This window comes from Mixta tenebrionis (genome assembly GCF_006517625.1).
GTDB classification, from domain to species: domain Bacteria; phylum Pseudomonadota; class Gammaproteobacteria; order Enterobacterales; family Enterobacteriaceae; genus Mixta; species Mixta tenebrionis.
In genome coordinates this window covers 57672-114600 of the sequence record NZ_VHQI01000001.1, presented here as the reverse complement: position 1 = coordinate 114600, position 56929 = coordinate 57672, and the positions used below count along the sequence as shown (strand labels likewise).

Annotated in this window: 54 protein-coding genes (2 of these 54 only partly in view); 24 read left to right on the top strand and 30 right to left on the bottom strand. The window is 57.2% G+C overall.

The features are described 5' to 3' along the window. Window positions 1–774, bottom strand: the 5' portion of a protein-coding gene (locus FKM52_RS00500) for a C40 family peptidase (RefSeq protein WP_141174250.1). The gene continues 63 nt to the left of window position 1, outside the view; the window shows 774 of its 837 coding nt (coding positions 1–774); it begins with the start codon at window positions 772–774; its stop codon lies beyond the left edge, outside the window. A 358-nt stretch (window positions 775–1132) separates the two neighbouring features. On the opposite strand from FKM52_RS00500, the gene FKM52_RS00495 reads away from it, so the two are divergent. Then, window positions 1133–1468, top strand: a complete 336-nt coding sequence (locus tag FKM52_RS00495; protein ID WP_181407884.1) for a Grx4 family monothiol glutaredoxin — start codon at window positions 1133–1135, stop codon at window positions 1466–1468. Between the two features lie 66 nt (window positions 1469–1534). Here the strand turns inward: FKM52_RS00495 and rnt are convergent, their stop codons facing one another. The 4 genes from rnt to eptA all read right to left on the bottom strand — a co-directional run bounded on the left by rnt (window position 1535) and on the right by eptA (window position 5123). After that, window positions 1535–2215: a ribonuclease T gene (gene rnt, locus FKM52_RS00490; RefSeq protein ID WP_141174248.1), complete on the bottom strand. Its 681-nt coding sequence runs from the start codon at window positions 2213–2215 to the stop codon at window positions 1535–1537. Window positions 2216–2317: 102 nt separating this feature from the next. After that, window positions 2318–2725 carry a lactoylglutathione lyase gene (gene gloA / locus FKM52_RS00485; RefSeq protein ID WP_141174247.1) on the bottom strand — a complete coding sequence of 136 codons (408 nt, stop codon included), beginning with the start codon at window positions 2723–2725 and terminating at the stop codon, window positions 2318–2320. 131 nt (window positions 2726–2856) lie between these two features. After that, window positions 2857–3450, bottom strand: a complete 594-nt coding sequence (locus FKM52_RS00480; RefSeq protein ID WP_141174246.1) for a TetR/AcrR family transcriptional regulator — start codon at window positions 3448–3450, stop codon at window positions 2857–2859. Window positions 3451–3488: 38 nt separating this feature from the next. After that, window positions 3489–5123 (bottom strand): phosphoethanolamine transferase EptA, encoded by a 1635-nt coding sequence (eptA, locus tag FKM52_RS00475; protein WP_141174245.1) that lies wholly within the window; start codon window positions 5121–5123, stop codon window positions 3489–3491. A gap of 204 nt (window positions 5124–5327) precedes the next feature. Here eptA and FKM52_RS00470 point away from each other — a divergent pair, with 204 nt between their 5' ends. The 3 genes from FKM52_RS00470 (at window position 5328) to slyA (ending at window position 7530) form a co-directional block, all read left to right on the top strand. Beyond that, window positions 5328–5570 (top strand): DUF1289 domain-containing protein, encoded by a 243-nt coding sequence (locus FKM52_RS00470; RefSeq protein ID WP_141174244.1) that lies wholly within the window; start codon window positions 5328–5330, stop codon window positions 5568–5570. Between the two features lie 142 nt (window positions 5571–5712). Next, entirely contained in the window at window positions 5713–6234 is a 522-nt protein-coding gene (gene sodC / locus FKM52_RS00465; protein WP_141174243.1) for a superoxide dismutase family protein, read from the top strand. Window positions 6235–7086: 852 nt separating this feature from the next. Next, on the top strand, window positions 7087–7530 hold the full coding sequence (gene slyA / locus FKM52_RS00460) for a transcriptional regulator SlyA (RefSeq protein WP_167519769.1): 444 nt from the start codon (window positions 7087–7089) through the stop codon (window positions 7528–7530). A gap of 63 nt (window positions 7531–7593) precedes the next feature. Here slyA and FKM52_RS00455 read toward each other — a convergent pair whose 3' ends face one another. Then, on the bottom strand, window positions 7594–8061 hold the full coding sequence (locus FKM52_RS00455) for an outer membrane lipoprotein (protein ID WP_141174241.1): 468 nt from the start codon (window positions 8059–8061) through the stop codon (window positions 7594–7596). Between the two features lie 286 nt (window positions 8062–8347). Here FKM52_RS00455 and anmK point away from each other — a divergent pair, with 286 nt between their 5' ends. From anmK to pdxY, 5 genes are all read left to right on the top strand, one after another. Next, complete coding sequence (gene anmK / locus FKM52_RS00450) at window positions 8348–9481, top strand: anhydro-N-acetylmuramic acid kinase (RefSeq protein WP_141174687.1); 1134 nt, start codon at window positions 8348–8350, stop codon at window positions 9479–9481. A gap of 4 nt (window positions 9482–9485) precedes the next feature. Next, the gene (locus tag FKM52_RS00445) at window positions 9486–9794 is read left to right on the top strand and encodes an MliC family protein (RefSeq protein WP_141174240.1); all 309 of its coding nucleotides are present in this window, start codon (window positions 9486–9488) and stop codon (window positions 9792–9794) included. A gap of 65 nt (window positions 9795–9859) precedes the next feature. After that, window positions 9860–10516: a pyridoxamine 5'-phosphate oxidase gene (pdxH, locus tag FKM52_RS00440; protein ID WP_141174239.1), complete on the top strand. Its 657-nt coding sequence runs from the start codon at window positions 9860–9862 to the stop codon at window positions 10514–10516. Between the two features lie 132 nt (window positions 10517–10648). Further along, window positions 10649–11923: a tyrosine--tRNA ligase gene (tyrS, locus tag FKM52_RS00435; RefSeq protein WP_141174238.1), complete on the top strand. Its 1275-nt coding sequence runs from the start codon at window positions 10649–10651 to the stop codon at window positions 11921–11923. A gap of 62 nt (window positions 11924–11985) precedes the next feature. After that, window positions 11986–12846, top strand: a complete 861-nt coding sequence (gene pdxY, locus FKM52_RS00430; protein ID WP_141174237.1) for a pyridoxal kinase PdxY — start codon at window positions 11986–11988, stop codon at window positions 12844–12846. Window positions 12847–12892: 46 nt separating this feature from the next. On the opposite strand, the gene gstA is transcribed toward pdxY, so the two are convergent. From gstA to ydgT, 11 genes are all read right to left on the bottom strand, one after another. Continuing rightward, window positions 12893–13498: a glutathione transferase GstA gene (gene gstA, locus FKM52_RS00425; RefSeq protein ID WP_141174236.1), complete on the bottom strand. Its 606-nt coding sequence runs from the start codon at window positions 13496–13498 to the stop codon at window positions 12893–12895. A 121-nt stretch (window positions 13499–13619) separates the two neighbouring features. Next, on the bottom strand, window positions 13620–15125 hold the full coding sequence (dtpA, locus tag FKM52_RS00420) for a dipeptide/tripeptide permease DtpA (RefSeq protein ID WP_141174235.1): 1506 nt from the start codon (window positions 15123–15125) through the stop codon (window positions 13620–13622). A gap of 755 nt (window positions 15126–15880) precedes the next feature. After that, window positions 15881–16516, bottom strand: a complete 636-nt coding sequence (gene nth / locus FKM52_RS00415; RefSeq protein ID WP_141174234.1) for an endonuclease III — start codon at window positions 16514–16516, stop codon at window positions 15881–15883. After that, the gene (locus FKM52_RS00410) at window positions 16513–17202 is read right to left on the bottom strand and encodes an electron transport complex subunit E (protein ID WP_141174233.1); all 690 of its coding nucleotides are present in this window, start codon (window positions 17200–17202) and stop codon (window positions 16513–16515) included. The genes nth and FKM52_RS00410 overlap by 4 nt, the downstream gene beginning before the upstream one ends. Continuing rightward, the gene (gene rsxG, locus FKM52_RS00405) at window positions 17195–17827 is read right to left on the bottom strand and encodes an electron transport complex subunit RsxG (protein WP_141174232.1); all 633 of its coding nucleotides are present in this window, start codon (window positions 17825–17827) and stop codon (window positions 17195–17197) included. The genes FKM52_RS00410 and rsxG overlap by 8 nt, the downstream gene beginning before the upstream one ends. A gap of 3 nt (window positions 17828–17830) precedes the next feature. Further along, window positions 17831–18889, bottom strand: a complete 1059-nt coding sequence (gene rsxD, locus FKM52_RS00400) for an electron transport complex subunit RsxD (protein ID WP_141174231.1) — start codon at window positions 18887–18889, stop codon at window positions 17831–17833. Then, window positions 18890–21031: an electron transport complex subunit RsxC gene (gene rsxC, locus FKM52_RS00395; protein WP_141174230.1), complete on the bottom strand. Its 2142-nt coding sequence runs from the start codon at window positions 21029–21031 to the stop codon at window positions 18890–18892. It abuts the gene before it with no gap. Then, entirely contained in the window at window positions 21024–21602 is a 579-nt protein-coding gene (rsxB, locus tag FKM52_RS00390; protein ID WP_141174229.1) for an electron transport complex subunit RsxB, read from the bottom strand. The genes rsxC and rsxB overlap by 8 nt, the downstream gene beginning before the upstream one ends. Then, complete coding sequence (gene rsxA / locus FKM52_RS00385) at window positions 21602–22183, bottom strand: electron transport complex subunit RsxA (RefSeq protein WP_141174228.1); 582 nt, start codon at window positions 22181–22183, stop codon at window positions 21602–21604. Before rsxA ends, rsxB begins: the two co-directional genes overlap by 1 nt. Window positions 22184–22307: 124 nt before the next feature. Then, on the bottom strand, window positions 22308–22748 hold the full coding sequence (locus tag FKM52_RS00380; protein WP_141174227.1) for a DUF2569 domain-containing protein: 441 nt from the start codon (window positions 22746–22748) through the stop codon (window positions 22308–22310). A gap of 119 nt (window positions 22749–22867) precedes the next feature. Next, window positions 22868–23083 (bottom strand): transcription modulator YdgT, encoded by a 216-nt coding sequence (ydgT, locus tag FKM52_RS00375; RefSeq protein WP_141174226.1) that lies wholly within the window; start codon window positions 23081–23083, stop codon window positions 22868–22870. Between the two features lie 680 nt (window positions 23084–23763). Between ydgT and ytfQ the strand changes: the two genes are divergently transcribed. The 5 genes from ytfQ to FKM52_RS00350 all read left to right on the top strand — a co-directional run bounded on the left by ytfQ (window position 23764) and on the right by FKM52_RS00350 (window position 30300). Next, window positions 23764–24720 carry a galactofuranose ABC transporter, galactofuranose-binding protein YtfQ gene (gene ytfQ / locus FKM52_RS00370; RefSeq protein ID WP_141174225.1) on the top strand — a complete coding sequence of 319 codons (957 nt, stop codon included), beginning with the start codon at window positions 23764–23766 and terminating at the stop codon, window positions 24718–24720. An 80-nt stretch (window positions 24721–24800) separates the two neighbouring features. Then, complete coding sequence (ytfR, locus tag FKM52_RS00365) at window positions 24801–26318, top strand: galactofuranose ABC transporter, ATP-binding protein YtfR (RefSeq protein ID WP_141174224.1); 1518 nt, start codon at window positions 24801–24803, stop codon at window positions 26316–26318. Beyond that, window positions 26311–27330, top strand: a complete 1020-nt coding sequence (ytfT, locus tag FKM52_RS00360) for a galactofuranose ABC transporter, ATP-binding protein YtfT (RefSeq protein WP_141174223.1) — start codon at window positions 26311–26313, stop codon at window positions 27328–27330. The genes ytfR and ytfT overlap by 8 nt, the downstream gene beginning before the upstream one ends. Continuing rightward, window positions 27323–28312 carry a galactofuranose ABC transporter, permease protein YjfF gene (gene yjfF / locus FKM52_RS00355; RefSeq protein ID WP_141174222.1) on the top strand — a complete coding sequence of 330 codons (990 nt, stop codon included), beginning with the start codon at window positions 27323–27325 and terminating at the stop codon, window positions 28310–28312. The genes ytfT and yjfF overlap by 8 nt, the downstream gene beginning before the upstream one ends. A gap of 458 nt (window positions 28313–28770) precedes the next feature. Further along, complete coding sequence (locus FKM52_RS00350; RefSeq protein ID WP_141174221.1) at window positions 28771–30300, top strand: beta-N-acetylhexosaminidase; 1530 nt, start codon at window positions 28771–28773, stop codon at window positions 30298–30300. 197 nt (window positions 30301–30497) lie between these two features. On the opposite strand, the gene araA is transcribed toward FKM52_RS00350, so the two are convergent. After that, on the bottom strand, window positions 30498–32000 hold the full coding sequence (gene araA / locus FKM52_RS00345) for an L-arabinose isomerase (protein WP_141174220.1): 1503 nt from the start codon (window positions 31998–32000) through the stop codon (window positions 30498–30500). A 9-nt stretch (window positions 32001–32009) separates the two neighbouring features. Continuing rightward, window positions 32010–33695 (bottom strand): ribulokinase, encoded by a 1686-nt coding sequence (locus tag FKM52_RS00340; protein ID WP_141174219.1) that lies wholly within the window; start codon window positions 33693–33695, stop codon window positions 32010–32012. 371 nt (window positions 33696–34066) lie between these two features. Here FKM52_RS00340 and FKM52_RS00335 point away from each other — a divergent pair, with 371 nt between their 5' ends. The 5 genes from FKM52_RS00335 (at window position 34067) to add (ending at window position 39771) form a co-directional block, all read left to right on the top strand. Then, window positions 34067–35050, top strand: coding sequence for an arabinose ABC transporter substrate-binding protein (locus FKM52_RS00335; protein ID WP_141174218.1), 984 nt, complete (start codon window positions 34067–34069; stop codon window positions 35048–35050). Between the two features lie 76 nt (window positions 35051–35126). Continuing rightward, window positions 35127–36650, top strand: coding sequence for an L-arabinose ABC transporter ATP-binding protein AraG (araG, locus tag FKM52_RS00330; protein WP_141174217.1), 1524 nt, complete (start codon window positions 35127–35129; stop codon window positions 36648–36650). A 15-nt stretch (window positions 36651–36665) separates the two neighbouring features. Further along, entirely contained in the window at window positions 36666–37652 is a 987-nt protein-coding gene (gene araH, locus FKM52_RS00325) for an L-arabinose ABC transporter permease AraH (RefSeq protein WP_141174216.1), read from the top strand. A 53-nt stretch (window positions 37653–37705) separates the two neighbouring features. Continuing rightward, the gene (gene araC / locus FKM52_RS00320; RefSeq protein ID WP_141174215.1) at window positions 37706–38626 is read left to right on the top strand and encodes an arabinose operon transcriptional regulator AraC; all 921 of its coding nucleotides are present in this window, start codon (window positions 37706–37708) and stop codon (window positions 38624–38626) included. 146 nt (window positions 38627–38772) lie between these two features. Continuing rightward, window positions 38773–39771: an adenosine deaminase gene (gene add / locus FKM52_RS00315; protein WP_141174214.1), complete on the top strand. Its 999-nt coding sequence runs from the start codon at window positions 38773–38775 to the stop codon at window positions 39769–39771. A 218-nt stretch (window positions 39772–39989) separates the two neighbouring features. Here the strand turns inward: add and FKM52_RS00310 are convergent, their stop codons facing one another. Together FKM52_RS00310 and manA are read right to left on the bottom strand one after the other, a co-directional pair. Next, window positions 39990–41486: a YdgA family protein gene (locus tag FKM52_RS00310; protein ID WP_141174213.1), complete on the bottom strand. Its 1497-nt coding sequence runs from the start codon at window positions 41484–41486 to the stop codon at window positions 39990–39992. Between the two features lie 74 nt (window positions 41487–41560). After that, window positions 41561–42736, bottom strand: coding sequence for a mannose-6-phosphate isomerase (manA, locus tag FKM52_RS00305; RefSeq protein WP_141174212.1), 1176 nt, complete (start codon window positions 42734–42736; stop codon window positions 41561–41563). 202 nt (window positions 42737–42938) lie between these two features. Between manA and fumC the strand changes: the two genes are divergently transcribed. Continuing rightward, window positions 42939–44336 carry a class II fumarate hydratase gene (gene fumC / locus FKM52_RS00300; protein WP_141174211.1) on the top strand — a complete coding sequence of 466 codons (1398 nt, stop codon included), beginning with the start codon at window positions 42939–42941 and terminating at the stop codon, window positions 44334–44336. Between the two features lie 181 nt (window positions 44337–44517). Here the strand turns inward: fumC and FKM52_RS00295 are convergent, their stop codons facing one another. The 5 genes from FKM52_RS00295 to FKM52_RS00275 are packed head-to-tail and all read right to left on the bottom strand — an operon-like array spanning window position 44518 to window position 48828. Further along, window positions 44518–45336 carry a PTS system mannose/fructose/sorbose family transporter subunit IID gene (locus FKM52_RS00295; RefSeq protein ID WP_141174210.1) on the bottom strand — a complete coding sequence of 273 codons (819 nt, stop codon included), beginning with the start codon at window positions 45334–45336 and terminating at the stop codon, window positions 44518–44520. Further along, window positions 45336–46133 (bottom strand): PTS mannose/fructose/sorbose/N-acetylgalactosamine transporter subunit IIC, encoded by a 798-nt coding sequence (locus FKM52_RS00290; protein ID WP_141174209.1) that lies wholly within the window; start codon window positions 46131–46133, stop codon window positions 45336–45338. The genes FKM52_RS00295 and FKM52_RS00290 overlap by 1 nt, the downstream gene beginning before the upstream one ends. Before the next feature lie 10 nt (window positions 46134–46143). Further along, window positions 46144–46590, bottom strand: a complete 447-nt coding sequence (locus FKM52_RS00285) for a PTS sugar transporter subunit IIB (RefSeq protein WP_246085485.1) — start codon at window positions 46588–46590, stop codon at window positions 46144–46146. Between the two features lie 59 nt (window positions 46591–46649). Beyond that, on the bottom strand, window positions 46650–47078 hold the full coding sequence (locus tag FKM52_RS00280; RefSeq protein ID WP_141174208.1) for a PTS sugar transporter subunit IIA: 429 nt from the start codon (window positions 47076–47078) through the stop codon (window positions 46650–46652). A gap of 4 nt (window positions 47079–47082) precedes the next feature. After that, window positions 47083–48828, bottom strand: a complete 1746-nt coding sequence (locus FKM52_RS00275; protein ID WP_141174207.1) for a class I mannose-6-phosphate isomerase — start codon at window positions 48826–48828, stop codon at window positions 47083–47085. 188 nt (window positions 48829–49016) lie between these two features. On the opposite strand from FKM52_RS00275, the gene FKM52_RS00270 reads away from it, so the two are divergent. After that, window positions 49017–50042 (top strand): LacI family DNA-binding transcriptional regulator, encoded by a 1026-nt coding sequence (locus tag FKM52_RS00270; RefSeq protein WP_141174686.1) that lies wholly within the window; start codon window positions 49017–49019, stop codon window positions 50040–50042. 7 nt (window positions 50043–50049) lie between these two features. Here the strand turns inward: FKM52_RS00270 and tus are convergent, their stop codons facing one another. Both tus and FKM52_RS00260 read right to left on the bottom strand, forming a co-directional pair. Continuing rightward, window positions 50050–50988, bottom strand: a complete 939-nt coding sequence (gene tus / locus FKM52_RS00265) for a DNA replication terminus site-binding protein (RefSeq protein ID WP_141174206.1) — start codon at window positions 50986–50988, stop codon at window positions 50050–50052. A 128-nt stretch (window positions 50989–51116) separates the two neighbouring features. Then, on the bottom strand, window positions 51117–52379 hold the full coding sequence (locus tag FKM52_RS00260; RefSeq protein ID WP_141174205.1) for an MFS transporter: 1263 nt from the start codon (window positions 52377–52379) through the stop codon (window positions 51117–51119). Between the two features lie 94 nt (window positions 52380–52473). On the opposite strand from FKM52_RS00260, the gene FKM52_RS00255 reads away from it, so the two are divergent. The 3 genes from FKM52_RS00255 to bioD all read left to right on the top strand — a co-directional run bounded on the left by FKM52_RS00255 (window position 52474) and on the right by bioD (window position 55535). Further along, on the top strand, window positions 52474–53364 hold the full coding sequence (locus FKM52_RS00255; RefSeq protein WP_141174204.1) for a LysR family transcriptional regulator: 891 nt from the start codon (window positions 52474–52476) through the stop codon (window positions 53362–53364). 139 nt (window positions 53365–53503) lie between these two features. Then, window positions 53504–54721 (top strand): sugar metabolism global transcriptional regulator Mlc, encoded by a 1218-nt coding sequence (gene mlc / locus FKM52_RS00250; RefSeq protein WP_141174203.1) that lies wholly within the window; start codon window positions 53504–53506, stop codon window positions 54719–54721. A gap of 130 nt (window positions 54722–54851) precedes the next feature. Further along, window positions 54852–55535, top strand: coding sequence for a dethiobiotin synthase (gene bioD, locus FKM52_RS00245; RefSeq protein ID WP_141174202.1), 684 nt, complete (start codon window positions 54852–54854; stop codon window positions 55533–55535). Between the two features lie 37 nt (window positions 55536–55572). Here bioD and osmV read toward each other — a convergent pair whose 3' ends face one another. Then, window positions 55573–56709, bottom strand: a complete 1137-nt coding sequence (osmV, locus tag FKM52_RS00240; RefSeq protein WP_141174201.1) for an osmoprotectant ABC transporter ATP-binding protein OsmV — start codon at window positions 56707–56709, stop codon at window positions 55573–55575. Continuing rightward, window positions 56709–56929, bottom strand: the end of a protein-coding gene (gene osmW, locus FKM52_RS00235; protein WP_141174200.1) for an osmoprotectant ABC transporter permease OsmW. The gene runs 427 nt beyond the window's last position; the window shows 221 of its 648 coding nt (coding positions 428–648); the start codon falls outside the window, past its right edge; the stop codon is at window positions 56709–56711. Before osmW ends, osmV begins: the two co-directional genes overlap by 1 nt.

Below are 56929 nucleotides of genomic sequence, written 5' to 3'. Positions count from 1 at the left end.
ATCGCTGAGCTGGCTAATCTGAATATCCTTACCGGTGCGCGGCGACTGGATAAAACGCCCGTTGCCGAGGTAAACGCCGACGTGATCGGCTGCGCCGCGGTTAGTGATGCGGAAAAAGACCAGATCGCCTTTTTCCAGCGCTCCGCGGCTCACCGGGGCGGCATCGCGCAGATGGTACATCTCATTAGCGGTGCGCGGGATCTTAAATTTCAGCACGTCCTTATAGGCATACCAGACCAGCCCGCTGCAGTCGAAGCCGGTGTGCGGCGAGGAACCGCCCCACAGGTATGGCTTGCCCAGCTGGTTCATCAGCTTATTCATCGCCGTTTCGCGCGCCCGTTGATAGCGCTCGCGGTGCGCCTTGCTTAATACCAGCGGTCCGTGGGCGGCGTCATCATCCAGCTCATGCTCAACATAATGCGGCTCGCCGCGATGATGACCATAGCGCAGCCGGGCGGTTTTAATATGGCTTATTTTCGCGCTGTCGCTTTTGGCGACGGTGACGCTGGCGGCGTGGCCGACCTTCGTCAGCCTGGCGCTGCCGCTTCTTACCGGCTTGCTTTTCTTATTCAGTTTGCTTTTTTCAGCCGTCGTCAGGCGCGTTTTTTTGCTGGTAGTTTTTACCGGGCGACGTTTGCGCCGTTCATCTTCACGGGCGCTCTTCTTATCAATCTTATGCTGGCTGGCCTTAACCGGCGCCTGCGGCGAGGCCTGCGCGACGTTAAAGAACAGCTGAGCAAAAGCCAGCATAAAAAGCGTAATCAGTAAACGCATGGTGTAGTTACAGTAAAAGCGCGATAAGCGCGCAACGTTAATAATATTTCTGTCGTAACGACAGAACCCTGGCGGCCAATTCTAATCTAACTTTTTCCGAAAAGGTAAAGCTTTTACAGCAGATTAAGCGTTAATTGCTTTAAGATGTAAAAATAAGCGCAAACAGGCGCTTATCTCAACAAAATTATTACCAGTTATTAATTAATTTCCATTTCAAGCAGGCGGTGAAAAGACAAATTTTCCGTGCTGCTTCCGCTATTGTCTTCGACAATATTAACCTTACAGAAAATGTCGTTTTCAGCGACCCGTTACAGTCGCTACAATCATCAGACACGAAGCAAGCTATTTAAGGAAGGCAATTATGAGTACTGTTGAAAAAATTCAGCGTCAGATCGCAGAAAATCCCATCCTGCTGTATATGAAAGGCTCGCCGAAGCTGCCAAGCTGTGGTTTTTCTGCGCAGACGGTTCAGGCTCTCTCTGCCTGCGGCGAGCGCTTCGCCTATGTGGATATCCTGCAAAATCCCGATATTCGCGCAGAGCTGCCGAAATATGCTAACTGGCCGACGTTCCCTCAGCTGTGGGTCGACGGCGAGCTGGTCGGCGGCTGTGATATCGTCATTGAAATGTTTCAGCGCGGCGAACTGCAAACGCTGATTAAAGAAACCGCAGAGAAGTATAAAACGGCGGAATAAGCTGCAGCGCGGAGTCATTCGCAGAGGGCGCCCAGGTAGGCGCCCTTTTTTATGCTGCGCGGCTGACTATTTTTCCGCCGCCAGCGCGCTGTCGACGGCCAGCTCCTCCGCTACCGGCAGCGGCGGCCAGCCGCCCAGTCGTTTCCAGCGGTTTACCAGTTCGCAGAACAGCTCTGCGGTGCGCTCGGTATCGTAGAGCGCAGAGTGCGCCTGACTGGCGTCAAAGGCGATGCCGGCCGCCTTGCAGGCTTTCGCCAGCACCGTCTGACCGACAACCAGACCGCTGAGCGCAGCGGTATCAAAGGTGGCAAACGGGTGGAAGGGGTTGCGCTTCAGGCCGGCGCGATCGGCGGCGGCCATCATAAAACTGTGATCGAAATTAGCGTTATGGGCGACCATGATGGCGCGATTGCAGCCGCAATCCTTCAGGCCTTTGCGTACCTGCTTGAAGATTTCATGCAGCGCATCATATTCGCTGACGGCGCCGCGCAGCGGATTATGGGGATCGATGCCGTTGAACGCCAGCGCTTCGGGCTGTAAAACCGCGCCTGCAAAAGGCTCCACGTGGAAATGCAGCGTCTGGTCGCGCTGTAGCCAGCCGTCGGCATCCATTTTCAGCGTAATAGCGGCGATTTCCAGCAGCGCATCGGTTTTTGCATTAAACCCGGCGGTTTCCACATCAATGACCACCGGATAAAATCCGCGAAAGCGGTCAGATAACGCATTCAGTTGTTTCGATTCAGACATCAGCATCTCATTGGCGAAAAATTGCAGCGCGTATTATGGCAAATTTCGCCGCGGCTTGCAGCAGCAGGAAAAAAGAAGGGCGCCCGCAGACGCCCTGAAAATTTACTGGCCGAGACCCTGTCCCGCCTGTTTATTTTCAATCAGTTCGATCTTATAACCATCCGGATCTTCTACAAAGGCGATAATAGTGCTGCCGCCTTTGACCGGGCCCGCCTCGCGGGTAACCTTGCCGCCGGCCTGGCGAATTTTTTCGCAGGTTGCCGCGACATCATCCACGCCCAGCGCGATATGGCCGTAAGCGTTGCCCAGATCGTATTTTTCCACGCCCCAGTTGTAGGTCAGCTCGATTACCGCGCCTTCGCTTTCATCGCTGTAGCCAACGAACGCCAGGCTGTATTTATATTCCTGGTTTTCGCTTTCGCGCAGCAGGCGCATGCCCAGTACGCGCGTATAAAAATCGAGGGAGCGCTGCATATCGCCAACGCGCAGCATGGTATGAAGTAAGCGCATAGTTTTCTCCTGAAAAAAGGTGTCATCATCCGATAACGGTCAAAAAAGCGTAGTACAAACGTGCGTTTCCTGGTGCGAAACCCAGGCCGAGAGGAAATAGACCAGTCGTCTTGAAGCGCGCGTTTTTTAATTTAGCCGGGCGACAGCAGCTGTAAAATTGCTGCCAGCGCATGAGTTAACGCGCTGCCGTCACGGCGTATTTTGCTCTGCAGGCTGGCGCCCAGCCAGAGCGAGTAGAGCGTCTGGGCCATCGCTTCCGGCTCCAGGCTAAGCGGCGGCGCGCCCTGATCCGCCGCGTGGCGCAGCACCTCGGCCAGCAGCTCTGTCTGCCGCGCCGCGCCGCGTTCCAGCGCCAGGCGCATCTCTTCAGAAAGATCGCACACCTCCGCCGAAATTTTTACCGCCAGGCAGTTTTCTATATGGCCGCTCTGGCGAAAACGCAGCTCGGCCTGTTGATAATAGCGCAGCAGACGCTCGCGCGGCTGCTCCTGACGGCTGGCGAACCAGCGCATTGTCTCCTGGTGTAGCGTGCTGAAATAGCGTTCAAGCAGCGCCACGCCAAAGGCCTCTTTCGAGCGGAAGTAGTGATAAAACGATCCCTTCGGCACGCCAGCCTGGCTGAGCAGTTCGCTCAGGCCCATACCGGTGAAGCCGCGCTGCAAACACAGCTGCTCGCCGATGGCGAGCAGATGTTCACGGGTATCTTGTCGTGTCGCTTTGCTCATGGCGCCCAGAGTAATAGACCAGTTGGTCTAATGCAACTCTAACGCGCCTGACAGCTTTTCAGCAGGTCGCGCTCCGGCTGATAGACCGCGCTTTGAATGTTCATCATCCCCAGCAGCGTGTGAAAGACATTATCCTGTGAAACCTCATCCTGACGGGCATGCTGGCGCAGGCACTGCTCGTTGATGCCGAAGGTACGGGCGTAGTCGGCGGAGAGCCACAGCAGGAACGGAATACGGGTCTGCTGGCCGGGCGCGAACAGATAAGGCGCGCCGTGCAGATACATGCCATGTTCGCCCAGCGATTCGCCATGATCGGACAGATAGATCAGCGCGACGTTAAAGCGGCTCTGGTAGCTTTTCAGCAAATCGATGGTATCGCCCAGCATCGAATCGGTATAAAGCAGGGTGTTATCATAGGTATTCACCAGCGCCTGATGATCGCAGTCCTGTATCTGCTTACTGTCGCAGGTCGGCGTAAACTGGCGCATCTCCGGCGGGTAGCGCCGGTAGTAGGCGGGGCCGTGGCTGCCCATCTGATGCAGCACAACTACCGTATCGTTATTGATGCCGTCAATATAGTTCGTCAGGCGATGCAGCAGGACTTTATCCAGGCAGTAATCGCTCTGGCAGAGCGACTTAATTTTCCACAGGGTCATATCCGTATGAGGAACGCGGTCGCAGGCGCCTTTACAGCCGCCGTCGTTTTCCCGCCACAGCAGGTTGACGCCCGCGTGCGCCAGCACATCCATCAATCCTTCCTGATGGCGCGCCAGGTTCGCATCATAGTCGGCGCGTGGCATAACGGAAAACATGCAGGGCACGGAGACGGCTGTTTCGGTGCCGCATGAGGTAGCGCGCGGATAGTAGATGACGTTCTGCTGTTTCAGCCTGGGATTGGTTTCACGCGCATAGCCGCCAAGCGAGAAGTTCTCCGCGCGCGCCGTTTCGCCCAGCACAAATACCACCAGCGTTTTTTTACGTTCGGCCTGGATCAGCGGGCCTTTATGCGCGTCCTGACCAATGCGCACCAGCGGCCGATCGCTCTGCAGCCAGCGGTTATTCACATAGTGGATGGCGCCGCTTATCACGTTAGGCGGCGTGACCATTTTCACCAGCTCTTTATTATTGCGCAACAGCGAGGCGTAGTCTTTATACATTAACACCGCGATTAGCAGAATCAGCAACGCCGAGCCGATGCACCACAGCGCGCGCATGGCCAGCGCGAACCACCAGGGACGCGCCTGGCGTGGGCGGATCAGGACGATAACCAGCGCAGGCAGCACCCCCATCAGCAGCATCCAGACCAGATATTTAGGGCTCAGCAGGGCGCTGGCTTCCTGCAGATTCGTTTCGAAGACGTTCTGCACCATATTGGCATCGATAACCGTGCCGAAGCTGTACATAAAATAGTTAGCCGCCGCGCCGCACAGCAGCAAAATAATTAACAACGGCTTACCTATCCACGGCAAAATCAGCAGATTAAAAATCAGCATAAAGGCGCAAAACAGCACCAGCGGGATAGAGGCGATAAACAGGTAATCCTGCAGCTGATGCAGCGGCGTCCTTTCAGCGGCGCGGATAATAAACATACCGTTAAGTATGAAAGTGAAAAACAGCGCGCAGAGGGCAAGGAACAGGGATTCACTACAGCGGATGGTTTTTAGTTGCAGCATAATTAAGTTTAATTGAATTATTTGTTGCCATCTTAGCGGATAAACATTAATAAAACCTTAGCCTGGGCCAAAAGGTGACTAACCGGACGCGCGGGCAGCGCAATGCGGACAATTAGCGGCGCCGGCAGACACTTTTGCTACGGTCGGCTTGCGCTTCGCGCCGAAGCTGGCTTCAATAAAAGATGCGGTTAAACAGGAGGCCATGTGGCGGAGCAGCTTGAGTTTTTCCCGGTGCCAAGCCCGTGTCGCGGCATCTGTCAGTCAGACGAGCGCGGCTATTGCCGTGGCTGCCTGCGTAGCCGCGACGAGCGCTTTAACTGGACGACCTACAGCGATGCGCGTAAGCGTGAGGTGCTGCGGCTTTGCCGTCAGCGCTATCTGCGTATGCTGCGCGCGCGTCAGACATCTGAACCGGCGGAAACGCCGCAGCAGCCCTCGCTGTTTTAACGCGGGCGACGACGCGCTGTCGTCATATCGTCCGCCGGCGCCGTGGCGTAAAGAAACGCAAAAACGCCCGCTCGCTGCGGCTGAAACCGGCATTGCCGTCCAGGCTACAGAGAATAAACGGAATTAATGCTCAGGAGGTTAAATGAAACGTTATGGTTTGGCAGCGCTGACGCTGCTGATAACAGGTCTGGCACAGGCGGCCAGCCAGCAGGTGACGCTGCACAATGTGACCAGCGAAGGCGCCGGCGAAGCGGTCGGCAGCGTCAGGATCGAAGAAACGCCGCTGGGACTGACATTCACTCCCAGCCTTTCTCATCTGCCGCCGGGGGTGCATGGTTTCCACGTGCACGCCAACGGGAGCTGCGCGCCAGCCGTCAGCGCGGGCAAAAACGTGCCTGCCGGCGCTGCCGGCGGACATTTCGATCCGCAGAACAGCGGCAAGCATCTTGGCCCGTGGGGCGAGGGCCATCTCGGCGATCTGCCAGCGCTGTACGTGGCGCAGGATGGCTCTGCCAGCTACCCCGTTCTGGCGCCGCGGCTGAAAAAAATCAGCGATATCGCCGGCAGGGCGCTGATGGTGCATATGGGCGGCGACAACCACAGCGATAGCCCGCAGCCGCTGGGCGGCGGCGGGGCGCGCTATGCCTGCGGCGTCATTAAATAATTTCCATATTGCCAGTTTTTAGCTTCACTTTTCACGCGGGCGCGCCGGTTGCCGCACTCTGGCTATCGGCGTCGTCTATTAGCGATTTCGTTGTACGCTGCGGCAGTTGTATAAACGCTGCTGTACAACAGAAGAGAAAAAAACACACTTTTTGTTCACTTCAGAACAATTCTTTGTTCATCATCAGCAATTTGCCGCTTTGTCACAGGTAATCTTCTATCAATAAAGTTCTGTTTGCTGACGCTTATCCATTCAGGATTTCTAACGGAAGTTTTGAGACGAAGCTCATTGTTGTAATGAACGATCCCGGCATGATTACCCACGCGGAAAGGTTTTTTTTGATACGGTAAAAAAGCCGCTGCGATAACAATGGGTATCGGGTTCGTTAACTAAGAGAATCGATGCCGTTGACGGCGCTGTTTCACTCCTGTCAGCGATTTTCGGCCGCTCTGTTGCCACTCTTCAGACGATAGCCGGAAGCTGAAAAGGATTACCGGAACGGCGTTACTCTATACCACCTGAAATGGCATTCGGGTGTGGTGCATCCTTTTCCGATGCGGGCACGGTAAAGCGAAAACGGCACTGTGTCCGTCCGCTATGCATAGAAAGCGCGATCTTTATAGCGACGTAAATTATTAGCAGGCTCTCATCGCAACTGGTAAAAATTCGGAATGAATAAACGAAAAAAGTAGGCAGGGGATTTTAGCGGGTTTTCCTTTGCCTGTGCCTTTCAGGGCGCCCTGGAACCGGCGTAGGGCTTTTCATCAGGGGAACTGTAATTGTCTTTTACCCTGTAAACTCGCAGAATAGACTAAAATCATGCTTGATTGCTAGCAAGCTAATTATAAGGAGATGAAATTGGATACGCCATTAGGAACGGATTTGGCACGCTTAGTGCGTATCTGGCGTGCACTTATCGATCAACGGCTTAAACCGCTGGAACTTACACAGACGCATTGGGTTACTCTGCATAATATTCATCAGTTGCCTCCTCATCAGTCTCAGATCCAATTGGCTAAAGCGATCGGCATTGAGCAGCCTTCGCTGGTGCGTACCCTTGATCAGCTGGAAGATAAAGGGCTGATTGTGCGCTGTACCTGCGCTAACGATCGGCGAGCTAAGCGTATTAAGCTGACCAAAGCCGCAGAACCGGTTATCCAACAGGTAGAACACGTTATTGACGCCACCCGCGACGATATTCTGTCAGGTATCACGAAACGCGAGATCGATCAGATGATTACCCTGGTTGCGCGGCTGGAAAAAAATATTGTCGAGTTGCAGAAAAAAAGTGAATAGCAACAACGATGAAAAAAACCGACGCACGGCGTCGGTTTTTTGTTTTAGCGTGGGGATGATTAATTACTGCGGCGAAACCGTAACCTGGCTGCCGTTTGATGCCAGCATTACGCGCTGCCCAACGGAATAACGGCTGGCGGTCTGCTTCTGCACCACCAGAATGGTGTTGCCGTCATCTTTACGAATGCCCAGCTCTACGCCATCCGCTTTGTTAATTGCTCCCTGAACGCCCTGGCCCGCCATACCGCCGAGGATCGCGCCGCCGGCCGTCGCCAGGCTGCGTCCCGCGCCGCCGCCAACGGTATTACCCAAAAAGCCGCCGAGCACTGCGCCGCCAATAGCGCCGATAACGTTATTGTCGTCGCCGCCCTGAATTTTAACCGGGCGCACCGAGACAAGCGTACCGTAGCTTACATTCTGTACCTGTTTGGCTTCGCTGGCGCTGTATACGTCGCCGGAAAGCGTATCCGTATTAGTACAGCCTGCCAGCGTCATGCCAGCCAGCGCCATGACAAATAAACGCTTAATCATATAAAGCTCCTTTCATGATTGTTGACTGCATCGAAAAGGCAGCCATAGATACTTCATTATATGGCATAACCTTCGTCTGTTTCAGCCAGCTGTAAATCAGACGATGGCAGAGCATAGACCGCGATGGGTAAACAAAATTTCAATAGCGTCGGGAAAATAGTATACCTGAATCTGAAAACATCGTGTTGTCTATAAAAAACAATAATTAATCATAGAATTACCCGGCGGTTTTTGCCAGGCTGTCAGCAATATGACGGCTCTTCCGGCGAGGAAGCGAGGTAACGTGATGAAATCGGGACGCTATATCGGCGTGATGTCCGGCACCAGCCTTGACGGCGTGGATGTGGTGCTGGCGGCAATCGACGAGCAGATGGTGGCGCAGCAGGCCAGCTACTGTCACCCTGTGCCGCAGGCGCTGCGGCAGGAGCTGTTGGCGATTAACCAGGGGCAGAGCCTGACGCTCTCGCAGCTTGGCCGGCTGGATACGCGCCTGGGACGGCTGTTTGCCGAAGCGGTGTTAACCCTGCTGCAGCAGCAGAGCCTGACGGCGGCAGATATCGTCGCTATCGGCTGCCACGGGCAAACCGTCTGGCATGAGCCATGGGGGGAGGCGCCCTGTACGCTGCAAATCGGCGATAATAATCAAATTGCCGCCGCCACCGGCATAACGGTAGTCGGCGATTTTCGGCGTCGGGATATGGCGCTGGGCGGGCAGGGCGCGCCGCTGGTGCCCGCTTTCCATCAGGCGCTGTTAATGCACCCGCAGGAGCGGCGGATGGTGCTGAATATCGGCGGCATCGCCAACCTTTCCCTGTTGTTCCCCGGCAGGCCGGTAGGCGGCTATGATACCGGGCCGGGTAATATGCTGATGGATGCCTGGATCTGGCGCCACCGTGGGCGGCCCTATGATAAAGATGGCGCCTGGGCCGGCAGCGGAACGGTGATTCTGCCGCTGCTGCAGCAGATGCTGAGCGATGCCTGGTTTTCCCTGCCGGCGCCCAAAAGCACCGGCAGAGAATATTTTAACGCCGGCTGGATCGCGCGGCAGCTGGGGCATTTCCCCGGTCTTGCGCCGCAGGATGTGCAGGCGACGCTGCTGGAGCTGACGGCAGTTACCATCAGTCAACAGGTGCTGCTGAGCGGCGGCTGCGAGCGGCTGCTGGTTTGCGGCGGCGGCGCGCGCAATCCGCTGCTAATGGCGCGGCTGGCGGAGCTGTTAGCCGGTACGGAAGTGTCAACCACCGATGCGGCGGGCATCAGCGGCGACGATATGGAAGGCCTGGCCTTTGCCTGGCTCGCCTGGCGAACCCTGAACAACCTGCCGGGCAATCTGCCTTCGGTTACCGGCGCGCGCGAAGCGAGCGTGCTGGGCGCCATCTATCCCGCCAACCGTCCACTCTCATCAACTCATGTCTGGTGAAAACATGCGTAAAAAGCTGGTCTTACTGGCCGTTGTACTGCTGTCTGGCTGCGGCCTGCATGGCGCGCGTCAGGATCGGGAACAGGTGCGACATTATCTTTGCGGTACGCTGCCGCTGACGGTCACTTTTAGCGGGCGGCAGGCGCAGTTTATTATGGATGGGCAGCTGCTGAAGCTGCCGCGGCAGGCGACGGCGTCCGGCGCGCTTTACGGCGATGAAACCTGGCGCCTGCGTATCACTGGCGCCAGCGCCTCGCTTGAACGCCATCAGCGCATCGTCGTCGCTGACTGCCAGCAACAAACCCAGGGCTGACGCGTTGAATTTGCTAAAGGCGAGGCGCACAATGGTTTTACCTTTTTTTCGGGGTAAAACCGGTTATGAATGAAGAAGAAACGTTGCAACAAATCGCCCATCTGCGGCGTGAATACACCCGCGGCGGCCTGCGCCGTAAAGATCTGCCTGAGCAGCCGCTGGAACTGTTTGAGCAGTGGCTGCGCCAGGCGTGCGAAGCCCAGCTGCCCGATCCTACCGCGATGTGCGTGGCGACGGCGGATGAACATGGCCAGCCCTGGCAGCGCATCGTACTGCTGAAGCACTATGACGAGCGCGGACTGGTATTTTACACCAACCTTGGCAGCCGTAAGGCGCAGCAGCTGGCCGCTAACCCGCGCGTCAGCCTGCATTTCCCGTGGCACTTTCTTGAGCGCCAGGTAATGGTGCTGGGGCGGGCGGAAAAGCTTTCGATGCTGGAGGTAATGAAATATTTCCACAGCCGCCCGCGCGACAGCCAAATCGGCGCCTGGGTATCGCAGCAGTCGAGCCGCATCTCAGCGCGCGGCGTGCTGGAAGGTAAATTCCTGGAGCTGAAGCAGAAATTCAGCCAGGGCGAAGTGCCGCTGCCGAGCTTCTGGGGCGGTTTCCGCGTGCATATTGAAGCGATGGAGTTCTGGCAGGGCGGCGCGCACCGGCTGCACGATCGCTTCTTTTATCAGCGTGAAGGCGAGGGCTGGAAAATCGATCGTCTGGCGCCCTGAATCAATTAAATATCCGCTGTGGCGCTGGCGCTGGCGGCGGCGCCGCTTTATTCTATACGCCTTCATTTCTCCGCACCTCAGCGGAAAGCTGTGTACCAGCATAGGTGCAGTCGTGACAACATGGAGTCATTAATGACCAGCAGTAACCTGATTAAACAATTGCAAGAGCGGGGCCTGATCGCCCAGGTAACGGACGAGGAAGCGTTAGCAGAGAGACTGGCGCAGGGGCCGATCGCTCTCTATTGCGGCTTCGATCCCACCGCGGACAGCTTGCATTTGGGCCATCTGGTGCCTTTGCTTTGTCTGAAACGTTTCCAGGATGCGGGACATAAGCCGGTTGCGCTGGTGGGCGGCGCCACGGGCCTGATCGGCGATCCGAGCTTTAAAGCGGCTGAGCGCAAGCTGAACACCACCGAGACGGTGAACGAGTGGGTAGAAAAGATCCGCCAACAGGTAGCGCCGTTCCTCGATTTCGACTGTGGCGACAACAGCGCGATTGCGGCAAATAACTATGACTGGTTCGGCAGTATGAACGTGCTGACCTTCCTGCGCGATATCGGCAAACACTTCTCTGTTAATCAGATGATTAACAAAGAAGCGGTAAAACAGCGCCTGAACCGTGAAGATCAGGGCATCTCCTTTACCGAGTTCTCCTATAACCTGCTGCAGGGCTACGACTTTGCCTGTCTGAACGAGCGCTACGGCGTGGCGTTGCAGATCGGCGGTTCCGATCAGTGGGGCAACATTACTTCCGGCATCGATCTGACGCGCCGTCTGCATCAGAACCAGGTATTCGGCCTGACCGTGCCATTGATCACTAAATCTGACGGCACCAAATTCGGTAAAACCGAAGGCGGCGCGGTCTGGCTGGATGCGAAGAAAACCAGCCCCTATAAATTCTATCAGTTCTGGATCAACACCGCCGATGCGGACGTTTACCGCTTCCTGAAGTTCTTTACCTTTATGAGCATTGAAGAGATCGATGCGCTGGAAGAGGAAGATAAAAACAGCGGTAAGGCGCCGCGTGCACAGTATGTGTTGGCTGAGCAGGTAACGCGTCTGGTACATGGCGAAGCGGGGCTGACGGCGGCGCAGCGTATTACCCAGAGCCTGTTCTCCGGCAGCCTGAGCGATATGACCGAAGCGGATTTCGAACAGCTGGCGCAGGACGGCATGCCAACCATTACGCTGGATGCCGACGCCGATCTGCAGCAGGCGCTGGTGACGGCAGAGCTGGTGCCGTCGCGCGGTCAGGCGCGCACCATGATTAATTCCAATGCGGTAACGGTTAACGGCGAAAAACAGTCCGATGCCGAATATCGCTTCAGCGCCAGCGATAAGTTATTCAATCGCTTTACGCTGCTGCGTCGCGGTAAAAAACATTACTGCCTGGTATGCTGGCAATAAAACGTGTTCTGAAGGCCGGTTCTACCGGCCTTATTTTTTGGTAAGGTTTCACAGGCTCAACTATGAAAAACATTCTCGCTATTCAATCTCATGTCGTTTTTGGCCACGCCGGCAACAGCGCGGCGGAATTTCCCATGCGCCGCATGGGGGCCAACGTCTGGCCGCTCAATACCGTCCAGTTTTCCAACCATACGCAATATGGACACTGGACCGGAACGGTAATGCCGGCGGAGCATCTGAGCGATATTGTAAAGGGCATCGCCAATATCGACCGGCTAAAAACCTGTGACGCGGTACTGAGCGGCTATCTGGGCTCCGCCGAACAGGGCGAGCAGATTCTGCAGATCGTTCGTCAGGTTAAAGCGGCAAATCCCGATGCCTGGTATTTCTGCGATCCGGTCATGGGACATCCGGAAAAGGGCTGTATCGTGGCGCCGGGCGTGGCGGAATTTCACTGTAAAGCTGCGCTGCCGGCCAGCGATATTATTGCGCCGAATCTGCTGGAGCTGGAGATGCTGAGCGGCGGCAGCGTGGCGAACGTTGAAGAAGCCGTGACGGCGTCACGTAAGCTGATCGCGCAGGGGCCGAAGATTGTGCTGGTAAAACATCTGGCGCGCGCCGGGCGCCGCAGCGATCGCTTTGAAATGCTGCTGGTTACCGCGCAGGAAGCCTGGCATATCAGCCGTCCGCTGGTAGATTTCGGCGTGCGTCAGCCGGTAGGCGTGGGCGACTTAACCAGCGGCCTGCTGCTGGTAAACCTGCTAAAGGGCGAAGCGCTGAAGCCGGCGCTGGAACATATTACCGCCGCGGTCTATGAAGTTATGCTGAAAACCCACGAAATGGGCGAGTATGAGCTACAGCTGGTGGCGGCGCAGGATCTGCTCGTTCAGCCGCAGCATCATTTCGCCGCGGAAAGACTTTAAGCGTCGGGGAAGCAACAAACGGGACGCGCAGGCGCCCCGTTGCGTATCAGGAAAGCCCCTCCGCCTTCAGCGCGGCGATAACCGCCGGACGTTCCGCCACGCGCGCCTGCCACGCCGCCAGCGCCTGAAAAGCGCTGAGATCCAGCTGTACCAGCTTCGCCCAGCGCGCCACCACGAACAAATAGGCATCCGCCACGCTAAAGCGGGTTCCGCTCAGCCACTGCCTGTCGCGCAGCGCCTCATCTACATAGCGGAATTTCGCCGTCAGCTGCTCGCGCTGCTGCGTTTTATAATTTTCCGGCGTATCGGGACGGAACAGCGGAATAAAGCCCTTGTGCAGCTCGGTAGAGATATAGCTCAGCCACTCCAGCGTGTGATAGCGCGTCAGGCTGCCGGTGGGCGCCAGCAGCTGGCGATCGGGTTTCTGATCGGCCAGGTATTGTACAATCGCCACCCCTTCGGTCAGCAGCGTGCCATCGTCCAGCTGCAGCGCCGGCACCTGGCCCTTGGGATTGATCTGCAAATAGTCTTCGCCGCGCTCCGTTTTTTTCGTCGCCAGATCGACATTGACCTGGGTGAAATCGAAGCCGCACTCGCGCAGGATAATATGGGGAGAGAGGGAACAGGCTCCTGGTTTGCTGAACAGTTTCATACAATGCTCCTTGTTTGCATGGGGATAAGAGCCATCCTACTGCGGACCGCGGCAAATGTCAGCGCGGGGCGCCAATAAAAAAGCCGTCGCAGGGACGGCTTTCTCAGCAATACAGTCTGGCTTAGCTGTGGCTTTCGGCAGCCTGTTTCGCTATCGCTTCGTGATCCACCGTCATGCGGTTAAGCAGCGGCGCGGTCAGCAGCATCAGCACCGCAATTACCGCGGTAACGATCCCAATCTGCTGGAACACTTCGCTGTAGGTATGCAGCGATTCCAGCGGATCGGTCACGTTTTCCGGTACGGCCATCAGGTTAGCTACTTTACCGGCAATCATCGCGGCGCCGGCGGTGGTCAGGAACCAGGAGCCCATAATAAAGCCCATCAGACGCTGCGGCACCAGCTGCGCTACCATCGCCAGGCCAAGGCCTGAGATCATCAGCTCGCCGACGCTCTGCAGCGCATAGCTCAGGATCAGCCAGCTTACCGGCACGATGCCCAGTTCGTTAGCGAATTTCGCGCCCAGCGGCAGCACCAGGAAGGCGATGGAGCAGAGCACCATGCCGATAGCGAACTTGTGGGGCATCGGCAGGCGATCGCCCAGTTTGTTATAGACCGCGGCCAGAATCGGGCTGGCGACCATAATCCAGAACGGGTTCAGCGCCTGGTACTGCTCAGGTTCGAAGGCGATGCCGAAGATAGTGTGCTCAACGTTGCGAATCGCAAAGAAGTTCAGCGAGGTCGGCATCTGCATGTAGAGCACGAAGAAAACAATCGCTTCTACCATCAGCAGGAAGGCGACGATCATTTTGCGCCGCGCCGCGCCCTGCAGCGTAAAGGTCTCTTTGGCGAACACCACCACGATGCCCAGCGCGATCACGCCCAGCACGATGCGCGCGATATCCTGATGATGCAGCAGCCAGGTGGCGATGGCGATCAGCACCACTACGCCAACGATAGTCGCCAGCAGCTTGCCGGCCTGCAGCGGGGCGAAATCGGGTTTAGAACCGTAATCTTTCACCATTTTCTGGCAGAGCAGGAAGTTAATCACCGTAATCGCCATGCCGACAACCGACAGCGAGAAGGCGACGCTCCAGCCATATTTGGCCGCCAGCCACGGCGTCAGCATCATTGAGATCAGCGAGCCGACGTTGATCGACATGTAGAACATGGTGAACGCGCCGTCGATACGCGGATCGTCTTTGTCGTAGCAGGTAGAGAGCAGCGAGCCTGGGTTGGCCTTAAACAACCCGCTACCCATGGCGATAGTCGCCATGCCGATATAGACGATGGAAACGTTGTGCCCGGACCAGGCGATCAGGCCGTAGCCGACGCAGAGCACCAGCGCGCCGAGAATAATCACGCGTTTGGTGCCCAGCACTTTATCGCCCAGCCAGCCGCCGATGGCCGTCAGACCATAAACCAGCGCGCTGAAGGAGGAGAAAAGCGTAATGGAGTCCGCTTCAGACATACCCAGCTGTTTAACCAGGTAGACCGCCATAATGGCCTGCAGGCCGTAATAGCCGAAACGCTCCCAAAGTTCGATTGAAAAAATCAAATAGAACGCTTTAGGCTGTCTGAACGCATTGAGGCTTACCGCCTCATCAGTGTGTTTGTTTGCTGTTGACACTGTTACCTCTGTTGTTTCAACCTGATTTTCACCAGGAAATAAGACCACGTCACAGGCGAAACCCGCGCACGGTTCTGTAATAAAATCGGAAAAAACGGCGATTAATTTCGCTTATCCCGTCACGAGTGGCAAGCGTTTTTTTATTTGCTGAAGTTCGTGAAAGTTATAGGGTTAAAATTAATAGTCGCCTCTGTTAAATGGTGTTAAGTATCGTGGGGTAAATTTTTATCAGAATAATATGCCGCTTTAAATTCTTTAAATACCTTAAAAGTACAATAATCTACTATTTGTTTGTTCAGTGATATCACTTTGATTATTTGACCAATAATGCAGAATAAATGACTAAATAATGCGCGATAACCGCGCTTTATTCAGGATTTATAACGGCTTGCACCGGCGTGGTAGCTGCCTGACGGCATGACGTGAGCAGCATCACGCTTTAAAACAATAATTTAAGCGGAAAAATAACTGGTTATGGTCATTCGGACGCGTAACGGCATTGAATAGCGGCCATTGCGGTAAAGGTTTTGTTAAGTCGACGCGGGCGCAGGCGTTACACGAACCGTGGTGGGATGGAAAGATTGTTAATCATTGCCATGAAAATTATTTTTTGGGGAATCATTGTCCGGGCGGTGAAATGCGCGCCGCCGGCCTGCTGACATAGCGCGCCGAATGGCGATAAATCGTACCGCAGAACGCCCGCTCTGGCGTGCCGCGGCCGCTATGTAACCGCGTCGGCCAGCGCAACGGAAAGATCAAAGCTCGACTTTCTCTTTATATTCGCAGAGATCTTCAATCAAACAGGAGCCGCAGCGCGGTTTGCGCGCGATACAGGTGTAGCGGCCGTGCAGGATTAGCCAGTGATGGCAGTCAACTTTGAACTCTGCCGGCACGACTTTCAGCAGCTTCTCTTCTACCTGCTCTACATTTTTGCCCGGCGCAAAGTTGGTACGATTGCAGACGCGGAAAATATGGGTATCAACGGCAATGGTCGGCCAGCCGAAAGCGGTGTTCAGCACCACATTGGCGGTTTTGCGCCCGACGCCGGGCAGCGCCTCCAGCGCAGCGCGATCTTCCGGTACTTCTCCCTGATGCTGCTCCAGCAGGATGCGACAGGTTTTGATAACGTTCTCCGCCTTGCTGTTATACAGGCCGATGGTCTTAATATATTCCTTCACCCCTTCCACGCCGAGCTCCAGCATCGCGGCGGGCGTATTAGCGACCGGGTAGAGCCTGGCGGTCGCTTTATTGACGCTGACGTCGGTAGCCTGCGCCGAGAGCAAAACGGCAATCAGCAGCTCAAACGGCGAACTGAAATTAAGCTCGGTAGTGGGGTGCGGGTTATTAGCCCGCAAACGTGACAGGATTTCGTATCGCTTCTCTTTATTCACACCGCTTTCCCGGTTTGTCCCTGTGGCAGATCGCGTCGGGCCGCAGCGCGCGCCTTCAGCCGTTGATCGAGAATATATTTCGCCGCCAGCATCATGCCGAGGCCGATAAATGCGCCCGGCGGCAGCATGGCCAGCAGCATTGGGGCATCAAAATGTACCACTTCCACCCGCAGCACTTTGGCCCAGGGGCCCAGCAGCTGATCGGCGCCGTTAAAAATAGTGCCGTTGCCGATAATCTCACGCATCGATCCCAGCACGAACATGGCGCTGGTCGCGCCCATGCCGATGGCAAAACCGTCAAGGGCGGAAAGGGGAATGCTGCTTTTGGAAGCCACCGCCTCGGCGCGTCCCACCACAATGCAGTTGGTTACGATCAGCGGGATAAAAATCCCCAGCGACTGATAAAGCCCGTAAGCGTAGGCGTTAATCAACATCTGCACGCAGCTGACCACCGACGCGATAATCATTACGTAAATGGGAATACGGATTTCCGATGGCACCCAGCGACGCGAGGCGGAGATAGCGCTGTTGGTGATGGTCAGCACCAGCGTGGTTGCCAGGCCGAGGCCGAGCGCGTTGGTGGCGGTAGAGGTTACGGCCAGCAGCGGGCAAAGGCCCAGCAGCTGCACCAGCGCGGAGTTGTTTTTCCACAGCCCGCCGATCAATAAATTCTTAGCTTCACTCATTAGCATCTCCACAGTCGGGTAGCGAAGAGAGTTTCTTCGGCAGCGTTGCGATCAGTAAGGTGGTGCGTTTGGCCGCGTTAACCACCGCGCGCGGCGTAATCGTCGCCCCGGTAAACTGGTCGAAATCGCCGCCATCTTTTTTCACTGCAAAGCGGTTATCATTCGCGCCGTGCAGCTGTACCCCGCTGAAATGGGTGATCCAGTCGGAAATACGCAGTTCAATCTTATCGCCCAGCCCTGGCGTTTCGTGATGTTCTACCACGCGCACGCCCAGCACTTTACCCTGAAAATCGGCGCCTACCAGCATTTGAATAGCGCCAGAATAGCCGTCAGGCGCGGTAGTCTCAAGCGCTGCCGCTACCGGCTGATTCTCCTTACGCGCAATATAAAGACGATGCGGTTTATCGTTCCCCAACCGACTATCCGTGACAACGTAACACTCTTTTTGCATCACGTTGTCGTACAGTTCAGGCGGTACTACCTGGTCCAGCAGCAGCTTCTGCTGCACCGATGTCTGGTGTGCAATGGTCGGTTTGGTGACCGTGTTGATAACCGCCGTCAGACCGGTGGTTACCGCGGCAAACAGCGCCAGCGTTACGCCATTTTTACGAATGGTATCCAGCATGGCTTACTCCTTGCGATGGCCGTAAACGCGCGGCTGCGTGTAATAATCGATCAGCGGTACGCAGATATTCGCCAGCAGTACCGCAAAGGCGACGCCGTCCGGGTAGCCGCCGAAGCTGCGAATCAGCCACACCAGCAGGCCGATCAGCGCACCGAAAATCAGCCGCCCCTTATTGGTGGTGGAGGCGGTAATCGGGTCGGTGGCGATAAAAAATGCGCCGAGCATGGTTGCGCCGGAAAAAAGGTGAATCAGCGGCGAGGCGAGCGTGCCCGGAGATAAAATCCAGCCCAGGGTGGCGCAGAACGCCAGCGAAAGCAGGAAACTGACCGGAATATGCCAGCGAATCGCTTTTTTCAGCAGCAGAAACAGCCCGCCCAGAAGGAAGCCGATATTAACCCACTGCCAGCCGATACCGGCGATAGCGCCGCCGAAAATCGGCTGCGCCAGCAGCTGTTCCGCGCTGTGACCGGCGCGCAGTCCGGTTTTAAAGGTATCGAGCGGCGTCGCCTGGCTGACGCCGTCAACGCCCAGCTGTAGCTGCTGCATGGTTTCACCCGCCAGCGTGTGATGGCTAAAGATCATGCTCAGCGAATCCAGCAGGCCCGGCGTTACCGCCTGCAGCGCCTGCGGCGGCAGCCAGCTGGTCATCTGTACCGGGAACGAGATCAGCAGCACCACATAGCCGATCATCGCCGGATTAAACGGATTCTGACCCAGGCCGCCATACAGCTGTTTGGCAATGATAATGGCGAAGGCGGTGCCAATTACCACCAGCCACCAGGGCGCCAGCGGCGGCAGGCTGATGCCAAGCAGCAGGGCGGTAAGCAACGCCGAGTGATCGCCGAGGTTAGTCAGGATCGGCTGCTTGCGCAAATACAAAATCGCCGCCTCGGCGCTCCATGCGGTCAGCGCCGCCAGCACCACCTGAATCAGATTGCCATAGCCGAAGAAATACCACTGGGCCGCCATGCCGGGAATCGCCGCCAGCAGCACCAGCATCATGATGCGGCTGGTGGCCCGATGGTTATGGGTATAAGGAGAACTTGCAATACGAAAAGCCATTTATTCCTCTAAGCTGTTCTGCTGCTGTGCTTTACGCGCCTTAGCGCGCGCAACGGCGGCCGCTACCGCAGCTTTACGGCGATCTTCCGTATCCGCTTCAGCAGGTTGCGCCGCCTGGTGTTGTGCTGCTTTTTTCGCTTTAGCGCGGGCGATAGCCGCCTGTACTGCCGCTTTACGCGCATCGACCGGCTCGTCTGCGCTTATCGCCGGCGTTTCCGGAGCGGTCGCCGCCGTCGCCGGCACGCTGTGGTTTTCCGCGGCCGCGTTAGCTTCAGCCTGCTGTTTTTCCGCCGTCGCCTGCTGCGCCTTTTTCGCTTTGGCGCGGGCGATGGCCGCCTGTACTGCCGCTTTGCGCGCATCGACCGGCGCATCGGCAGATAATGGTTCGCCGGCGGCTTCAACCGGTTCAGCGGATGTCTGCTGCGCCTTTTTCGCTTTGGCACGAGCGATAGCCGCCGCAACCGCCGCTTTGCGCGGGTCTTCCGCGGCGTCGGCAGATTGCGGGCCGGCGCTTTCCGCCCGTTTTTCCGCCTGACGGGCGCGCGCCATCGCTTTACGCGCTTCGCGTTGGGCGATTACGGCGGCGTTATCCGGCACGGCGCCCGCTTTGACCTCAACCGGCGCGGCGGCCTGTTTCGCCTTCACCCGCTCCAGCGCGGCGGTAATTTCATTCTGTTCGCTGGCGCTGACTTTGCGTTTCGCCTGAGCATGACGCGCCTCACGCGCCAGCTTTTCGCGCTCCAGACGTGCCTGACGCGCTTCAAAGCGCGCCTTCGCTTCGGCGGTGCGCTTCGCTTCCAGATCGATAGCGCGCAGCTCGGCTTTTTCCTGGCGATAATACTGCACCAGCGGAATATTGCTGGGGCAAACCCAGGCGCAGGCGCCGCATTCAATGCAGTCATCAATATGGTAAGCGCGCGCCTTGTCATGGTCGGCGCCCTGGCTGTACCAGTAAAGCTGTTGAGGCAGCAGGTTCGCCGGGCAGGCATCGGCGCAGGCGCTGCAGCGAATACAGGAGAGCTCCGGCTGCGGCTCGCCCATTTCGCCCGGCGACGGCGCCAGCAGGCAGTTAGTGATTTTCACTACCGGCACGTCCAGCGCGGGCAGAGTAAAGCCCATCAGCGGGCCGCCCATAATCACCATCGGCTGCGGCTGCGGCTGGAAACCAGCCTGCTGAAGCAGATGGCTAACCGGCGTACCGAGGCGCCCCCAAACGTTGCCGGGCGTGGCGATGGCTTCGCCGGTCAGGGTGACCACGCGCTCGGTCAGCGGCTCGCCGTCGATAATCGCCCGTTTTACCGCATAAGCGGTGCCGACGTTCTGCATCAGTACGCCGATATCGGACGAGCGTCCGCCGTGCGGCACCTCTTTGCCGGTAAGAATTTTCGTCAGCTGTTTTGCGCCGCCGGAGGGATATTTCGTGGGGATAACCCGCAGCTGCAGGTCATTAGTACCGGCCAGCGCCCGCTGCAGCGCGGCGATCGCCTCCGGCTTATTATCTTCGATGCCGATCAGCACGCGCTCCGCCTGCAGCACCCAGGCGAGAATGCGGCTGCCGGCGATCACCTCGTCGGCGCACTCCTGCATCAGCCGATCGTCGGCGGTGATATAGGGCTCGCATTCGGCGGCGTTGATAATCAGCGTGCGCGTGAGGTTCAGCCCGCCTTTCAGTTTGGTTGCGGTGGGAAAACCCGCGCCGCCAAGGCCCGCTACGCCCGCCTGATGAATTCGCCCGATCGTCTCTTCGCGCGTCAACTGCCGATAGTCGCTCACGCCCTGGCGTTCAATCCAGCGATCTTCGCCGTCGGGGCGAATAATCACCGACATCTCCGGCAGGCCGGACGGGTGGGCGGTAATATGCGGCGCAATAGCCTCTACCGTGCCGGAGGTAGGCGCGTGTACCGGCAGCATACGCCCGTAGCCGAAGGTAAGCGGCTGTCCGCGCAGCACCCGATCGCCGGGCTGAACGCAGAGCTCGCCTTCGTTGCCGATATGCTGTTTCAGCGGGATGATAAAGCGATCCGCCAGCGGCAGCCGGCGCAGCGGCGCGCCGCTGGACTGGGTTTTCATTTCCGGCGGATGAATGCCGCCGTCGAAATCCCAAATCTTATCTTTACGAAAGAGTTTCAGAAGATTAAGCATGGTTTTCCACAGGAATGACCCGAACCGGGATCGTATGCAGATCCCATTTCCAGTTGGCCGTGGTGGTGGCTACCGGGCGCATTTCAATACAGTCGGTTGGGCAGGGCGCAACGCAGAGATCGCAGCCGGTACAGACGTCGCTCAGTACGGTATGCATGGCGCGCGTGGCGCCGACGATGGCATCCACCGGACAGGCCTGAATACACTTGGTGCAGCCGATGCAGTTGGCCTCATCGATCCAGGCGACGGTGCGCGCCGGCGCTTTGGCGCTCTCGTCGCCGTCCAGCGGCTGCGGCTCGATATTAAGCAGCCCGGCCAGCTTCAGCATGGTCTGCTCGCCGCCGGGCGCGCATTTATTGATCGCCTCGCCGCTGTTGCCCACCGCCTCAGCGTAGGGACGGCAGCCGGCGTAACCGCACTGGCCGCACTGGCTCTGCGGCAAAATAGCGTCGATCTGTTCGACAATCGGATCCGCTTCCACTTTGAAACGGCGTGAGGCATAGCCCAGCAGCCCGCCGAAAATCAGGCTCAGGGCGCTAATGGCAAGAACAGCTATCCAGATAGCGGTCATCAGAATTTCACCAGACCGGTAAAGCCCATAAACGCCAGCGCCATCAGGCCGGCGGTAATCAGGGCGATAGAAGAACCTTTAAACGGGGCCGGAACATTCGCCAGCACCAGACGTTCACGCATACCGGCGAACAGCACCATCACCAGCGAAAAGCCCAGCGAGGCGCTGAAGCCGTACAGGGCCGCCTGCAAGAAGGTATGGTTAAGGTTAACGCTCAGCAGCGGCACCGCCAGCACGGCGCAGTTGGTGGTAATCAGCGGCAGAAAAATACCCAGCAGGCGATAAAGCGCCGGACTGGTTTTACGCACCACCATTTCGGTAAACTGCACGGTCACGGCAATCACCAGGATATAGGCCAGCGTGCGCAGATAAACCAGATCCAGCGGCAGCAGAATCAGGTGATTCACCAGCCAGGCGCAGATCGAAGCCAGCGTAATAACGAAGGTTGTCGCCAGGCCCATGCCGATGGCGGTTTCCAGCTTTTTGGAAACCCCCATAAAAGGGCAAAGGCCGAGGAACTTCACCAGAACGAAGTTATTCACCAGCACGGTGCCAATGAAAAGAAGCAGGTAATCGGTCATGGTCTCGTCCGGGATTACAAAAGGTGCTTATTATCAGCCATTCCCGCTGCTATCACAACGTTGCGCCAGCGCTGGAAAACGCCAAAAGCACTCATGATTAAATTGCTGCTGCATTTCGCGCCTTTCAGGGGGCGATAAAGGTGGCTTTCACCCGCTGCGAGCGGCGGAAATAGGGCGCCAGCGCGGCGGCGGCCAGCAGCGATATCAGCAGGGAGCGCACCGCCGCGCCATCGGCGACCGGCGAAAAGGCGAAAGTTTTCAGCGCCAGCGCCAGCGTCAGCAGTAGCCAGATAATATAGTGACGCGGCAGGCGGCGTGAGCGCTGGCAGAATATCCAGGTCACCCAGGCGCTGTAGAGCCATACCAGCAGCGAGGTCGCCAGCGATAATCCCCACTGCATCAGTAGCGGCTGGCTCTGGCCGAGCAGATGCCGCCAGCTGGGATTAAATAGCGCGCTGCTGTACATCGCCAGCGCCAGCGTGCTGGTCAGCAGGGTCAAAATAAGCCAGGCAAGCGGCAGCAGCAGCCAGCCGCCGAGGCGTGGCTCCGGGGATGTTATGGACATAGCGATTCCTTGTACGGCAAAAAACGGCGGCGTGCGGCAGGGGAAACAGCCCGGCGAGTCGCACCCGACAGGGACGATCCTGCATTATACGGAAAAGCGGGGAGGGGGAACAGGCAGAATTAAATCACGTAGCGCCAGACCGATTTCGGCACTTCGCCTAAATTAAACAGCCTGCCGCCGGAAACCAGCTCGGCGCGACGGTGATCGGCGGCGCGATACATATTCATTAATTCCTGGTCATCAGTCAGAGAATAATTGAGATGATCAAATAATTTCTCCAGACTTTCTGAGGTATTTACTTTGCGAAATTTCAACAGATAATCTTGCGTTGTCATAATAATCATAGCAATGAAAGAAGATTTAGCGCCCCAGTATAGATAGGCCGCGCCGTCTGTCCAGATGCTGCCAGATAAAAAATAATAAAATTCAGAAAATAGCGCTGCCTGCGGCTGATAAAATAGAGCGCTATTCTGTTTTTACTTTATCGTCCGCGGCTGCTATTGCTCAATGTGCGGTTTCCTGAAAGGAAACGGCGGTTTCTCAGAATGTTTCTGCCCGGAATGTTATTGCCGCCGGCTGGCAATAAGCTGGGCGTGGCGAAATATCCGTTACGCCTGGCTAATTAAAATATTTTTTGCGCCGCGTCGCTCACGCTTTCCTGAACGAGCGGCAAAAAATGCTGGTCCGGCAGAGGTGTGCTAGCCATCACAAAATAATGATTTGCCTGCCGCGCCTTTTTATCAGCCGCGATGACCAAAGTTTACACGGCTCTGTAATCGCTACCAGCAGACGGCTGAGCTAACCATCTATCTTTATTACAGTTATTTAACAGTTCTGAAGCGTGATTTCAGGCGTTTTTTCCATATCGTCCCGCTCCGGCGTTGCGGCTGAAAACAGGTAAGCCATTTAATTAACTGGATTTTGTGAAGTAAGTCGAAAACTGTTGCAGCTGAATCGGCCAGGCTGTAAACGCGTTGTTATCTGAATAATAAATTCTCACCAGAGGAAAAAGATTATGTGGAAGCGTTTACTTCTCTCCACGGTGGTCAGCGCCGTGCTCGTCGCTCCCGCGCTGGCGGCAAACATGACCGTCGGCTTTTCGCAGGTTGGCTCCGAATCGGGGTGGCGTGCGGCGGAAACCAGCGTCGCGAAAAGCGAAGCAGCAAAGCGCGGCATTACGCTAAAAATTGCCGACGGCCAGCAGAAGCAGGAAAACCAGATCAAGGCGGTGCGCTCGTTTATCGCTCAGGGCGTTGACGCCATTTTTATCGCGCCGGTGGTGCAGACCGGCTGGGAGCCGGTGCTGGAAGAGGCGAAAGATGCCGGCATTCCGGTATTTCTGCTCGATCGCGCCATCGTGGTAAAAGATAACTCGCTCTACATGTCGGTGGTGACAGCAGATAACGTGCTGGAAGGTCGCCTGATTGGCGACTGGCTGGTAAAACAGATGAACGGCAAACCCTGTAACGTGGTGGAGCTGCAGGGAACGGTCGGCGCCAGCGTCGCTATCGATCGCAAAAAGGGCTTTGCTGAGGCAATTGCGCAGACCCCGACAATTAAGGTTATTCGTTCGCAGTCTGGCGACTTTACCCGCAGCAAAGGCAAAGAAGTAATGGAAAGTTTTATTAAAGCGGAGAATAACGGAAAAAATATCTGCATGGTCTATGCCCATAATGATGATATGGCTATCGGCGCCATTCAGGCGATTAAAGAGGCGGGATTAAAACCGGGTAAAGATATTTTGACCGGCTCGATTGATGGCGTACCCGATATCTATAAAGCGATGCTGGCGGGCGAGGCTAACGCTAACGTAGAACTGACGCCAAATATGGCTGGCCCGGCGTTTGACGCGCTGGAAAAATTTAAGCAGAACGGCACCGTACCGCCGAAAGTGATCAAAACCGAAACCAAACTCTGGCTGCCGGCTGACGCGCAAAGCGAGCTCGATAAAAAGAAAAATATGGGCTACTGAATCAGTCAACGCCTGTTTCCCGCCGGGCAGAGGCGATAACGCATACTGCCCGGCATCGCCGTAACTCACCGAGGCATACTATGTCCCTACCTGGCGATCTGTTGCTGGATATACGTGGCGTCAGTAAATTCTTTCCCGGCGTTAAGGCGCTGGATAACGTCTCTTTCAGCCTGCGGCGCGGCGAAATCATGGCGCTGCTGGGGGAAAACGGCGCGGGCAAATCGACCCTGATTAAGGTTCTGACCGGCGTTTATACGCGCGATGCCGGCGAGATCCGGCTAAACGGCCAGGCGATTGCGCCGCGCAATACCGCACAGGCGCAGCAGGCGGGCATCGGCACCGTCTATCAGGAGGTGAACCTGCTGCCGAATATGTCGGTGGCGGATAATCTGTTTATCGGACGCGAGCCGCGCCGTTTCGGCATGGTGGATCGTAAAGCGATGGCGCGCCAGGCGCGCGCGCTGCTCAATCGCTACGGCTTTGCGCTGGACGTTAACCGTCCGCTTGGCCACTACTCGGTGGCAATGCAGCAGATTATCGCTATCTGCCGCGCGGTGGATCTCTCCGCACAGGTGCTGATTCTGGATGAGCCGACCGCCAGCCTTGACGCCAGCGAGGTTGAGCTGCTGTTTACGCTGATGAGGCAGCTGCGCGCCAAAGGCATGAGCCTGATCTTCGTTACCCATTTTCTCGATCAGGTTTACCGCGTATGCGATCGCATTACCATTCTGCGCAACGGGCAATATATCGCTACCCGCGAGGCGCATACGCTGCCGCAGCTGGAGCTGATTAAGCTGATGCTGGGACGCGAGCTGATGGCTACCGCTCTTCAGCGTGCGGGCCGAACGCTGAAAAGCGACCGGCCGGTGGTGGAGTTTATCGGCTACAGCAAAAAGGGCGCTATCGCGCCGTTCAGTCTGCAGGTGCGGCCCGGCGAAGCGGTAGGGCTGGCCGGGCTGCTGGGTTCCGGGCGCACCGAGACGGCGGAGGTGCTGTTCGGCATCCGGCGCGCCGACAGCGGCACGGCGATAGTACGCGGTAAACCATGCAGCATTCGCACGCCGGCGCAGGCTTCCCGCCTTGGTATGGGCTTCTGCCCGGAAGATCGTAAAACGGACGGCATTATCGGCGCCGCCTCGGTGCGGGAAAACATAATCCTCGCCCTGCAGGCGCAGCGGGGCTGGCTGCGCCCTGTCAGCCGCCGCGAGCAAACGGCGATCGCCCAACGCTTTATCCGCCAGCTCGGCATTCGTACGCCCGACGCCGAGCAGCCGATCGAGCTGCTTTCCGGCGGCAATCAGCAAAAAGTATTGCTGTCGCGCTGGCTGGTTACCCGGCCGCAGTTTCTTATCCTCGACGAACCGACGCGCGGTATCGACGTTGGCGCCCATGCGGAAATTATCCGCCTGATTGAGTCGCTCTGCGCCGATGGCCTGGCGCTGCTGGTCATCTCTTCAGAGCTGGAAGAGCTGGTGGGCTATGCCGATCGGGTCATTATCCTGCGCGACAGGGAGCAGGTGGCCGAGATCCCGCTGGAAAAACTATCGGTGGCCGCCATCGTCAGCGCCATTGCGCAGGGGGGCGCGCAACATGCCTGAAAGTCACGTATTACCGGAGAAGCCGCCCGTGCAAAGACGTAAACTTCCGCCCGGTATGCCGCAGCTGGCGGCGCTGGTGCTGGTGCTGTTGATCGACAGCCTGGTGGCGCACAACTTTTTCGCGCTGCATATACAGGATGGACGACTGTTTGGCAGCCCGATCGATATTCTTAACCGCGCGGTGCCGGTGGCGCTGCTGGCGATCGGCATGACGCTGGTGATCGCTACCGGCGGCATCGATCTCTCCGTCGGCGCGATCATGGCGATTGCGGGCGCGACGGCGGCCACCTTAACCGTGGCGGGCCACAGCCTGACGGTGGTGATCCTGGTTACATTAGCGAGCGGCCTGCTGTGCGGATTATGGAACGGCATCCTCGTGGCGCTGCTGAAGATCCAGCCTTTTGTCGCCACGCTGATCCTGATGGTGGCGGGGCGCGGCGTTGCCCAGCTGATTACCCAGGGGCAGATCGTCACCTTTAACAGCGAGGCGCTGGGCTGGATCGGCAGCGGCTCGCTGGCACTGTTGCCGGTGCCGGTCTGGATTGCCGCAGCGATAGCGCTGCTGGTCTGGCTGCTGACGCGTAAAACCGCGCTGGGGCTGTTTATCGAGGCGGTGGGCATTAACCTGCGCGCCGCCCGTAACGCCGGCGTTAACGGCTGGCTGGTGGTGATGACCAGCTATCTGATTAGCGGACTTTGCGCGGCGGTAGCGGGGCTGATCGTGGCGGCGGATATTCGCGGCGCCGACGCCAATAATGCCGGGCTGTGGCTGGAGCTGGACGCCATTCTGGCGGTAGTGATCGGCGGCGCGTCGTTGATGGGCGGGCGTTTTAATCTCTGGCTGTCGCTGCTCGGCGCGCTGATTATCCAGGCGATGAATACCGGCATCCTGCTGTCGGGTTTTCCGCCGGAGCTGAATCAGGTGGTAAAAGCGGTGGTGGTAATGGCGGTGCTGCTGCTGCAGTCGCCGCGTTTTCTGCAGTTGCTGAAGCGGGGAGGCCGCAATGCTTAAACGTCATTTGCCTTTAGCCATTACGCTGCTGGTATTCGTCGCGGGCTATCTCTTTTGCCTGTCGCAGTTTCCCGGCTTCGCCTCGACGCGCGTGATCGGCAATATCCTCACCGATAACGCCTTTCTTGGTATTATCGCCGTCGGTATGACCTTTGTGATTCTTTCCGGCGGCATCGATCTTTCCGTCGGCGCGGTGATCGCCTTTACCGGCGTTTTTCTCGCCAGAGCGATTGGCGATCTTCACCTCTCTCCCTGGCTGGCGTTTGCCATTATCCTGCTGGCGGGGGCGATCTTCGGCGCGCTGATGGGCTGGCTAATTGATGCGCTGAAAATTCCGGCCTTTATTATCACCCTGGCGGGCATGTTCTTCCTGCGCGGCTGTAGCTATCTGATTGCGGAAAGTTCGCTACCTATCGATCATCCCCTTTACGGCACGCTCTCCGGAATGGCGTGGAAAATGCCGGGCGGCGGGCGGCTCAGCCTGATGGCGCTGATTATGCTGGTGGTGGTAGGGCTGGGTATGCTGCTGGCGCACCGCACCCGTTTCGGCAATCAGGTGTATGCTATCGGCGGCAACAGCCATTCGGCGCAGCTGATGGGGGTTTCGACGCGCGCCACCACGGTGAAAATCTATATGCTCTCTACCTTTTTGGCGACGCTGGCGGGCATTGTTTTTTCTTTATATACCTCGGCAGGCTATGCGCTGGCGGGGCTGGGCGTGGAGCTGGACGCCATCGCCTCGGTGGTGATCGGCGGCACGCTGCTTTCCGGCGGCGTAGGGACGGTGCTCGGCACGCTGTTCGGCGTGCTGATTCAGGGGCTGATACAGACCTGGATTAACTTTGACGGTACGCTCAGCTCCTGGTGGACGAAAATCGCTATCGGCATCCTGCTGTTCGCTTTTATCGCGCTGCAAAGAGTGCTGACGGTGATATGGGATCGCCAGCAGAATGCGCCGGTAGAACGGGTGACGCCGCAGTAGCGCCAACGCCCCGCAGGAAACCTCTGCTGAACGGCGCATGCCGGATGCTCAGCAGGAGAAACCGTGCGGGGCGTTTTTTCTAACGTTTTTAGTTACAACATACTATGAGCGATATCAGCCCCGGCAACCTTAACCATAATGCTCATCAGGCCTGGCAGAAAATCATGGGCGGCTGGCGGGGCGGCAATGGCCTGTACGCTGACGTCACTATTTACCGCCGCGCCAATATCTTTATTAGTTACCGCGCCAGCTATTTATTTTTTATTTTTAATATTAATCCGGTGCAAACTTTTATCTTATTGCCCAGCTATGGACGCCCTGTTTTTATGGCTGAACAGGTCAGGAATAATCTTTGATTTCTTGCAACCAGTAATTATTCTGACAAATTACAGACAGAGCGGTATGCTAATTTACGTAATCTGTACAGGATTATTAAAAATAAAATTCAGGAGCTAAAAATGAAAAACGAAGATATGAGCAACATGATTATCCCGTCAGTGAAGTCTTATGTGCAAGATCAGAATAGTAACATTGAATTTAAGCAGCTGCTGGGTATTTATTCTGCCTCGGTGCAGCAATTCCCCGACCTCGTTAATAAGCTAAAGCTGTTTATTGCTGAGTTTTTTGTCGCTACCGGCGTGCAGTTAAGCCTGGTTGAGACGCTGCCCGCAGAAACGGATCGATATATCCAGTTTTCGGTGGCGGGAGAAGTCAGCGAGGCGCTTTACGATGAGTATACGATTGTCGTCAACGGGCAGGGTATTGCCGTTGAGGCGCCCACGATTGAGGGCGTTTTTTATGCTACCAGAACATTATTGCAGTTTGCCCAACGTGGTCCGGTGCTGAACTATGGTGAAATTCATGATTACTCGCAGATCGAAGAGCGGGGGCTGTTGCTGGATGTGGCAAGAAAATATCTCTCGCTGCCGTGGATAAAAAAAATGGTAGACCAGCTTGCCGCGATAAAAATGAATGCCCTGCAGTTACATCTTTCAGATAATCAGGGTTTCAGAATGGAAACCTCGATTGATGAAGAAAAATATGGCGTTAGCTTTGAAAGCTCAACGGTATTAACCAAAAGTGATATCGCAGAGTTGATTGATTATGCCAGCGACCGGTGTGTTGCCGTCATTCCCGATTTTGACAGCCCTGGCCATATGGATAATATTATCAAAACGTTAAAAAAAGCCGATCCGGAAACATATCAGGGTATTTCTTATGAACTTCCGGCTTATGATGTTAATTTAAAAGTCACTAATCCGGTTGGCGTTCAGGTTATCAGCGATATTATTGATGAATGGATCGGCAGTTTTAACGGCTGCCCGGCTTTTCATGTCGGCGGGGATGAGTATTTTGCCACCCTGCTGAAGCAGGCTACTCATGATGAAGCCATAACTTATCTTAATCAGCGTGCCGCGCAGGTTGTTGCCAGCGGTATGGAAGCAAGAATATGGAATGATGAAATATTCAGGGAAGGCGGAACTATCCAGCCGGATACCAGCACGGTGATTTGTTACTGGTCTTCTTCCATTATTCCATTTTCTATTCCATTTTTTGGTGGTCTTTATGCACCGGTGACGCAGTTAATTTCTGCAGGCTATAATCTGATCAATGCTAATCAAAATTATCTTTATTATACGCCGCAGATAAATACTTCAAAACCGAACGAAAGGTCTAATCAATATGACAAAACGCAGATAAGCGATCCAAAACCGGAAGCGATATATAACCAATGGACGCCGATGGTATTTGCCGGTAATAGCGCTGATTTCGAGGCCCAGCAGAAGGTGGACAGCCTGCAGCAGATAAGGGGCGCCATGTACTGCATCTGGTGCGACAATGCCGACAGCATCGATGAAAACGACATTTATGATAAGGTGAAATTAGCGCTGCGGGCTATGGCAGAAAAAAGCTGGGGCAAGGGCTCGGAAGGTTTTGACTATAATACCTTTGTTAGTTTATCTGATGGCTGGGAACCAATTCATTAATCTGTGAAGATAAACAGGCTGGGCGCCCGCCGGATGCTCAGCCTTGTGCCGCGACTGGTAAAAACCAATTGTCGGCTTTTTTTAAACCTGGCGGCTTAACAGGCAGTTCGCTGCTTCTTCATTTGACTGGTTCCGGCAAAAAATGGAAAAAGGGCGCGGCTATGCGCCCTCATTTTTATTTGAGCGTACCATTTCAGTTAACGATTAATGCGGTAATAGACCTCGTTCCAGCGCAGCGCATCCTTAAAGGCGGGCAGCGTGGTGTCGTTATCGATTACCATTACTTCAATGCCGTGCATCTCGCCATACAGACGCATATCGTCTACGTCCAGCGCCTGGCTGAAAACGGTATGGTGTGCGCCGCCGCCCAGAATCCAGGCTTCAGAGGCGGTCGCCAGCGTCGGCTGCGCTTTCCACAAAGCGCGCGCTACCGGCAGCTTTGGCAACGGCCGCGGCTGCTCAATGGCGTCCACCACGTTTACCAGCAGGCGGAAGCGATCGCCGATATCGATCACGCTGGCGTTTACCGCGGGTCCTGCCGGAGTGGAAAAAATCAGGCGCGCCGGATCGGCTTTGCCGCCGATGCCGAGAAACTGTACGTCCAGCAGCGGTTTTTCCTCTTTGGCGACAGAAGGGCAAACTTCCAGCATATGCGAACCCAGCACCAGCTCGTTACCCGGTGAGAAGTGATAGGTGTAATCCTCCATAAATGAGGTGCCGCCGGGGCGATCGCCCGCCATAATTTTGCAAATATGCAGCAGCGCGGCGGTTTTCCAGTCGCCTTCGCCGGCAAAGCCGTAGCCCTGCGCCATCAGCCGCTGCACCGCCAGCCCCGGCAGCTGCGTCATGCCGTGCAGCGTCTGGAAATTGGTGGTAAAGGCGCGGCAGCCTTCATTATCAAGAAAACGTTTGAGGCCCAGCTCGATACGGGCGGCGTCCAGCACGTTCTGGCGTTTCTCGCCGTTTACCGTCGCTACCGCGCTGAAACGGTACTGGCTTTCATACTCATCCACCAGCGCGTTAACCTCGCCGTCGCTGACCTGATTAATCACCTCAACCAGATCGCCGACGCCCCAGCCGTTCACCGCATAGCCAAACTGAATCTGCGCCGCTACTTTGTCGCCCTCGGTTACCGCTACCTCACGCATATTATCGCCGAAGCGCGCCACCTTCAGCTGCCGGCTGGCGTGGCGTGCGGCCGCCGCGCGCATCCATTTCTCAAGGCGCTGGTGGCAGCCGCGATCCTGCCAGTGTCCGGTAATCACGCTGTGCGCCAGTCCCATACGCGCGCCGATAAAACCGAACTCGCGTCCACCGTGCGCCGTCTGGTTCAGGTTCATAAAATCCATATCCATACTGTCCCACGGAATTTCCGCGTTGAACTGGGTATGGAACTGCAGCAGCGGCTTATTCAGCACCGAGAGGCCGCCGATCCACATCTTTGCCGGGGAGAAGGTGTGCAGCCAGGTAATAACGCCGATACAGCTGGCGTCATGGCTGGCGTCGCGGCAGAGCGCCAGCGCCTCGTCCGGGCTTGTTACCAGCGGCTTCAGCTGCAGCTTCACCGGCAGTTTGGCGTCGCGGTTCAGTCCATCCACCACCTGCTGCGCATGGGCGGCCACCTGACGCAGCGTTTCCGGGCCGTACAGGTGCTGGGTGCCAATCACAAACCATACGCTCAGCGAATCAAACTGTTGCATAAAAACTCCTTAAATAGCGGAAGAAGGACGTGCGGCGTAATGAGGTTCGGCGGTCGCACACCACTGTTGATAACGTTGATAAAGCTGCTGATAGCGCGCCACGCGCGCGGCGTCGGGCTGGAGCGAGCGCTCAACCGGGCTGGCCATTCTCTGCTGCGCGGTGGGGACATCGGAATAAACGCCCGCAGCCACGGCGGCAAAAATCGCGGCGCCCAAGGCGCAGCACTCATCAGAGGCGACAATATCCAGCGGACGATTCATTACGTCGCAGCAGACCTGCATAATCGCCGGCGATTTACGCGCGATGCCGCCCAGCGTCAGAATGTTCTCCACCGGAATCTGCTGCTGTTCGAAACACTCCATAATGGCGCGCGCGCCGAAGGCGGTAGCGGCAATAAAACCGCCGAACAGCGCCGGCGCGTCGGTGCCGAGATCCAGATCGGTAATCACGCCTTTCAGGCGCTGGTTGGCGAAGGGGGTGCGGCGCCCGTTGAACCAGTCAAGCACCAGCGGCAGACGATCGAGCTGCGGATTGGCGACCCAGGCGTCGGTCAGCTGACGCAGTAGATCCTGAGTAAAGGTATCGAGCTGCGGCTTCAGCGCCGGCTGCTGCTGCGCCAGCTGCTGCAGCGGCCAGCTCAGCAGGCGGCTGAACCAGGCGTACATATCGCCAAAGGCGGACTGGCCCGCCTCAAGCCCGATAACGCCGGGCGTGACGCTGCCGTCCACCTGACCGCAAATGCCTGCAATAGCGCGTTCACCGACGCGTTCCGCCTCGGCGATCAGAATGTCACAGGTGGAGGTGCCGATTACCTTAACCAGCGTCCAGGGCTGCGCCCCGGCGCCTACCGCGCCCATATGGCAGTCAAAGGCGCCGCCGGAAAGGGTTACCGCAGTGGAAAGTCCCAGGCGCTCCGCCCATTCCGGCGTCAGGGTGCCGACCGGGCGATCAGCGGTAAAGGTCTCGGTGAACAGCGGCACATCAAGCCGTTCGGTGAGCAACGGATCGAGAGCGTTAAGGAAATCCGCCGGCGGCAGGCCGCCCCACTGCGGATGCCACAGCGATTTATGTCCGGCGGCGCAGCGGCCGCGACGAATGGCGGCGGGCGCGGTGGTGCCGCTCAGCAGGGCAGGCACCCAGTCGCACAGTTCGATCCAGGAAACGGCGGCGGCGCGTACCGCCGCATCAGTGCGGGAGATATGCAGAATTTTGGCCCAGAACCACTCGGAGGAGTAAACGCCGCCGATATAGCGCGAATAGTCCTCAAACCGTCCACTGCGGCAGAGGCGGTTAATCTCTTCCGCCTCCTCAATAGCGGTGTGATCCTTCCACAAAATAAACATTGCATTCGGGTTATCGGCAAACTCCGGACGCAGCGCCAGCACCTGGCCGTTACGGTCGATGGGGGCGGGCGTGGAGCCGGTGGAATCAACGCCGATGCCCACTACCGCCGCGCGCTGCGCCGCGCTCAGACGCGAGACTACGCCGCGCACGGCAATCTCCAGCGCGTCGATATAATCCTGGGGATGATGTCGAAACTGGCTCGCCTGCGGCGCCGAGTAGCGGCCAGCCAGCCAGCGTGTATAGGGCGCCACCTCTTTTTGCAGTTCTGCGCCGCTTTGGCAATCTACCGCCAGGGCGCGAACCGAATCGCTGCCAAAGTCCAGACCAATCGTTATGGCACCAGCACGCATTCGGACTCTCCTGTTAATGAACTATCGCAGCTCCTGAGACTAAAAAGCGCGCCGTTTTTCAGTTAGCCCTGGCTGGCTGCAAATATGTATTTTTCTGTCGTTGCCGGAAGATTTGTGAGGCGGATCAAAAGTTAATTTCCGGTTAAAGTTGCTAAATATATGGACTTTATTGCTGTAGTTTTGTGATGTGATACCGCTCTACATTTCCAGCGGCGTTTCCCGCTAAAACTAGCCCAGCGTCTGTTCAGCTAACGAACAATCATCATGCTAATTTACTGATTTATGGTTTTTGACGCGCTTTTTAACTGACTGGTATCGCTTACACCGTTTCGTTACACACCACGAAAAAAACTACTGCACCGGAGAGCATCATGCACAAATTCACTAAAGCCTTAGCTGCCGTCGGCCTGGCCGCCGCTATGTCACATTCCGCTATCGCCGATACCATGAAGCTGGGTTTCCTGGTTAAACAGCCGGAAGAGCCCTGGTTCCAGACCGAATGGAAGTTCGCCGATAAGGCCGGCAAAGATTTAGGCTTTGAGGTGATCAAGATTGCGGTGCCGGACGGTGAAAAAACGCTGAACGCCATCGATAGCCTGGCGGCCAGCGGCGCGAAGGGCTTTGTGATTTGTACGCCCGATCCCAAACTTGGCTCGGCCATTATGGCGAAAGCGCGCAGCTACGATTTGAAAGTGATTGCGGTAGACGATCAGTTTGTTACCGCTAAAGGCAAGCCGATGGAGAGCGTGCCGCTGGTGATGATGGCGGCGACCAAAATCGGCGAGCGGCAGGGTCAGGAGCTGTATAAAGAGATGCAGAAGCGCGGCTGGGATGTGAAAACCTCAGCGGTGATGGCGATCACCGCTAACGAGCTGGATACCGCGCGCCGCCGCACCAGCGGTTCTGTTGAGGCGCTGAAGGCCGCTGGTTTCCCGGCAAAGCAGATCTATCAGGTTCCCACGAAATCCAACGATATTCCCGGCGCCTTTGATGCCGCCAACTCGCTGCTGGTACAGCATCCGGAAGTGAAACAGTGGCTGATCGTCGGCATGAACGATAACACCGTGCTGGGCGGCGTGCGCGCTACCGAAGGTCAGGGCTTTAAGGCGCCGAACGTGATCGGCATCGGCATTAACGGCGTTGACGCCATCAGCGAACTCTCTAAAGGGCAACCGACCGGCTTCTATGGTTCGCTGCTGCCCAGCCCGGACGTACACGGTTACAAAAGTATTCAGATGCTCTACAACTGGACAACCAAAGGCGAGGAGCCGGCAAAATTTACCGAAGTGACCGACGTGGTGCTGATTACGCGCGACAATTTTAAGGCCGAGCTGGCGAAGAAAGGATTGATGTAACAGGCGCGGGCGGCACGCGCCGTCCGCTTCTCTACGCGCCGGATCGCAGGCGTTTATTTAACAGAGCGGAGACACCATGAACACTGATTCTGCCTTTCTGTCGTTTCATGGCATCAGTAAAACTTTTCCCGGCGTGAAGGCGCTGCAGGATATCAGCTTTCACTGCCGCGCGGGCGAAGTCCATGCGCTAATGGGCGAAAACGGCGCCGGTAAATCGACGCTGCTGAAGATCCTCAGCGGCAGCTACCAGCCGAGCGGCGGCACTATCCGGATTCAGGGGGAAACGGTGAATTTCAGCCGCACCACCGACGCGCTGGATGCGGGCGTCGCCATCATCTACCAGGAACTGCATCTGGTGCCGGAAATGAGCGTGGCGGAAAATATCTACCTGGGCCAGCTGCCGCAGCGCGGCGGGCTGGTGAATCACCGGCTGCTGCGCTACGAGGCGGGGCTACAGCTGAAGAACCTGGGAATGGATATCGATCCCGATACGCCGCTGAAATATCTCTCGCTCGGCCAGTGGCAGATGGTGGAAATTGCCAAGGCGCTGGCGCGCAACGCCAAAATTATCGCCTTTGACGAGCCGACCAGCTCGCTGTCGGCGCGGGAAATCGAACAGCTGTTCCGCGTGATCCGTCAGCTGCGCGCCGAAGGCCGCGTGGTGCTTTACGTATCGCACCGTATGGAGGAGATCTTTGCGCTGAGCGATGCGATTACCGTGTTTAAAGATGGCCGCTACGTGCGCACCTTCGACGACGTGCCGAACACCAGCCATGACATGCTGGTGCAGGCGATGGTCGGGCGCGATCTCGGCGATGTCTATGGCTATTCGCCGCGCCAGCATGGTCCGGTGCGTTTGCAGCTGGAGGGTGTGCATGCGCAGGGCGTAAGAATGCCGGTTTCGCTCAGCGTGCGCGCCGGGGAAATTGTCGGGCTGTTTGGTCTGGTCGGCGCCGGGCGCAGCGAACTGATGAAAGGGCTGTTCGGCGCCACGCGTCTGAAGGCCGGGCGCGTGCTGCTGGATGGCGAAGCGCTGACTATCAATCAGCCCGCGCACGCGATTCGCGCCGGCATTTTGCTCTGCCCGGAAGATCGCAAGGCGGACGGTATTATTCCGGTGCACTCGGTGCGCGACAATATCAATATTTCCGCCCGACGTAATAACCTGACGGCCGGCTGCCTGATCGATCCCCGCTGGGAGACGCACAACGCCGATAAACATATCCGTTCGCTGAATATCAAAACGCCCGGCGCCGATCAGCTGATTATGAACCTCTCCGGCGGCAACCAGCAGAAGGCGATTCTGGGACGCTGGCTGTCGGAAGAGATGAAGGTCATCCTGCTTGATGAGCCGACGCGTGGTATCGACGTCGGCGCCAAACATGAAATCTACAGCCTGATCTACGCGCTGGCGCAGCAGGGTATCGCCGTGCTGTTCGCCTCCAGCGATCTGCCGGAGGTGATGGGGCTGGCCGATCGTATTCTGGTGATGCGCGAAGGCGAGATCGCCGGGGAACTGCTACATGATGAGGCAACGGAGCAGCTGACGCTGAGCCTTGCCATGCCGAAAAACACGCAGCAGACGGCCGCCGTGGCCTGATGCAGGAGTAACGCTATGTCTTCATCCACGACTTCAAATACGCCGCCGGTGCAGCGTTCCGGCCTGCGGCTGGGCCGTATCTGGGATAACTTCGGTATGCTGGTGGTGTTCGCGGTGCTGTTTCTCGCCTGCGTGCTGTTTATCCCTAATTTTGGCAGTTTCATCAATATGAAAGGGCTGGGGCTGGCAATGTCGATGTCCGGCATGGTGGCGTGCGGCATGCTGTTCTGTCTCGCCTCCGGGGATTTCGATCTCTCCGTCGCCTCGGTTATCGCCTGCGCGGGCGTTACCACTGCGGTGGTGATCAACCTGAGCGAAAGCCTGTGGCTGGGCATCGGCGCCGGACTGCTGCTGGGCGTGCTCTGCGGCCTGGTGAACGGCTTCGTGATCGCTAAACTGAAGATCAACGCGCTGATTACCACCCTGGCGACCATGCAGATCGTGCGCGGCCTCGCCTATATCTTCTCGGATGGCAAAGCAGTAGGCATTGAAGATGAGCGCTTCTTTGAACTGGGTTACGCGACCTGGTTTGGCCTGCCGGCGCCCATCTGGCTGACTATCGGCACCATGATTATCTTCGGCTTCCTGCTGAATAAAACCACCTTCGGGCGCAATACGCTGGCGATCGGCGGTAATGAGGAGGCGGCGCGGCTGGCCGGCGTACCGGTGGTGCGCACCCGTATCATTATCTTTATTCTTTCCGGCCTGGTTTCCGCTGCGGCAGGCATTATTCTCGCCTCGCGCATGACCAGCGGCCAGCCGATGACCTCGCTGGGCTATGAGCTGATCGTTATCTCCGCCTGCGTGCTGGGCGGCGTTTCGCTGAAGGGCGGCATCGGCAAAATTTCTTACGTGGTTGCCGGGGTGCTGATCCTTGGCACGGTTGAAAATGCGATGAACCTGCTTAACATCTCGCCTTTTTCTCAATATGTGGTGCGCGGCCTGATTTTGCTGGCGGCGGTGATTTTTGACCGTTATAAACAGAGTCATAAAGCGGCCTGATCGTTGCGGGCGGCAGGCGTCGCCCGCGTTGCCTGACGCTTCGGAGGTTTATTATGTACCATCGTCAACCGATTGAGTCACAGCCTAACCCTCTGCTGCCGGGTTATCCCTTTAACGCCTGGTTGGTAGCCGGGCTGACGCCGATCAGCGCCGGCGGCGCGCTTGATTTTTCCATCGATCGCCCGCACGGCATGAAAGGCTACATCATTAACCTGACGATTAAGGGGCGGGGAAGGGTGTTTGACGGCGATGCGGCGTTTGACTGCGAGCCGGGCGATATGCTGCTGTTCCAGCCGAAAACGCCACACTTTTATGGCCGCGCGCCGGAAAGCGACAGCTGGTATCACCGCTGGATCTACTTTCGGCCACGCGCCTACTGGCATGACTGGCTGCGCTGGCAGGATGAAACCCAGGGCGTTGGGCGTCTGCGGCTGCCGGAATCGCTGCGCGGCGAGTTCGATCGCCTGTTCGCCAGTATTGAACAGACGCACAATTCCGGGCGGCGCTTTGCCGAAGAGCTGGCGATGAACCTGCTGGAGCGGCTGCTGCTGCGGGCGGTGGAAGAAGATCCGCGCTCGCATCAGCAAATCCGTGATGCGCGCATTATTGAAGCCTGCCAGTACGTAACGAATAATCTTGCCGGCGAGCTGAAGATTGATGCGGTGGCGAAGCACGTTTGCCTGTCGCCGTCGCGGCTGGCGCATCTGTTTCGTGAGCAGATGGGGGTGAATCTGCTGCGCTGGCGCGAGGATCAGCGCGTTATCCGCGCCAAGCTGCTGCTGCAAACCACTCAGGAACCGATCGCTTCTGTCGGGCGCGAGGTGGGCTATGACGATCAGCTCTATTTTTCCCGCGTGTTTCGCAAGCGTGTCGGCGTCAGCCCCAGCGATTTTCGCCGCCGCAGCCAGGATGCGCATGACGCGCTGGTGGCGCAGGAGACCTGGCAGCTGCCGCGTCGCGCCAGCGAGGCGTAGGCTGATGACTTTTTTAACCGCTCCCCGCCGTTAAGCGGACAATTAACCAGCGTTCGGTTTAACATCTTGCGCAATTATCTGGTATAGTTGCGCAACTTGTTTTTATACTACTCTGCACTTTACTTAACATTGCAAGAGAGTGCTTTATGATCGACCCCCGCCTTCCGCTTACCGATATTCATCGCCACCTTGACGGCAACATCCGCGCCTCGACCATCCTTGAGCTGGGGCGTGAATTTAATATCGCGTTGCCCGCCAGCGATCTGGATGCGCTGCGCCCGCATGTGCAGGTGGTAGAAAATCAACCGGATCTGGTGAGTTTTCTGCAAAAGCTTGACTGGGGCGTTAAGGTGCTGGGTTCGCTGGAGGCGTGCCGTCGCGTGGCGCAGGAGAACGTGGAGGATGCGGCGCGCGCCGGCATCCACTATGCCGAGCTGCGCTTTTCGCCGGGCTACATGGCGATGAATCATCAGCTGCCGATCGCCGGCGTGGTGGAGGCGGTGATTGATGGCGTGCGCGCCGGCTGTCAGCAACATAATATCGATGTGCGCCTGATCGGCATTATGAGCCGCACCTTCGGCGAAGAGGCCTGCCTTAACGAGCTGGAGGGATTGCTGGCGCACCGCGACGGCATCACCGCGGTCGATCTGGCAGGCGATGAGCTGGGCTTTCCCGGCAGCGAATTCCTTAGCCACTTTAACCGCGCGCGCGATGCCGGCTTTCGCGTAACGGTACATGCGGGCGAGGCGGCAGGCCCGGAAAGTATCTGGCAGGCGATTCGCGAGCTGGGCGCCGAACGTATCGGGCACGGCGTTAAAGCGGTTGAAGATCCGGCGCTGATGGATTTCCTTGCTGAACAGCGTATCGGTATCGAATCCTGTCTGACCTCCAATATCCAGACCAGCACCGTAGCGCAGCTTTCCCACCACCCGCTGGTGAAATTTCTCGATCGTGGGATTCTCGCCACCCTGAATACTGACGATCCGGCGGTGCAGGGGATCGAACTTGCCCATGAATATCAGGTAGCGGCACCGCAGGCGGGGCTGACGGCGGCACATATGCGTCAGGCGCAGGAAAACGGCCTGGCTATCGCTTTTCTCAGCGAAGCTGATAAGCAGCGCATCCGCCAGCGCGTGGCGGGCTAAGCGATTTTCCGGCCACGCGCTGGCCGGATAGCTGTTCAGTGACTGAACAGCGATAACTCTACAGGGATACAGTACCAGAGGCGCAGCTCAGAAATTATCTCGACAGGCTGTGTCACAAAGGGTCACGACGCCGTACGGCGGGCAGGTGGGGTGAGATAATAAAAAAGGGCGGCCTGGCCGCCCTGAATCTGTAAGCGGCAGCGCGCCGCCTGTCACTATTATTCCGGCAGATCGCCAGCCGGCGCACCCAGCATAAAGCGTGCAAGGAAACCATCAAGCGGCATCTTCTCGCCGTTCATGGTGACCTGCGCGCCGTTATACTGCAGGCTGGTGACGATATTATCATCCTGCTGCTGCGTCAGGCGGAACATCTGGCCCATCGCCGCCAGGCCTTTGATCTGCCGATCGGCCAGTTTTTCGGCGTCCGCTTCCTGATAGCCTTCTGCGATGGCAACCTGCTTCATCATTTCCGTCGCCATCGGCATATTGATCACCATCTTGCCGTCCAGCGTTTTCAGCATCCGGCTCAGCTCGTCGGCGGGCGTCTGAGCCGCCGCGCCGGCCGTCGCAGGATCTTTAAAGTGGATCGCCAGGTTAAAGGTGCTTTCGCCTTTGTCGTTCTTCCAGCTCAGCGGCGCTATCGTTACCACCGGATTGCCTTTCAGCAGCAGCGGCAGATTATTGCTGAGGATGCTGTCAATTCCCTGCTGATAGCGTTGTGGATCTTCATTAATACCGGGCTGATTAAGCAATGCCTGTACCTGGTTGCTGTAGTTTTCCGAGAATGTTTTCAGCGCCTCGTCATTCAGCTGCGACAGCTTAATCGTCATATGGCCGGAGCCGAAGTCACGGTTTTGCATTTTCAGGCTGTCGAGGCGGTAATCCACCTGACCGGCGATGTTATCGCCGCTGGCATCAAAGGTGGTTTTCAGCTCGGAGCCTTCCATTACCAGCGCTTCCTGACCGTTGATGCTGGCGGAGAGCTTCTGCACCGTCATCAGCTGATCGCCGAGACGCACGCCCTGCGGGCTGAGGTGAGAATTGCCCTTAAGGTTAATATTATTGAGGGTGAACAGCACCGGCTGCTCGCCCTGGTTGGTTACCGTCAGCGCCACGCTGTCGATATCGCTGTCCATATCGATACGGTCGCCTTTAGCGTCCACGTCAATATTCAGAGTGCCGCCGTTCCAGGCGTAGCGTTCGCCGCTCTCGGCGTTCTGATAATCCAGCGGCAGCAGACGAATCGCTGAAGCCGTCGCGCCGCTGTAGCCGATACGCGTATCCGCCTCAATCACCGATTTACCTTTGCTCAGCTCAAACAGCTTTTTCAACACCGGGGTATTTTCCAGCTCGCTGTGGACCGATGCCATACTGGGGATCAGGTTTAATTTTTTCAGCTGGGCCAGCGGGAAGGGGCCATGATCGATAGTTTCGTTAATTATCACGCTCTGTCCGGGCTTCAGCAGCGCGTTATCTTCCGTCTGTGAGCTGGCCTGAATCACCAGCTGAGTATGGCTGGTAAACCAACCGCGCTGATAGTCCTGGTAGCTGACCTTCAGACGGCTTTCAGGCATCTCCTTTGCCAGCTGCACGTTGGCTTTTTGCACCAGCTCATCCATATGGCTTTCGAACTGCTTGCCGGTCAGCCATGCGGCGCCTGTCCAGATTACGCCCAGAGCGACCACTACGCCAACCGCGATTTTTGTCTTTTTCATCGACTCGTCCTTTTAGCGGCATCAATGCCTGATATTAATTTCTTGAATAATCATAGCATTCCCTGCTTAAGCCGTCAGCCCGGCTGATTACAGACGCGGGCGATACGACCTTCTCCCTGCATCGTTATCGGCGATTCGCTGGCGGTTACGAAACAGGATTCGCCTGCTTTTAACGTCAGCCGTTGCGTACCGCTGGTTAACAAGGCCTGGCCCTCAATACAGAACAGAATGGCGGCGCTACGCTGGCTTAGCGGCGCCGGCGCAGCGCGCAGCAGGTGAATGGAGAAGGCGAAATCATCGACCGGCACTGGAAAACAGAGCGTATCGCCATGCTGCTGCGCAGCGGTCAGCAGGCTGTCGGCGGAACGCGAGGTAAATTTCATATTTGCCATAAGTTCTGCCACATCGATATGTTTCGGCGTTAGTCCGGCACGCAGTACGTTATCGGAATTGGCCATCACCTCCAGCGCCACGCCGTGCAGATAGGCGTGCGGCGTTTCGGCAAACAGAAACATCGCTTCTCCCGGCTGCAGCTCCACGACATTCAGCAGCAGCGGCGAAAACAGCCCGCTGTCGTCGGGCCAGAAGCGGGCAATACGCTGAATGGTCTGCCACGGCTCGCCGCTGTACTGCGCGCGCGCGGCGTGCAGCACGGCCATAGCGCGCGTTTTTTCCTCGCCCTCTAAGGAGAGCAGCGTAGCGAATAGCGCAGCCAGACCCGCTTCGTCCGGCTGCTGCAGGAAATGAGCGATCGCGGGATGCGCCCCGGCAACCAGCTGCAGCAGAGAAACGATCTCCCGCCTTTCGCGAAAGCCGTTGAGCGCCTGGAACGGCGTCAGCGCATAAACCAGCTCTGGCTTGTGGTTGGCATCCTTATAGTTTCGTTCCGGCGCGCTGAGCGGTATGCCCGCCGCATTTTCACGGGCAAAGCCCGCTTCGGCTGATTTTTTGTCGGGATGTACCTGGATGGATAAAGGCTGCGCGGCGCACAGCACCTTAAATAAAAAAGGCAGTTCGCCGAAGCGCGCCGCCACTTCAGCTCCCAGCAGGCCAACTTTATCGGCCGCAATCACCTCACGCAGCGAACGCCGCTCGCCTTCAATAACCAGGGTTGAGCTGCTTTTGGGATGCGCGCCCATCCACAGTTCGGCCATTGGCTGCTGTGAAGGATTTTCAATGCCATACAGCGCGGTTAATGCGTTTTTACTGCCCCAGGCGTAGTGCTGCAGCGTATTGTGAAGCTTAAACATGGTTTCTCCTGTACTGCAGGCGGTTGCAGGCTTTCTATTAAAACAGAAACAACCTGCTAAACCAGGATGCAAGTCAAATAAGGACGACTGGCTCGCATAATGTTAAATTATTGTATGTCATACTGTAGCCCGCGCTCGCGGTAGCGGATTCGTACCGGACGGAGCTTTTTAAATCATACGTTTGTGTTAAAGGAGAGTAGTAATGGCAGCCAACCGCATTGAAAAAGATTCAATGGGACCCATTGACGTACCGGCTGAGAAACTGTGGGGCGCGCAGACGCAGCGCTCGCTGGAGCACTTTCGCATCTCTACAGAAAAAATGCCGACCGCGCTGGTTCATGCGCTGGCATTGACCAAACGCGCCGCCGCTAAAGTGAACAGCGATCTGGGGCTGCTGCCGCAGGAAAAGGCGCAGGCGATCGTTCAGGCTGCCGACGAGGTGCTGGCGGAGAAACACGCCGATGAATTCCCGCTGGCGATCTGGCAGACCGGCTCCGGCACACAAACCAATATGAATATGAACGAGGTGCTGGCTAACCGCGCCAGCGAGATCCTCGGCGGCGAGCGCGGCATGTCACGTCTGGTACATCCTAACGACGACGTGAACAAGAGCCAGAGCTCCAACGATGTTTTCCCTACCGCCATGCACGTGGCGGCGGTCATCGCGCTGCGCGAACAGCTGATTCCACAGCTGAATAGCCTGAAACAGACGCTGAGCGCCAAAGCTGAAGCTTTTCAGGATATCGTTAAAATTGGCCGCACCCATCTGCAGGATGCCACCCCGCTGACGCTGGGACAGGAGATTTCCGGCTGGGTGGCGATGCTGACGCACAGCCTGAAGCATATTGAGCAGAGCGTGCCGCACGTGGCGGAACTGGCGCTGGGCGGCACCGCGGTAGGCACCGGCCTGAATACCCATCCTGAATACGCGGTGCGCGTGGCGGCAGAGCTGGCGGCGCTGACCCATCAGCCTTTTGTTACCGCGCCGAATAAGTTTGAAGCGCTGGCAACCTGCGATGCGCTGGTGCATGCTCACGGCGCGCTGAAAGGCCTGGCCGCGTCGCTGATGAAAATCGCCAACGATGTGCGCTGGCTCTCTTCCGGCCCGCGCTGCGGCATTGGCGAAATCGCCATTCCGGAAAACGAGCCGGGCAGCTCCATTATGCCGGGCAAGGTTAACCCGACGCAGTGCGAAGCGTTGACTATGCTGTGTTGCCAGGTGATGGGCAACGATGTGGCGATCAATATGGGCGGCGCCGCCGGCAATTTTGAGCTGAACGTCTATCGTCCGATGATTATCCATAACTTCCTGCAGTCGATTCGTCTGCTGGCGGACGGCATGGATAGCTTTAATCATCACTGCGCCGTGGGTATTGAGCCGAACCGCGATCGTATCAGCCAGCTGCTGAACGAGTCGCTGATGCTGGTTACCGCACTGAATACCCATATCGGCTACGATAAGGCGGCGGAAATCGCCAAAAAGGCGCATAAAGAGGGGCTGACGCTGAAAGGCTCCGCGCTGAAGCTGGGCTACCTGACCGAAGAGGAGTTCGATGCCTGGGTGCGCCCGGAGGAGATGGTCGGCAGCATGAAGCAGTAAGCGAAACGGGCGGGGCCGCAGCGGCCCTGTTTGTCGCAGCCCATAGCCTTTCGGCTGTTGGCCGCTTTTACGTTTTTACCGTCGACTATGAAAAAGACGGGCCTCTCTCCGGCCGGCAGCAGCGAGGTTGCGGCGCCCCGTCATCAGCCTGCGGCCTTTTATCCGCTTCCGGCCTTTACGTTTAACCAGAGAACAACCCGCTCACGACGCCGAGCGCGGCCAGCGCCAGCAGTAACAGCATTGCCTTCACCGGCGACACGCCGCGCCTGGCCATCAGATACCAGCATCCCAATACCACGCTCAGCGGCAGCAGCTGTGGAAAGATGCCGTCCAGCATCTGCTGCAGGTGAATATTCACCCCATCTTTGGTAATGAACTCCAGGCCGGTAGCGAGTTTAACGTAGCTTGCCGCCACGCCGCCCATTACAAATACGCCCAGCAGCGACAGCGCTTCCCGCAGGCGGGTTGATTTACTGCTCACCAGCATTTCCACCGAGCCGGAGCCCATTTTGTAGCCTTTCAAAAACAGCAGCCATGAACCAGGAATAATGATGCCCAGCCAGGCGACGATATAAAACAGAGGGCCGAGCGGATTGCCGCCGGCCGCCAGCGCCATGCCGATGCTCAGCAGAATAGGAATGAGCATGCCGGGGATCATTGAATCGCCGATCCCGGCGATCGGACCCATCAGACCAACCTTGAGGGTGTTGATCGTTTCGCCGTCGATCGGATCGCCATTCGCTTTTTTCTCTTCCAGACCCAGCACCATGCCGTTAACAATGGCGCCAATCTGTGGCTCGGTATTATAAAACGAGGCGTGGCGCCGCAGCATTTCGTTACGCTGCGCCGTATCGGGATAGAGTTTGTTCGCCGCCGGCAGCATACTCAGACAGAAACCGAAGGATTCCAGCCGTTCGAAGCTCATTGATGACAAGTTATACATCATCCACGCCCGCCAGCAGCGGCGCAGATCTTTACGATTCAGGGTAGGCGCTTTCATCAGAATTCATCCTCATCATCACCGTCCGCTGTGGTGTTGGCAGCCTGCTGCGGTTCCGGCTTATAGTTGTAGTGAATGAGCGCCAGCAGCGATCCGACAATTACCAGCGCGACCATGTTGAGCTTTAAAAAAACGATGCAGACGAAACCGACGAGAAAGTAGATCAGCATGCTGTAGTTCTTAATGATCTGCTTAAGCAGGATCGCGATCCCTACGGCAGGAAGGATGCCGCCCAGCACGTTCATTGTCGCCAGCACCGCAACCGGCAGGCTATCCATAAAGGCGCTGATATACTGCGCGCCGAAGTAGACGGCGATAAAGGCGGGGACGAAACGCAAAACAAAGTTGCACAGCTGCGGCCAGATGGCGCTGTTCAGATAGATGCCGCGTGGGTCGCCGCGCTCCAGCGCCACATCGGCGCGGTGGTTCCAGAATGAGTTCAGCACCATCATCGCGTTGAACAGCACGGTGCCGGCGATACCGATGGTGGCAGCCAGCGCCACCGCCACCTCCGGCCCTTTTCCTGACAGGACGCCCAGCGCGATGGCCGGCCAGGCGACAAAGTTCAGATCCGCCGGCATTGAACCGCCCGGCGTCACCATGGCGATATACACCGCCTGTACCGCAACTCCGATAACAATTCCGGTTTTCACATCGCCCAGAATAAGCCCGACCAGCATCCCGGAGACCAGCGGGCGGGTAAGCAGATACCAGCCGCCGGTCAGCCCCAGCAGCCAGGGCGTGCTGAGCGCGCCCAGATAACAAAATAGGCCAATCAGCGTCGCTTCGATAATCATTGCCCGCTCCTTATTTCAGCTTCTGACGCGCGTCCTGCCAGCTATAACAGCCAGCGTCCGGCACCAGACGAAATTCAATCTGATGCCCGTGTTGCATCAGCCAGTCAAAGGCGGCGATCTCTGCGGCGTTGACCGCCTGATTTGGCCCGATCGTTGTGGTGTCGGCGCGGGCGCTCATCGGGCCGACGTTGATTTTTCCGTTAGCGTTTTGCAGGCTGATCCCCGCTTTTGCAATACGTTGCAGGGTCACCGGGGATTTACCGATAACAAAGTAGCGTTTTTCGCTGGCGATGACCCTGGGCAATTTTTCAATCGCCGTTGCGGTATCGAACAGCCAGACTTTGAGATCCTGAATGGCGCCTTTCATTACCGATGAGAGTAGCGGGTCAGCCGCAACGGCATCGTCAACGGCAATAATGCCATCGCAGGGCAGCTCTTTAGCCCAGCGGGTTACCAGCTATCCATGGATCACCCGGTCATCGATACGTACAAAAGATATACTCATAGCGGCTTCCTCTAAAAATCATCCGGCTGGGTGGTTAAAACCGGGGCGGCGGTTATCAGCGTCGGGAGCGTTATCTCCAGCAGCTGGGCGGCGGCAAGCTGTACATCGGTAAAATGACGGATCTCTTCGCTTTGCAGCAGCATGGGAAGGTTGACGCCCGCCATCACGGCGACAGCAGGCGTCGTCTGCGGGGAAAAGGCGTGCAGGCAGGCGACATTCCATGGCGTACCGCTTTGCATATCGCACAGCACCAGGACGCCGTCGGCGCCTTGTCGCGCATGGGCCAGCGCGCGGGAAAACGCCTGCTTAAACCCCTCGATACCCGCCTGTTCGCCCAGCGTGACGGTAGAAACATGCGGCAGCGCGCCGTAAACCATTTCTCCGCTGGTCAACAGCGCTTCGGCCAGCGGGCCGTGAGTCGCAATAATAATATTGATCATATAGTTATCCTCTTACCCATGCTTTGATGGTGGCGAGCTGCCGCCCCACGCTATTACCCGCCGGTGAAATGCGGTATTCGCCAACGGCCGCCGGAATAATAAAGGTTTCGGCATAGTGAACGTGGAAGGGGGCGAAGGCGCCGGTTGGGCTGTCTACCACCGCTTCCGCGCCTTCTACCAGATTCAGCACGTTGACCCCGCCCTGGGTATGGTGTGTCACCGGCGCGCTAAACCAGTGACGGCGGGTTTCGATAAACTCCCGTTCATGCAGCCCGGTGCGTTCTTCCCGCCAGCCTGCGCTTTCGGCGAGCGGCTCAATACGATTAACAAGGTGGTCATATACCCATTGCGTATCGCGCGACCAGTCGATCACCTGCTCGCCGTGATCGAGATGAACCGGGCGCGGCAAGCCATCCAGGCCTACGCGCGCCCAGTCCCATAGTTTGAAAGTAAAGATGTAAGGCGTGGCGCTGATCTCCAGCACCATGGCGCCTGCGCCGGAGCAATGCACCGTACCGGCGGGGATCAGAAAGTGATCGTGCTTACGCGCCGGAATACGGTTAACAAAGCGTTCATCGTCAAAGGCGCGCTTACCTTGGGCGGCGGCACGCAAATCGGCCAGCATCGCCTGAGGATCGGTGCCCGTTTTGACGCCGAGGTAGACTACCGCCTCCGGCTCGGCCTCAAGAATGTAATAGCTTTCATCCTGGGTGTAATGCATACCAAAATGCTGCTGGATATATTCGGTGACCGGATGGACCTGAAAGCTCAGATTCTGCCCGCCGATGGTATCGAGAAAGTCAAAGCGGATGGGAAACTCAGTGCCGAAACGGGCATGAACTTTTTCACCAAGCAGCGCTCGCGGGTAGAGCAGCACTAAATCCTGAGAGGGGATCTCAATTCGTACTGCGCCAAAGCGCAGCAACAGGCTGTTCTCTTCCGGCACACAGTCAAAACACCAGGCGTAATTAGGGGCCGAGGGATCGAGATCGAACTGGCGTTTCATCCACTGTCCGCCCCAGACCCCAGGATCAAAAAAAGGAACGACCCGGAACGGGCGCGTGGTGGTCTGCTGCAGGCCGGCGCGCAGCGCCTTACCGCTGACCAGCGCCGGAGCAAGCTTCCGGGTGGTATCAAGCAGATAATCGGCGCGCCTGAGCAGAGGCGTTTTGTGCCGATCGAAGACGCGCCACTCGATAAAAAAAGCGCGCTTGTAACGTCGCAGGATATCTTCATGTTGATTGTCGGCCCCCCAGTTGCTCAGCCGATCGCGCCGCATCCGCTGTTGAATCTCCCAACGCGGCAGATCGGCATAGATCAGCAGGTCGCCCGGATGCGCCAGCGCGGCGCCTGGCCCGTAAACCACCACCACGCCGTGCTTAACGGCGTCAATTTGTTGACGCAGCAGGTTAAGTTTTTCAGCATCGAAAAACGCGCTGAGCCGATGGCAGGAGAGCACGCCGAACACCCGGTCGTCGGTGAGATTTGCGGCCAGCATCTGCTGCAGCGCCTGCTCGTCAAGGCGGGCGGTTTCAACGTTGATCGTCAGCACGCTATTGAGCGCCGGCAGCAGCTGCTGCTCCAGCTCTTGCAGCCGCACGCCAGGGTAACAGTCCACCACCAGCACCGTTCTGGAGGAGGTAAAAAGCCTGGCGTTCAGGATCTCATTAATTGACTGCCAGCCTTGCCAGGCCTGATCGTCGTAACCCTGAACAGCGACTTCAGGGAATTTGTTATAGGTTGCTTGCATTTTATCTCTCCATATTGGCAGGATAAGATTAATCGATTAACCTTTGTTTTGCAGCGTGGTTAACGCGATTAACCCCGCATAATAAGCAACCTGCAGCGCAGAAATATGCTTTAATGCGAAATCCATCACAGGGAAAATCTCGCCGTTCAGGTTATTCGATTAACCTTAAAGCTGATACAGGAGCAATGATGACCTCAGTGACGCTGGCACAGGTGGCGCAACGGGCCGGAGTATCTACGGCCACCGTCTCCATGGTATTACGTAATCGTGGGCGTATCTCGCCGGCTACGCGCGAACGCGTGCTAAAAGCGCTGGACGAGACCGGCTATGTCTATAACCAGACCGCCGCTAATTTGCGTAACCGTAGCAGCAACCAGGTCGGTTTACTGCTGCATGATATTACTAACCCGTTTTATGCGGAGATGACCGCAGGGCTGAGCCATGAAATGGAGCGGCATGAACTGCTGCTGTTTCTGGCCAATAGCGAAGAATCAGAGGATCGTCAGCAAAAGTTTGTTGATTCGCTGATGCGCAACAGCGCCTGCGGTATGGTGCTGTGCGCAGCGCGGGCAACGCCTGCGTCGTTTTTTGCGGCGCTGAAAAGGCGTAATATCCCGGCAATTATGGTGGTGCGTCCGCTCAGCGATCCCGACTTCGATTTTGTCGGCACCGATAACTTTCTCGGCGCGCAAATGGCGACGACGCATTTAATTCAGCTGGGACACCGGAATATCGCCTTTATCGGCGGCGGTGCGAATTCCGGTACGCGCGCGCAACGGGTTGGCGGCTTTACCAGTACGCTGCTGGAGAACGATCTTACGCCCGTGCCGGAGTGGATAGTTATGGCTCAGGCGAGCCAGATTGACGGGGCGAAAGCGGCGGCATCGCTGCTGTCCCGCTACCCGCAGATTACCGCTGCCGTTTGCTATCAGGATATTGTCGCCCTTGGCGTAATGCAGGCGCTGCGCGCCGCCGGCCGTAAGCCCGGTCAGGATTTCGCGCTGGTGGGATTTGACGATATTACTGAAGCGGCGCTGGTGCAGCCTGCGCTGACCACCGTTTCGGTGGCCGCGAAAGAGATAGGGCGTAAAGCGGGCGAGCTGTTGTACAGCCGCATCCAGGGAAACGATGAGCCGCCGAAACGAATTATCCTGCCGCCTGCGCTGGTGATCCGTGAATCCTGCGGCGGTCCGCGCGCCGGCGTCGACCGTTAAAGAAAGGCTAGGCTTTGCCTACCGGTCTGTCGCAGTAAAGGTGCAGCCGGGGGATCAGCAGCCAGAGCTGTTCGGCCTGGGGTTTGTAGCGATGGCTGATATTCTCCGCATCGTAATTCAGCAGTTCACCGAGCGCCGGCACCTGCTGCCGGTTGGGGCAGAGCACCAGCAGAGGAGAGGGGCAGGCCAGCTGCGTCTGTTTCTGCTGCTCTTTATCCCAGATGCGCGCGATAGGCTGCACTTTAACCGGACGCTTGATTTTCAGCCTGGCGCCTTTCGGCAATGAACGTACCGCTGCCAGCTCCTCCTGCACTTTTTCCGCCCACTGCTCACGCGTCCATGGCGCCTGGGCGCGGCCCGCCTTCAGGCTTTTCTCCAGTTTTGCGACGATCTCCTGCGGCGTTACGTTTTTTATAATCTGTTTATTGGCCCAGCCGAAGCGCACGCTGTCAGGCGCATCCAGCAGGGTGATCGTGCGGTAGGCGTTTAGCGTCAGCAGGCCGCGCAGGTGAGTATGCACAAAATCAAAGCGTGCTTCGCTCGGCAGGCCGGAATCAACGGTGATAATGCGTTCCAGCTCCGCCTTCAGCCGATTGTTTTGCTTTACCTGCTGGTGGAGCAGGGCATGCTGCTGCTCGTCGGCTGCAAAACAGAGCGCGCCCGGCAAGCGCACCGCCGCTTTGGTGCTGATATTTTCCGACTGATGCTGAATAAACAGCCGACAATAGTGCTGAAGCGCCCGCTGGCGCGCTTCATCGCCAAGATGCTGCGTTACGCTAATCTGCGTAACCGGATCGTGCTCCGTACCTTTTACCACCGGCGGCAGGGAGAATACGCGGCCAACCAGCAGCGGCAGCCGGGTGAGCTGTTGCTGCAGAGCGGCCAGCGCCTGTTCAAGCTGGCTGGCGCACAGGCGCAAATCTTCGACTAAATCATAGCGGGGCATGGCGGCTCCTTATTTAGCAATCTTTTTAGTTACAACATACAAATAAAACCTTTAAAACAGGATACTTCAGCAACAGAGAAATTAACAGTCCGGCAGAGAAAAAGGCCGCGCGGGGCGGCCCGTCAGCCTCATAATTGGCGGGTATGCAGGGAGGCAGCGACCATTAGCGCCAGTAAAAGCAGCGTTGCGATAAAGGCGGTGATGCCCGGCCAGCCCCAGGCGTGCCAGAAAACGCCGCCCAGGGTGCCGGCCACGCTGGAGCCGACATAATAGCTAAACAGATAGAGAGAAGATGCCTGGCCTTTTGCGCGGCGCGCGCGCGGACCAATCCAGCCGCTGGCGACCGAGTGGGCGGCGAAGAATCCAGCGGTAAACAGCATCATGCCGGGAAAAATCAGCCACAGCGACTGAAACAGGGTGATGAGCAGGCCGCTCAGCATAATGGCAGTGGCGCACAGCAGCACCGGACCACGTCCATAACGGGCTGTCATCGCGCCCGCCTTCGGCGAACTCCAGGAGCCGGTGAGATAGACCACCGACAGCAGGCCGACTACCGCCTGGCTCAGCGACCAGGGCGCATTCATCAGCCGATAGCCAATATAGTTAAACAGGGTAACAAACGCGCCCATCAGCAAAAAACCTTCGGCAAACAGCAGCGGCAGGCCGCGATCGCGCCAGTGCAGACGAAAGTTAATCATCAGGCTGCGCGGGCGCAGCGAAGCGGGACGGAAATGACGCGACGCCGGCAGAATTTTCCAGAACATCAGCGCTGAAGCCAGCGCAAAACAGCCGATAAAAGCAACTGCCATGCGCCAGGAGCTGGAATCGGTAATCACGCCGCTAATCAGGCGCCCGCTCATGCCGCCGATAGAGTTGCCGCTGATATACAGCCCCATGGAAAACGCAATAACGCTGGGATGGATCTCTTCGCTCAGGTAGGTCATGCCTACCGCCGCCACGCCGCTCAGGGATAGCCCGGTCAGCGCCCGCATCAGCAAAATACCGTGCCAGCTGGTCATGGCGGCGGAAAGCAGAGTGCATATCGCCGCCAACAGCAAAGCGACTACCATTACCGGTTTTCGTCCCACGGCATCTGACAGCGGGCCGGTGACCAACAGCCCCAGCGCCATTAACGCAGTGGCGATCGACAGGGAAATACTGCTGGTTGCCGGCGAGACGCCAAACTCCTGCGACAGAACCGGCAGAATAGGCTGCACGCAATAGAGCAGGGCGAAGGTGGCAAGCCCTGCTGAAAACAGCGCCAGCGTCACCCGCATGAACTGCGGCGTGCCGCGCTTGATATAGCGATTTTTATCCGCGCTCGCGCAAGGCGCGGTTTCGACAGCTTCAGCGTCGTCAGGCAGAAAGGCCGTCTGGGTTGAGCGGTTCACAAAACTTCCTTTAATTAACCTCAATGGTTTCATTGTGGGGGCAGGGAAATATACTGTCTAATATATTAATTGTCTGAAATGATATGTTTAACCTATGAATATTGAGCTGCGTCATCTACGTTATTTTATTGCCGTGGCGGAGGAACTGCATTTTGGCCGCGCCGCGCTGCGGTTGAACATCTCGCAGCCGCCGTTAAGCCAGCAGATCCAGCTGCTGGAACAGCAAATCGGCGCCCGCCTGCTGGCACGAACCAACCGCAGCGTGCAGCTTACCGCCGCCGGGCGGCAGTTTTTGGGCGATGCGCGCGCTATTCTGCTTAACGTGGAGCAGGCCGCCAGCCGCGCCTCCCGTCTGCACCAGGGGGAAGAGGGGGAAATCCGTATCGGTTTTACCTCCTCGGCGCCCTTTATCGCTGCAGTTTCCGACGCGTTGTATAACTTCCGCCAGCGCTATCCGCGGGTGCATATCCAGATGCAGGAGATGAATACCCGTCAGCAGCTGGCGCCGTTAAGCGACGGCAGGCTCGATTTAGGGGTGATGCGCAATACGCCGCTTCCCGATACGCTGGCATGGCAGCTGCTGCTGCGCGAGCCTCTTTGCTGCGTGGTGCATCATGCGCACCCGCTGGCGCGGCGCCAGGCGGTATCGGTGCGCGATCTCGCCAGTCAGCCATTCGTTCTTTTTGATGCGCAGAGCGGCACCGCGCTGTATGGCGAAATTATGGCGCTGCTGCACCGCTACCAAATTCAGCCCTACGTTACCCAGGAGGTAGGGGAAGCGATGACCATCCTTGGGCTGGTCGCTACCGGACTGGGAATTTCAATCTTGCCCGCCTCCTTCCAGCGGCCAAAACTGGCGGATGTTGTTTGGCTGCCTTTAACCGAGCCGGACGCCTGGTCAGAAATGTGGCTGGTCTGGGCGCGACAGCGCGAGATCAGCGCCGTGATGGCGCAGATGAAAAAACTGCTGCTGGGCGAAGATTGAGCGTTATTTTGCACCAGTACAGGCTTTTTTGTGCAGTAAATCACACTCCTAATCAAATAGTTGACGGCCCTGCTTAACTGCATCACCATTAGCCCGACAGGTTTATTTTGAAGCGCGAAAATAAGTGGGAGCCGGGGCAGTGATAGCGGAGAGTCAACCTGGTCATATCGACCAGATCAAGCAGACAAACGCTGGGGCAGTATATCGGCTGATCGACCAGTTTGGCCCGATTTCGCGCATTGAGCTTTCCCGACGGGCGCAGCTGGCCCCGGCCAGTATTACCAAAATCGTACGTGAAATGCTTGAGGCTCATCTGGTGCAGGAAACGGAATACCAGGAGCCGGGCAGCCGCGGACGACCGGCGGTTGGGTTAATTCTTGATACCGTGGCCTGGCACTATCTGGCGATTCGCATCGGGCGCGGTGAAATCACGCTTGCGCTGCGCGACCTCAGCAGCAAACTGGTTACCGAAGAGACGCGCCCTTTGCCCACCGAAAGCGACACGCCGCTGCTGCAGCGCATGATCGCTGAAGTCGATCAGTTTTTTATCCGCCATCAGCGCCTGCTTGAACGCCTGACCGCCATCGCCATTACGCTGCCCGGCATTATTCACACCGGCAGCGGCATTATTCATCGCATGCCTTTTTACGACGTGGCGGATATGCCGTTGGGCCCGGAGCTGGCCGCGCATACCGGCCTGCCGGTCTATATTCAGCATGACGTGTGCGCCTGGACGATTGCTGAATCGCTGTTTGGCGCCTCACGCGGCGCCAGCGATGTGATCCAGGTGGTGATTGATGACAACGTCGGCGCCGGCGTGATTACCGGCGGGCGGCTGTTGCACAACAGCCGTAGCTCGCTGGTTGAAATAGGGCATACGCAGGTTGATGCCTGGGGTAAGCAGTGCTACTGCGGTAATCATGGCTGCCTGGAAACCGTCGCCAGCGTTGGCAGCATTCTGGAACTGACCGCGCAGCGTATGCAGACCGCGCTCAGCTCCAGCCTGCATCATCAGCCGCTGAGCGTAAACTCGCTGTGCGACGCCGCCTTAAACGGCGATCCGCTGGCGCGCGATATTATTACCGGCATCGGCAACAGCGTCGGGCGCATTCTCGCCATCATGGTTAATCTGTTTAATCCTGAAAAAATTCTTATAGGTTCTCCGCTAAATCGGGCGGCTGATGTACTCTATCCCGCCATTGGTTCCTCAATTCGTCAGCAGGCTTTGCCTGCCTATAGCGCACATATAAATGTCGAGCCTACCGAATTCCCCAATGTAGGTACTATGCCCGGCGCGGCGTTAGTAAAAAACGCCATGTACAACGGAGAATTGCTAATCAAACTGTTACAAGGCTAATCCAGGTTCAGTTATCACCAAAAAATTGCGCTAACGCAAGCTGTTAACAAGCGCAATTTTCTACACTGTCCGGCAAAACCGATGATTAATGTTTAACTATTTCAGGCCGTCAGCCTGCCGGAGTGTTGCTATGCTGAGTCGTCTTTTCATTACCGGTACGGATACCGCCGTCGGTAAGACAGTTATTACCCGCGCCCTGATGCAAAAACTGGCGGAAAACCATTCTGTCGTGGTGGGCTATAAACCGGTAGCGAAAAGTAGCCAGATGACCCCTGAAGGCCCGCGTAATAAAGATGCGCTGATTTTACAGCAGGCCTCTACCCTTGATGTGCCTTATGAGGTAATAAACCCGGTTACGCTGCTGGAAGATGAAGTCAGCATGCACCGCGGTGAAGCGATTAACTATGCGCGCCTGAGCAGCGGCCTGATGACCTTACAGGCGCAGGCTGACGTGGTGGTCATTGAGGGCACCGGCGGCTGGCGCAGCCTGATGAACGATCTGCGTCCGCTTTCCGACTGGGTTATTCAGGAGCAGCTGCCGGTAGTGCTGGTCGTCGGCATCAAGCTGGGCTGTATCAGTCATGCTTTGCTAACGGCGCAGGCGGTGCTCAACGACGGCCTGCCGCTGCTGGGCTGGGTGGCCAATCGTATCAATCCGGGGCTGGCGCACTATGCGGATATAATCAATGTGCTGCAGGAGAAAATTCCGGCTCCGCTGCTGGGCGAACTGCCTTATCTGCCGCGCGCCGAGCAGCGCGATCTGGCTGGCTATATCGATCTGTCGGCGCTCTCCAGGCCGCAGGCGGTAGCCTGAGAACAGAAGGGCGCGCCCGCGCGGCGCGCTTGATCTTTTAGCGGTTCAGCGCCCGACGGGTACGCCCGGAGCTGAGATAACCTGCGATGTAATCCTGCGAAATCTCTCCGCTGTAGCGGCCATCCTCATCCACGATCGGCATCCATACCATATTGTGTTCATAGAGTTTCGACAGCACCACGCGCAGATTCTCTTCCGCTTTGCCGGTAATGGTAAACTGATGCAGCAGCTGTTCGCAGCTTCCGCTGGCGCCGCGCGCTTCACGACGTTTCACAAAGCCCAGCGGCCTGCCGTCGTTGTCTACCACGGTGACGGTACGCATATCGTTATCATCCATTAGCGCAAAGGCTTCGGCCAGCGGCGTCGAGCGCTTTACGGTCAGCGTCGGCTGCTGATCGGTCACGTCGCCCGCCTGCACCAGCAGCAGCCGCTTCAATGTGCGATCCTGCCCCACAAAAGAGCCGACGAATTCGTTAGCCGGCTTTGCCAGCAGTTCATCTGGCGTGGCGCACTGGACGATTTTTCCCTGGCCGAAAACTGCAATGCGATCGCCCAGCTTTAGCGCTTCATCAATATCATGGCTGACCAGCATGACGGTTTTCTTTAGCTGGCGCTGCATTTCCAGAAACTCGTTCTGGATCGCTTCACGGTTGATTGGGTCTACCGCGCCGAAAGGCTCATCCATCAGCAGTACCGGCGGATCGGCGGCAAGAGCGCGAATAACGCCGATGCGCTGCTGCTGGCCGCCGGACATCTCTTTGGGATAGCGATGCAGAAACTTATGCGGATCGAGCGCTACCATGCTCATCAGTTCGCTGGCGCGCTCGCGGCAGCGTTTTTTATCCCAGCCCAGCATGCGCGGCACCACGGTAATATTTTCCTCAATCGTCATGTTGGGAAACAGGCCGATCTGCTGGATAACGTAGCCGATATTGCGCCGCAGGGTTACGGTATCCTGAGTGCTGGTATCTTCGCCGTTAATGGTGATTTTGCCGCTGGTCGCCGGGATCAGGCGGTTAATCATCTTCAGCGTGGTGGTTTTGCCGCAGCCGGAAGGGCCGAGCAGCACGCACATCTCGCCGCCGGGCACATGCAGGCTGACATTATCCACCGCGTTAAGCGCCGCGCCGTTTTTCTGTTTAAAAGTCTTGGTGAGGTTTTCCAGCTTAATCATTAGCGCATCCCCTTCGGTGTTAAAGCTTGCTGCAGGCGGTGCAGCAGCCAGTCAAGAATAATCGCCAGCAGACAAATCAGCACCGCCCCGGCAATCAACATGCGGATATCGCTGCCGCTGATGCCATCCAGCAACAGTAAACCTAAACCGCCGGCGCCAATCACCGCAGCGATGGCCATAACGCCGACATTCATCACCACGGCGGTACGAATGCCGCCGA

Excerpts from the sequence above, each read along its gene's own strand:
- rnt (WP_141174248.1), bottom strand. The coding sequence starts at position 2,215 with ATGTCTGAATCGAAACAACTGAATGCGTTATCTGACCGCTTTCGCGGA.
- gloA (WP_141174247.1), bottom strand. The coding sequence starts at position 2,725 with ATGCGCTTACTTCATACCATGCTGCGCGTTGGCGATATGCAGCGCTCC.
- FKM52_RS00480 (WP_141174246.1), bottom strand. The coding sequence starts at position 3,450 with ATGAGCAAAGCGACACGACAAGATACCCGTGAACATCTGCTCGCCATC.
- eptA (WP_141174245.1), bottom strand. The coding sequence starts at position 5,123 with ATGCTGCAACTAAAAACCATCCGCTGTAGTGAATCCCTGTTCCTTGCC.
- sodC (WP_141174243.1), top strand. The coding sequence starts at position 5,713 with ATGAAACGTTATGGTTTGGCAGCGCTGACGCTGCTGATAACAGGTCTG.
- slyA (WP_167519769.1), top strand. The coding sequence starts at position 7,087 with ATGAAATTGGATACGCCATTAGGAACGGATTTGGCACGCTTAGTGCGT.
- FKM52_RS00455 (WP_141174241.1), bottom strand. The coding sequence starts at position 8,061 with ATGATTAAGCGTTTATTTGTCATGGCGCTGGCTGGCATGACGCTGGCA.
- anmK (WP_141174687.1), top strand. The coding sequence starts at position 8,348 with ATGAAATCGGGACGCTATATCGGCGTGATGTCCGGCACCAGCCTTGAC.
- FKM52_RS00445 (WP_141174240.1), top strand. The coding sequence starts at position 9,486 with ATGCGTAAAAAGCTGGTCTTACTGGCCGTTGTACTGCTGTCTGGCTGC.
- pdxH (WP_141174239.1), top strand. The coding sequence starts at position 9,860 with ATGAATGAAGAAGAAACGTTGCAACAAATCGCCCATCTGCGGCGTGAA.
- tyrS (WP_141174238.1), top strand. The coding sequence starts at position 10,649 with ATGACCAGCAGTAACCTGATTAAACAATTGCAAGAGCGGGGCCTGATC.
- pdxY (WP_141174237.1), top strand. The coding sequence starts at position 11,986 with ATGAAAAACATTCTCGCTATTCAATCTCATGTCGTTTTTGGCCACGCC.
- gstA (WP_141174236.1), bottom strand. The coding sequence starts at position 13,498 with ATGAAACTGTTCAGCAAACCAGGAGCCTGTTCCCTCTCTCCCCATATT.
- FKM52_RS00410 (WP_141174233.1), bottom strand. The coding sequence starts at position 17,202 with ATGAGTGAAGCTAAGAATTTATTGATCGGCGGGCTGTGGAAAAACAAC.
- rsxG (WP_141174232.1), bottom strand. The coding sequence starts at position 17,827 with ATGCTGGATACCATTCGTAAAAATGGCGTAACGCTGGCGCTGTTTGCC.
- rsxD (WP_141174231.1), bottom strand. The coding sequence starts at position 18,889 with ATGGCTTTTCGTATTGCAAGTTCTCCTTATACCCATAACCATCGGGCC.
- rsxC (WP_141174230.1), bottom strand. The coding sequence starts at position 21,031 with ATGCTTAATCTTCTGAAACTCTTTCGTAAAGATAAGATTTGGGATTTC.
- rsxB (WP_141174229.1), bottom strand. The coding sequence starts at position 21,602 with ATGACCGCTATCTGGATAGCTGTTCTTGCCATTAGCGCCCTGAGCCTG.
- rsxA (WP_141174228.1), bottom strand. The coding sequence starts at position 22,183 with ATGACCGATTACCTGCTTCTTTTCATTGGCACCGTGCTGGTGAATAAC.
- FKM52_RS00380 (WP_141174227.1), bottom strand. The coding sequence starts at position 22,748 with ATGTCCATAACATCCCCGGAGCCACGCCTCGGCGGCTGGCTGCTGCTG.
- ydgT (WP_141174226.1), bottom strand. The coding sequence starts at position 23,083 with ATGACAACGCAAGATTATCTGTTGAAATTTCGCAAAGTAAATACCTCA.
- ytfQ (WP_141174225.1), top strand. The coding sequence starts at position 23,764 with ATGTGGAAGCGTTTACTTCTCTCCACGGTGGTCAGCGCCGTGCTCGTC.
- ytfR (WP_141174224.1), top strand. The coding sequence starts at position 24,801 with ATGTCCCTACCTGGCGATCTGTTGCTGGATATACGTGGCGTCAGTAAA.
- ytfT (WP_141174223.1), top strand. The coding sequence starts at position 26,311 with ATGCCTGAAAGTCACGTATTACCGGAGAAGCCGCCCGTGCAAAGACGT.
- yjfF (WP_141174222.1), top strand. The coding sequence starts at position 27,323 with ATGCTTAAACGTCATTTGCCTTTAGCCATTACGCTGCTGGTATTCGTC.
- FKM52_RS00350 (WP_141174221.1), top strand. The coding sequence starts at position 28,771 with ATGAAAAACGAAGATATGAGCAACATGATTATCCCGTCAGTGAAGTCT.
- araA (WP_141174220.1), bottom strand. The coding sequence starts at position 32,000 with ATGCAACAGTTTGATTCGCTGAGCGTATGGTTTGTGATTGGCACCCAG.
- FKM52_RS00340 (WP_141174219.1), bottom strand. The coding sequence starts at position 33,695 with ATGCGTGCTGGTGCCATAACGATTGGTCTGGACTTTGGCAGCGATTCG.
- FKM52_RS00335 (WP_141174218.1), top strand. The coding sequence starts at position 34,067 with ATGCACAAATTCACTAAAGCCTTAGCTGCCGTCGGCCTGGCCGCCGCT.
- araG (WP_141174217.1), top strand. The coding sequence starts at position 35,127 with ATGAACACTGATTCTGCCTTTCTGTCGTTTCATGGCATCAGTAAAACT.
- araH (WP_141174216.1), top strand. The coding sequence starts at position 36,666 with ATGTCTTCATCCACGACTTCAAATACGCCGCCGGTGCAGCGTTCCGGC.
- araC (WP_141174215.1), top strand. The coding sequence starts at position 37,706 with ATGTACCATCGTCAACCGATTGAGTCACAGCCTAACCCTCTGCTGCCG.
- add (WP_141174214.1), top strand. The coding sequence starts at position 38,773 with ATGATCGACCCCCGCCTTCCGCTTACCGATATTCATCGCCACCTTGAC.
- FKM52_RS00310 (WP_141174213.1), bottom strand. The coding sequence starts at position 41,486 with ATGAAAAAGACAAAAATCGCGGTTGGCGTAGTGGTCGCTCTGGGCGTA.
- manA (WP_141174212.1), bottom strand. The coding sequence starts at position 42,736 with ATGTTTAAGCTTCACAATACGCTGCAGCACTACGCCTGGGGCAGTAAA.
- fumC (WP_141174211.1), top strand. The coding sequence starts at position 42,939 with ATGGCAGCCAACCGCATTGAAAAAGATTCAATGGGACCCATTGACGTA.
- FKM52_RS00295 (WP_141174210.1), bottom strand. The coding sequence starts at position 45,336 with ATGAAAGCGCCTACCCTGAATCGTAAAGATCTGCGCCGCTGCTGGCGG.
- FKM52_RS00290 (WP_141174209.1), bottom strand. The coding sequence starts at position 46,133 with ATGATTATCGAAGCGACGCTGATTGGCCTATTTTGTTATCTGGGCGCG.
- FKM52_RS00280 (WP_141174208.1), bottom strand. The coding sequence starts at position 47,078 with ATGATCAATATTATTATTGCGACTCACGGCCCGCTGGCCGAAGCGCTG.
- FKM52_RS00275 (WP_141174207.1), bottom strand. The coding sequence starts at position 48,828 with ATGCAAGCAACCTATAACAAATTCCCTGAAGTCGCTGTTCAGGGTTAC.
- FKM52_RS00270 (WP_141174686.1), top strand. The coding sequence starts at position 49,017 with ATGACCTCAGTGACGCTGGCACAGGTGGCGCAACGGGCCGGAGTATCT.
- tus (WP_141174206.1), bottom strand. The coding sequence starts at position 50,988 with ATGCCCCGCTATGATTTAGTCGAAGATTTGCGCCTGTGCGCCAGCCAG.
- FKM52_RS00255 (WP_141174204.1), top strand. The coding sequence starts at position 52,474 with ATGAATATTGAGCTGCGTCATCTACGTTATTTTATTGCCGTGGCGGAG.
- bioD (WP_141174202.1), top strand. The coding sequence starts at position 54,852 with ATGCTGAGTCGTCTTTTCATTACCGGTACGGATACCGCCGTCGGTAAG.
- osmV (WP_141174201.1), bottom strand. The coding sequence starts at position 56,709 with ATGATTAAGCTGGAAAACCTCACCAAGACTTTTAAACAGAAAAACGGC.